The sequence below is a fragment of the Legionella wadsworthii DSM 21896 = ATCC 33877 genome (genome assembly GCF_000701265.1).
Taxonomy (GTDB): Bacteria; Pseudomonadota; Gammaproteobacteria; order Legionellales; family Legionellaceae; genus Legionella; species Legionella wadsworthii.
Genome location: NZ_JNIA01000022.1, coordinates 230,686 through 288,356 on the forward strand (window position 1 = coordinate 230,686; position 57,671 = coordinate 288,356).

The window sequence follows — 57,671 nt, forward strand, 5'->3', positions numbered from 1 at the left end:
CCATACTGTGGGCAATTGCTGAACGCGGCATATCCAAACCAATTTTAATCATCAATTGACGAAATTTTTCTCTATCCTCAGCTCGGTCAATGGCTTCACGAGTAGCCCCGATCATTTCAACGTTGTATTTTGCCAAAACTCCTTCACGCACCAAGTCTAAAGCGCAGTTTAGAGCCGTTTGCCCGCCCATAGTCGGCAAAAGGGCATCTGGACGTTCAATTTCAATAATACGTGAGACCTCTTTCCAGGAAACCGGTTCAACATAAGTTGCATCGGCAAGTTCCGGATCAGTCATTATTGTTGCGGGATTCGAGTTAACTAGGATGACTCGATACCCTTCCTCTTTGAGGGCGCGTACCGCTTGAGTACCAGAGTAATCGAATTCACAAGCCTGCCCTATAACAATAGGACCTGCCCCAAGGATGAGGATGGATTTAATATCGGTTCGTTTTGGCATATTAACAACAAAAAAGAATAAAATGATATATTTTACCTAATTTTGCTTAAAGTTTATACCCTTAACGACTAATTAACTGTATTGACGGGCTAAAATAATTTGTAATCCAGCTTCAGTTAAAGATAAATACTTATAATTGGGATCGGCTGTAGTTCTTTCCAACCATTCATTCGCAATGCAAACATCCGTTAATCTTTGCACTTGCTCCACAGATACCGATTGATTAAATTTATGAGAAAGTATGGCTGCAGCTTCTTCTTCCATATTCAAATAGACTTGATCTCGAGTTGCACCCCGGTTTTTCATCTCATCATAAAATAATTGTAAAATATCAAGTTCATTCATAATGAATAGGTCCCTTAATTATCTCGGTGGATACACTTAGTATAAACATAAATGCATCCGCAAATAAAATTAAAGTAAAAAAACTTACGGGGAAGAGTTTAAAAGAGAGCGCCCATCCTCAAGCGTCATAGCAGTGGAATCTAAAGTTGCTTCTTTTATACTAAAAAAGGAGAAAGGGTTAGAACCCAAACCTAAATTGGATCTTTGTTGGGTAGTCAATATAGGGAGTAAATGTTTGATTAAAATATTTATTCGCTCTGCTGCCTCATCTAATTCTTGAGAAGAACAATTATCTTGCGTCAATTCATACCAGATGTATCGTGTTTCTTTTGTATCATAAGGCTCTGGATGTTTCAGAAGATCTTTATTAAGCGGATGTTTCGGATTGGTCTTTAACCATTGCAATAAGCTCTGTTTGTCCGTCACATAGCTGTTTGCCGGGACATTATGCCACTTCTCTCCTTGCTTATATTGTTTGACCAGTAGAATAGGTGTTTCCACCTCATTATAGGCAATCATTTCATCGGTAATACGGGTTTTATCCTTATCTCTTAAAGCAGAACGTACCTCTTCAAGTTTTTTCCACAACTCTTTATATTGTGAAAATACAATTTGTAAATCCTCAAGCTGACTCTTTACTCTTGAAGATAAAGATTCTTTGGACTGGGCCAGTTCTGCTATGATTTTGTTAATGGTTTCAATTTGCTTATCGCTGAATAATGGAGCGGTTTTCGGACCCCTGCTTTCTAAATCGGGAACCTCTAGGTCCTCATGGACTACTACAACATCTTGCAGCTCTCCCCTAACTCGCTGAAATCCATCAAAATCAACATCATTGATTAATTCATTTGGATTGACGCCAGCTTCAAAAGCCCTCATATAGACATCGATGTCCTGAATTACGCTATGTTGCGATGCAAGAGCTTGTCGAAAGCCATCCATACCATCAAAAAATCCGTTTTTTATCCCATAAAACATGGATTTAAACCCATTAATTACAGTGTCATAAGCCAGATAAGCTACTGCAGTGACTATAGCACTTGCAGCAATTGCGCCAAAAAGAGGAAATATAAAAAAAGTATTTATTAAAATATTTTTTGGCTTGGAAATGCCCATGTCATTAAAAACTGATGCCAGGATTATGGGTAAACCAAAAGTTGCAACAACCCCTAAAAGAATTGCAAGGAGCGCATAAAGTGCATTAAATGCCAGAATGCGGAGAGGGAGTACCGTAACACCCAAAAAAATGGCCAAAAGACGCTCTAAGATATACATAAAAAAAATAGGATAATAAATATGTGATGTATTGTAAGGCAAAAATACAATAAGTCACAAGGATATACTTTGATTCCAATAGGGCGAAATGATACTCTTGAATTGTTTCAGTTTAACAAGTCGATCCAAGATGGAAGTAGTTGATGTTATCATAATTGGGGCAGGTGCTGCTGGCCTCATGTGCGCCATTGAAGCAGGCAAACGGTATAGAAAAGTAGTTGTGCTAGATCATGCCAATAAAGCTGGAAAGAAAATATTAATGTCAGGAGGCGGACGTTGTAATTTTACCAATTACTATGTGGAACCCGATAAATATAAATCTCATAACCCTCACTTTTTAAAATCTGCTTTAACTCGCTATACTCAATGGGATTTTATTGAACTGGTTAAAAAACATAAAATTCCCTACCATGAAAAAACTCTGGGCCAATTGTTTTGTAATAATAAATCTAAAGATATAGTCGATTTGCTTCTTAAAGAATGTGATGATGCTGGAGCAATAATACAGCTCAATACCAGCGTAGAAAAAATTCAAAAATCTCATCATTTCAAAGTCCACACGTCAAAAGGTACCTTCCATAGCGAGTCTCTGGTAATTGCCTCTGGAGGTTTATCTATCCCTACCATGGGAGCCAGCCCTTTTGCCTATAAGGTTGCTGAGCAATTTGGGATAAGAGTATGGCCTACGCGAGCAGGATTAGTCCCCCTAACTCTTGATGTACAGGAAAAAGAAAAAATTGCCCTGCTTTCTGGAATTGGTGTGGATAGTCTTGTTCAAAATGAACGAATTGCTTTTCGAGAAAATACCTTGTTTACTCATCGAGGTTTAAGTGGACCTGCAATTTTACAGATCTCTTCCTATTGGCATGCTGGAGAAACCATCTGCATTAATTTATTGCCCGAAATAAATCTTGCAGAATCTCTCAAAAGGAGTCGGACAGAAAAGCCGCAGAAACAGTTAATTTCAATTTTATCCATGCACTTACCCAAAAGGGTTAGTGAATTGTTCGTCTCACCCGAACTTGCAGAAAAGAAGCTTGCTGATCTTTCTAATCGCGAGATTGAATCGATAGCAACTGCAATCAACGCCTGGATTGTGAAACCTAATGGAACTGAAGGATACCGTACTGCGGAAGTCACGATGGGTGGAGTGGATTGTCATGCGATTTCTTCGAAAACAATGGAAGCAAATGACATTCCTGGACTTTACTTCATTGGAGAAGCGATGGATGTAACAGGTTGGTTAGGAGGGTATAATTTTCAATGGGCGTGGTCTTCAGGATGGGCTGCAGGACAGGTAGTCTGATCCATGGAAGAAATTATTTAATTATAGAAAGAAATATACAACTACTGCGATGGCGACACATAAAAGAAGATAGATGAATTTACCTAAGTGCCTCTCTTTTAAAAGGTTTCTCGCTTTTTCCAAGCAATCGATCAGTTCAATGATAAAGGAATTGCAAAACCATAAATAAACAGGACGCTGCCAAAACGGTTTATCTAAAAATCCGCCCAGGACAAATAATTGCTTTTTACACAAACTACAGTAATAAGTTGCTTGATCTGTTGTCACCAACCTTTTTTCCCAACACACAGTGGGTTCCATACGTTGTCTACAAAATTTACATTGAATTGTTATCATTTGTTTTAATTAATGACCATGTGCTCACCATTTTACCACATTCATCCTATAATTTATCATTTTGTCAAATAAAGCTTGAAGAATTATCTTACCCTTCGCATCAAGTACAAACCCAATAGGGCAAAAATAAGGCTAGGCCCTAAAGCAGCCAATTCCGGAGGCAATTGAAATACGGTACTCAGAGGACCAAAAAAACGGCTTAAAATATGAAAACTAAATCCTACCGCCGCACCTACCAGCAATTTTGATCCCATTGTACTGGAACGCAAAGGTCCAAAAATAAAAGGAATGGCAAGAATCATCATCACCATTGTGGTTAACGGCTGTATAATCCGCTGTAAAAAAGCAAATTGATAGTTATGGACATTTTGATGGTTATGCTTTTGTTCCCGTATATAACGATTCAATTCTTTTAGAGTCATTTCGTCGGGTTCAATACTGCTAATCATGAGAATTTTAGGTTTTACAGATATTTCCCACGGAAGAGACACATAAGCCTGATTTGTTGTTTTATTGGCATCAAAATTGGTTTGTCGTACGTCAAATGCAACCCAACCTGCTGGTGAATATTTCGCTTCGTGAATATAACGGGACATGATTAAATGATGTTGGTTATCAAAACGAAATTGGTAAATGTCGTTGAGAATCTCATTGGAACTGATAAATCCCACAAAAATAAAATCGTTTCCATAACGCATCCAAGAACCCTTCGTAGTTCTTAAAGTTTGTCCTCCGCTCACTGCTGCGGTTTTATAATCATTTGAATAATGGGTTAAATAGGGGATTACAGTTTCACCCAATGCAGTTACAAAGAGGATTAGCAATAAAGATGCTTTAATAACAGCCCAAGTTATCTGTGCAATGGACATACCTGAAGAACGCATGACAACCAGCTCACTATGGTTTGCCAAAATACCCAGTCCGATTAAAGAACCAAGCAGACTTGCCATGGGAAAAAATAAATAAACTTGATACGGCATTTGTAAAATAATAAAAAAAGAGGCTTGCGCTATGCCGTAATCTACCCGACCCAAGTCGCTCAGTTCTTTCACAAATAATATGAAAATTTCGAGACCCACTAACATGAGGGTGACTAATCCGATAGAGCCCAGCACCGTTTTTGCAATGTAGCGATCTAATATTTTCATGCTCATGTCAGTTTTACCTGGTTACGCCAGATTAAAAATAATCCAAAAAAGATGAAGAGGAGATGAATCCACCATATGCCCAGCCATTGGGGTGTTTTTCCAGATATCATGGCATCACGGGCGATAAATAATAAATTAGCATACAAAATATAAATGATGATTGCAGGTAAAAGCTTGGCATATTTTCCTGAGCGAGGATTAATCCGGCTTAAGGGTACAGCAATCAAAGTTAAAGTAAAAACCATAATAGGGACAGATAAACGCCATTGTAACTCAGCTGCCTTAGCAGGGTTCTTATTATTGAAGGGTAATAAATTGTTGGTACTCATGGTACGAAGATCTTCAGATATGTTGATAATGGGATGCGGCAATCTTGTTTTATATTGACTGAATTCTGCAACTTGATAATCGGAATGACCAGGAATACCCTGGTACTCTTTTCCATTTTGTAAAATGATGTAATCCTCTCCCGTTTTTGCATCTGTCTCAGCAAAGGCTTGATCTGCCCATAAGATATCCCATCGTATATGTGCATCGATAGAAGTGCGTTTTGCTAAAAAGATTTGTTCTGCCTCTGTATGATTGCGGCTCATGGATTGAACATAAAATACCTCTTGGCCATCATTAATGGCATGAAAACGCCCAGGCATAATCGTCTGTACCAGTGTCTGTATTCCTGTTGTCTTTAATAGTTTTGCTCTTTCAACATAGATTAGCGGACTACCCCAAATCATAATTACAGCAACAACAACAGCCACCCCGCTTGCCATTAGGAAGCTATGTCTTAACAATTGATTAGGTCCATAGCCACAGGCTCGCAAAACAGTCATTTCGCTTTCAGCATACAAGCGCCCGTATGCAAGTAAGAGAGCAATATAAAAACCTAAGGGTATCAGTAAGCTGAGTAAAGTCGGTAACTCCAACATCATTAATTTCATGATAATGAGGCCAGGAATATTTCCTGAGGCTGCACGGTTAAGATATTGAATAAGCTGATTGCTAAGAAAGATTAATACAAGTATGGAGGTTAGCGAAATTAAAGTGACGAACACTTCTTTAGCTAAATAGCGAAAAATGATCAATCAAGCCCCCATATGATGCTCATTAAGAGTAATAATACATTACAATCAAAATTCCTGTCATTTCCCTGATGTGGAAAAGAAAAAACATACAAACAATCTACCCATCAAATGGTGTGATTATTCTAAGAGATTTTCGGTAATCTTGTTTATAGATCCATTCTTGTCTTGAGGCATTGTATCCTCTTGTGGCGATCTAAAAAAGTATTTTCTAAATGCACAGATCTTTATCAGCTTTCTCTATTATACTCCCATAATGAATTCAACATCCAAAAGCAAGAGAAAGGAAGAGAAAACAGACTTTGATCTTGTGCAGTTCAATGTGTTAATGAACCGATATTTTTTTCAACGTTTCTCCAGAGAGATCAGTGTTGCAATGTAATGCAATATCTCCTAAAGAAATCACCCCGGATAATTTCTTATCCTGATTGAGAACAATGAGACGGCGTATCTGTTTTTTCTTCATACTTTCAAATGCTTTTTTTACATCGTCATTTTCAAAGCAATAACAGACATCTTGATGCATCACATTCTTTACCGGAGTGTCTAATGCGTTCTTATCGGCAAGAGCGGAGATAACGATATCTCTATCGGTGAGTGTCCCCACAATTTTATCAGTTGCTTTATCACCAATAGGCAGGAACCCTGTATCTAATTCGCGCATTTTTTTAGCCGCTTCAGTAATAGTCGCTGTAGTTAACAGATACTCTGGTTTTTTTGTCATGATATCTTTGACTAGCATGATAACCTCCTTGAATAATGAATTTCCATATCAGGTGGTACTTGAAAACAGAAATGACTGATCATATTCTGATCAATTATTTACTTAAGAGTATATCAATTGGCAAGAAAATCAAATCAGGAGTAGGGTTTATCACGGATAAGTTTTTGAATAATTAGTAAATAAATTAGGAAAATATTAGGCAGCTCTAAATATTAATTTTAGAGCTGCTTTCATTAATTAGGAATTAATGTTTTGTTTCAGATGCTCTTTTAGCTTCCTGAACAAAGCCTAACATGGCTCTTTCAAGAATTTGAAAAGATTTTTGCATGTAATCTAAAGCTTTGTGACCATTTTGAACAGCCAGGTTCACTTGCTTTTCTAAAAGTTCTTCAGGTTTTTTTATCTGAGCAATCTCTTCAGGTTTTAAATAATTAATGCCCTGTAAAGTTTTCACATTTAATTCAGCTATTGCTTGGAAAGGCTCTTGTAATTTTTTAGCCATCTCGGTCCATTTTTCAAAATTGGGTTGTGTCATGATAACCTCCAGATATGTTGCATTGCACAATTTAATAATAGTTGATATTGAAGATATTTGTCAATGAGTTATTAAATTATTTTTTGCATTGCAACATAAATTTTTACAAAGATGACATCGAAGCGAATCAATAAGTTTTTAACTTTTAAATAAATTCTGCCACTGATTCATCATTTTTTGCATTTGTTGATTCCATGTTTCTGTTGCCTGACGATAAGGATTCGTTTCTAAAGGCTTTTCCATGACTTGAAACATTTGTTCCATCATTTTTTTCAAAGAAGAAGCCATGGGATGATTTGCCAGAGCGATAATTTGTCTTAATATATCTGATGACAAAAATTGACTTGGTCCCGCTTCCATTTCCACGATAATTTGTAGCAGGATCGAATTGGTAATGTCTTTCTCGGTAAGGGAGTCTTCAACTTTAAATTGCACCCCTTCTACTACATAGCGCTGTAACTCTTCCAAAGTAATGTATTGGCTTGTCTCAGTATCATATAGTCGACGGTTTTTATATTTCTTTATTAAACGGGTCATAGTTTTCTCTTGGATTTTTAGGTGCTTTTATATTTTTAGATCTCAACATGTACTTTTCAGCTTGGAAATATACATGTTAAAAGGAAGATAACAAGGTTTAATACATGTGGAGACCACCATTGACACTAAGATTTGCTCCAGTAATGTAGCGACTTTTTTCACTCACTAAAAACTCAACAGCCCATGCAATTTCTTGAGTTTCAGCCAAACGTTTTGCAGGGATCTGCGCAATAATTGAATCTAAAATATCTGGTCTAATGCCTTTCATTAAACGGGTATCTACATAACCAGGAGAAAGGCTATTTACAGTGATGTTTTTACTCATTAATTCTTGTGCCAAACTTTTGGTAAATCCATAAACCCCAGCTTTTGAGGCAGCATAATTCGCTTGGGAAAATTGACCTTTCTGGGCATTTACCGAAGAAATATTCACAATTCGTCCTGATTCATGCTCCCGCATGTTTTGCACCACGTGATGAGTCACGTTGAACATGCCATCCAGATTGACTGTTAATACTTCATCCCATTGTTTTTTTGTCATTTTTGTAAAAACAGCATCGCGGGTAATCCCTGCATTATTAATAAGAACATCGATATTCCCATATTTCTCAATGATGGAAGAAATGACTTCGCCACATTGATCATAATTTGTTACATCCATATGGCGAAACTCGACCTTTTTAAATCCTTCATCTTTGAGTTCTTTCTGCCATGCTTTCCCGTCTTTTTCAGTAATTAAATCAAGTGCAAAAACATGTTTGTAATTAGTATTGAGCTCTTTTGCTATAGCTGTCCCTATGTCTCCGGTACCACCTGTAATCAATACAATATTATTATGATGCATAAATTTCTCTATGAGTAAGGATATTGTGAATCAAGCCATTGAAAACGCATAGAACCCAGGTTAATGTGACCTGGGTTTATATGTTACATATATTGTCCACCATTAATATCCAGGTTTGTGCCAGTAATAAATCCACTATCCGGTGAGGCTAAAAAAGCAACCGCATCGGCAATTTCTTTAGGATTTCCTAATCTGCCCACAGGTATACTTGATATAATGGCCTTAAGAACTTCTTCTTTTAATGAAGCAAGCATAGGAGTTTCTATATACCCAGGAGAAATTGTATTGACTGTGATTCCTTTGTTCGCGACTTCTAAGGCCAGACTTTTGGTAAACCCATACAGTGCGGATTTGGTTGAAGCATAATTACATTGGCCAAACTGTCCTTTTCGACCATTAATTGAAGAAATACTTATAATGCGACCATAACCCCGATCAATCATGAGGGGGATAACATGGCGTGTCATATTAAAAACGCTGGTTAAATTGGCATCAATCACCTGTTGCCATTGTTCAGGGGTCATTTTACGTAAGCTGCAATCTTGAGTTACACCTGCATTATTGATCAATACATCAACGCAACCATAACGTTCCATGACTAAAGCGATTATTTTCTCACAATCAGCGAATTGCGCGATATCGCCATATACAATATCAATATCATATCCAAGTTTTTTTTGCTCTTCTTGCCATTGTTTCGCTTCTTCATGCTTTCCATGCTTGAAATAACACGCGACAACTTGATAATCGGCAGCTAAACGTTGACAAATGGCTGTACCGATGCCACCAGTTCCCCCAGTAACTATTGCGACACCTTTCATCATAACTAACTCCCTGTTATTGCAGATAATAAAATACTACTATAGACGATTGAAACTACAAACACATAAAACAAAATTTCTCATCCAATGATATCTTCTATGAAACAATTGGATGAGAAATATAACGAAATAAGTTTATCGATAAACAGGAACGTATCCCTTTAATTGCTGAGCAAATTGTTTTAGTACTTCAAGTCCAGATTCTTCTGCCTGTCGGCACCATTGCTGCAATGCCTCAATCAACTCTTTCTGGGTTGATGCTGTTTTTAGCCAGATATTTTGTAAGGATTGTCTGTATGCATAAACGATGCGTAATTCGTCACAAGCTTCTAACAAATTGGATAAACGCAATCTGGCTCTTGTGTTTAACAGACAATTTTCACGTCGCAATAAACTTCCTGCGCGCGCAAAAAGCTTCTTCTCTTTGTTATTTTCAATATAACTATGTTTTTCTTGTTTGAGTATGGGGCGAATTACTTTCTTATAATAATTGGACATGACCAGAAAGCGATTCCCTATCACTGCTTTTACTGTATCTAAATCTACATTCAGTTTCCCTTCATCCATAGCTAATTTTGGGGGTAGTTTTTTTACTTTAGCAAGACCGAAAATGGAAAGGATGCGAATATACAGCCAGCCTATGTCAAATTCCCACCATTTAATAGAAAATTTGGCTGAAGAAGCAAAAGTGTGGTGATTGTTATGTAACTCTTCTCCGCCTATCCAAAAGCCCCATGGAATTATATTTCGTGCAGCATCGGGACACTCAAAATTTCGATATCCCCAATGGTGGCCAATTCCATTAATCACTCCGGCAGCATGTAGTGGAATCCACATCATTTGAATTGCCCAAATTGTGATTCCAGGAACGCCAAAGAAGAATAAGTTAAGGAATAACATGAGTAATATTCCTTTGGAAGAATGGGCAGAATAAACTTTCCGTTCCAGCCAATCATTGGGTGTGCCATGGGAATATTTGGCAACCATTTCCTTATCCTTACGGGCCACTTTGTAGAGTTCTGCACCTTGCCAGAACACTTTTTTAATTCCAAAAACTACTGGACTATGCGGGTCTCCCTCGACATCCGCTGAAGCATGATGTTTCCGATGAATGGCAACCCAATCTGCGGTGACCATCCCAGTAGTTAACCAAAGCCACAAACGGAAAAAATGGCTGATGATGGGATGCAGGGTCAATGCGCGATGAGTTTGATGGCGATGGAGATAGATAGTGACTGCTGCAATAGTAATTTGCGTCATAATCAATGTCGCAACGACATATCCCCAAAAAGATAGGTTTAAATAACCAAAAACCATAATATCTCCACTTCGAATGCAAAATGCATATTAAGAATTAAAAATCATCCTTTAGCTGCGAAATAAGCCAAAATTTAAAAAATCCTTATACCTTCTCTAAGGATAACACAATTTTACTCTTTTCGTTGCAACATTTCATTATGTAGCCGATAATTAATATAGAATATTATAGGAATTATGATATGAAAGAAAAATCTCCTCTAGGTAAAATTTTTGAAAATTTGGTGCCATTTTTAATAGCAGGAGTTGCCATTGCTCTGTTCTTTGGCTTGTTATTTATGTTCACTTATGTCCTGGTTTGGGGCCTCATCATAGGTGGTATTCTTTGGTTGATTACTGCAATCAAACAATTTCTCTTCCCTAATAATCCAACAAAGCCTGAAGTATTACACAAAAACAATGGCAGAATTATTGAACATGATGATAAAAAATAATGCCTGAATTGCCCGAGGTTGAAACAACAAAAGAAGGAATAAGACTTCATCTTCAGGGTCAAACTATCAAAGAAATTACTGTTCGTAATCCAAAGCTTCGCGTTCAGGTCCCCAATGACTTAAACGAATTATGTGCCGGTAAAAAAATAATTTCTATTACTCGAAGGGCAAAATATATTTTAATCGAGCTTTCAAAGGGATTTCTTTTAATACACCTTGGAATGTCGGGACATCTAAGGGTGCTCACAGCCGAAAATGAACCTGAAAAACACGACCACATCCTTCTGATGCTGACCAACGGATTCATGCTGCGATTTTGTGATCCAAGACGCTTTGGTTTGTTTCTTTATCTCCCTGAAAACCCTTATCAACACCCTTTGCTTTTTCATTTGGGCCCTGAACCCCTTACCCCAGAATTTAATGGTGACTACTTATTTCAAAAAGTTCAAAATAAAATTAAACCCATCAAATCATTGATCATGAATAATGACATTGTCGTAGGTGTAGGAAATATATACGCTACAGAAAGTCTTTTTTTAGCCCATATTCATCCTAAAACCCCTGCAAAAACACTTTCCAGGAAACAATGTAATCAACTCACCAATCATATTAAAGAAGTGCTCCAACAGGCTATCCAATGTGGGGGTACGACACTCAAAGATTTTTACGCTTTTGATGGTAAACCTGGGTACTTTAATTTGTCACTTAAAGTTTATGGGCGTAAAAACCAACCTTGTGTGATTTGTACCCATCCTGTAGAGTCGTTAATGATTGCTGGGCGCAATTCATATTTCTGTCCAAAATGTCAAAATTAATTTTATTTTACTTCATAGTGTCTGTTCATTCTCTATCTTAATTGCCCAATACTTGATTTTAAATTACTATATATCCGCTTCATTCTTGGGAATTTTTTATGTTGCGTTTGGCCTTGGCAAAATCTATTGCGGAACAATATCAAGAGAAAGGGATTGTCCATCTTCCCGATTTTATTATTTATCAATTTGATGAAGTAGAATATCAACTATTTTGGCGTACCTTAATGTCTACCCCGAGACATAAACTTTATACTGATGGGTTCAATGTTTTTCGCGTCAATTGGTTTTGGCAAATATTTGAATCATTTAAAGGCTGGTTGGGTTTTGTAAACCATTGCCATCCAGAGAGAATAGAAATGACCTTGGCTAAAATAGCCTACGCAGGTTATCTCAAAGGCTTTAAATCCAAAGAGTTAAACGAGTCGACCACTCAATTCCCAGTTTCCATGCGATTTATAAAATTAATTAATAACGATAGGACTAATGAAGCATCGAAGGAATTACAACGATTATTAATGGAATATTTCATCAATCATGTTAGCGCTTTTCCTGAATTAAGCGACACATTCAGCATGGGATATCCATTCGGTCAAACGCTGATAAATGAATATCTGGCTTATTTGGTCCCCTCCCTAGATCCACAGGACAGTAGAATAATTAAAGAGGCAATTCATCAAATTAACTACTATGTACAATGGGTATGCAAAACTCATTATTTCAAATCAAGTCCATTTGCAGAAGCTTATGCGCATTCTTTAGCAACCCAGGGAAAATTTTATGAAGCATTGGAATGGTCTTCAGAGGTCAAGTATCAATTTGTAGAACCTTATATTGATTTTTATTTCTCCCAAGAAAATTCGGATAAAGAAGCATTACCGCATGCCCTCGAACTAATCGGTCATTTGTACCTATCAACTATTCCGGAAGACAAACAAAAAGCCATTGATTACATAAAAAATAATTTTGATTATGAAGAACAAGCCAATTATTTAACCCGTTATCCAGAACTACGCAATGGCGTCGCTAAAAGTTATCTTGATGCAGCGAAAATTGAAAAATCGAAATGGAGAATAACCCGACTATTTACTGGCAACCAAACTCTGGAGTATTTAGCTCAGGCAGTTAGCCTTGAACCCACCATTCTGGTTCAGGATAATTCCATGGAAGATATTATGTTACAAGAGGAATGGAACCTATACCTTTTTGAAAATGCAATGCAATGTAATCGCTTTGAGGAAGCGGATTCTATATTTACCGACAATACAAACCTTAAAATAGATAAATATAAGCTTGAGCCTTTGCGTGAGTATTATCTTAAAAAATTTGCTGCCAATGAATCCCAAATAAAAGAAGCTTTATTGCATAAAAATACCAAAACAGCCAGGCAATATGCTGAAGAACAAATGGAATTGGCTAAAAAAATAGTGCGGATTAAGCCAAATCCCTCTACTGTGATGCAAGCCACTTCGACTTATTCATCTACTATTCTGGCAATTGATGAATTAGATAATCCGATAAAGCAAGCTGATCGTGAGCAATTAAGCAAAGCACAGCACTACATGAGTGAGTTTTTGTTCTTAAGTAACAACAATAACGCGTTAATACCCCTTTATAACAAAATACAAATCCGTAAAATTGAATGTTTTGTTGCACGCTTGGGTGTTCCTATTGATTATAATAGTAGACTGAGCACCCGAACTGATTTTGTTAGAGAGCATTTCCAGGAAATAGAAGCGTTAAAAAAGGAGCTTAAAGCTTATATTCATTTGAATGAATTCAAATCTAAAGATCGTCAACTACTGGCAAAAATGTATTATTTATTAGCCGATACCCTGGTGTATTTTGAAGAAAAAAAACAAGAATCTATTCCTTATTTCAAAAAGGCTAAAGAACTTATGCCTGAAAATCATTACTATAATTTACGTTTCCTGGAAATGACCGAGGATGATCGGAGACATTCGATTCGGGATAAAATTGATAATCTTGGTTTTTTACATGGAACTAAATATAATGATTACATGAGCGAACGTTGGTGTGAAGAAAAAATTCTCTCTACCGGCTTTGATATTCATGCTGTTATTCCAGATGACTCCTTTTTTACCACTCTAGGGAGAGTAGTAGGATTTTAATTATTCTAATTTCTTACTAAAACTGCAGATTATCGGAAATTTACACTGTTTAAAAACTATCTGGGCAATGGGAGCAACTTGCGTTATATTACCCGCTAATTTAATTACCCCTAATGCTAATGAAAATAAATCAATTAAGAACTGCATGGATTCTTTGCACTATCATGTTTTATACAGCAGTAACGAGTACGCGCTGCCTCTTTAAATATTTTTTTAGCAAGATCAATCGTCAATGGACAGATAAAGCGCTTCACCATTGGATTGACCAGCTGCTGAATGCAGTTCAGGTAGAGTACAAAATAATTAATCCTTTTAATACCAGTCCCCAGCCAGGCCAAGCAACCATTATCATGTGCAACCACTCAAGCGCTTATGATATTCCTCTTGCATTCAAAGCATTTCCAAATCACTCCATCAGGATGTTATCCAAAAAGGAGCTCGCAAAAATTCCTTTGATGGGTAGAGCCATGAAAGCAGCAGAGTTTCCTTTCATTGATAGAAAACATAAATATCAAGCCATTAAAGATTTAGCCTATGCCCAGCAATTGATGGAAAGTGGAATTGTGATGTGGATAGCGCCGGAAGGGACACGCTCAAAAGATGGAAAACTTGGTCTGTTTAAAAAGGGTGGCTTTATCACGGCGATTCAATCGAAAGCCATTATTATTCCTATAGGTATTAGAGGGGCAAATAATATTTTACCTGCTCGTACTTTTAATTTTAATTTAAAGCAAAAAGCCGAGATACACATAGGCAAACCCATTGATGCGTCGAAATTCACTATTGAAAATAAAGAAGAACTGATTCATCAAACCTATGATGTAATTAAAGAATTGGTTGGCGAAAAATAATTATAATAAAAAAGCACCGTATTTCACCTCTTGTCGGGCGACCTAAAATTTGCTCCCCATTAGTTCACCCGATAAACTGTCTTTTAGATTAAAAACTCACCCCATATCCACGCTGTGTGCTGACTATCGATGCTGCCAACCCAATCTCCCGCGGATCCGATGCTGCGGTTAAAACATTGGTGCGTTTGTTCCAAGTTATGGCTTGCATGTCTCCATAGTATTGCTTTAGTTCCATAAGGCGATAACCCATTGCTTTCAATGCATTTTGGACAGACAGAGAAAAGGTATCAGGTTCAAATTGCAAGATATCAGGTAAGTACTGATGATGAAAACGCATAGCAGAAACCATACTAATTGCCCCATAGGAATCGTAAAATATTAGGGACGCAATTAAAACCATTGTTGGTATGCGGCTTCCTCCAGGTGTGCCTAAAATGGCGACACGATCGGGCAGTTCAAGAAAAGTAGGCGTCATACTTGACGTGGGCCTTTTTCCCGGTGCAATTTCATTTTTATCTGCACCAACTATCCCAAAGACATTTGCCTCACCCACTTTACTCGAGAAATCATCCATTTCATCATTAAGCAAAACACCGGTACCTTCGGCAACGACACTGGACCCAAAGATATAATTTATAGTTAATGTCGCAGAAACACGGTTGCCTTCATTATCCATGATAGAAAAATGGGTCGTATTCATCGATTGGTCTTGCTTGCTTGGGGTTTTTTCCTTTAAAACAGAGCTTGAAATGGCTTTATCCGGTGGTATTAACTTGCTTAATATTTTTCCATTTTCCCCAGAAATAAGCTTCTCAACCGGAATAGCAACAAAATCTGGATCACCTAAATACTGTTCCCGTTGCCAATATGCTAGGCGCATGGCCTCAACCAGATAATGTATTACTTGCACTTTAGAATAAGTAGACAATGGAAAATGAGATAGAATATTGAACATGGTTAATAAAGCAACTCCCCCTGCTGAAGGAGGCGGCGCAGTAATGATTAACATATTATGATAGGCGCCTACCAAAGGCTCCCTAACTTTAATGCGATATTGAGCCAAATCTTCTAACGTCCAAATGCCTCCTGCAGCATTAACGCCTTTAACCAACAATTCTGCAATTTTACCCGTATAAAATCCCTGCTCTCCTTTATCGGCAATTTGTTTTAACGTGTTCGCCAAATCGGTTTGAATTAAGCGCTCTCCTATTTGATAAGGAGCACCATTTTTTAAGAATATTTTTGCAGATGAAGGATATTTTTTTAATTGCGCCAGTCGATCTTCGTTCTTCAAGAAGATCATTAACTGCTTATCTACCAAAAAACCTTCTTGGGCTATTTTGATTGCAGGGGCCAGGGTTTTTGCCAGAGGCAACCGTCCATAATTTTTAGCAATGTACACTAATGCGGCAGGTTCTCCGGGAATTGCTGCTGCCAGACCTCCATTCAGGGAGAGCCCAGGTACCACACTGCCATCCGACGCTAGATACATGTCCTTTTTTGCTGCCAAAGGAGCTGTCTCACGGCTATCAATAAAAATATTTTTATGTTGTTTTTCTAAGTGCAATAGCCAAAAGCCCCCTCCTCCCAGACCTGTATGGTAGGGTTCTACTACGGCTAATACTGAGGCTACTGCAACTGCGGCATCAAATGCATTTCCTCCATTGGCTAAGATGTTGAGTCCCGCATTGGTTGCTAGCGGATTCGCACTGGCTACAGAATAACCAGGCGGAAAAGCCTTCGGATTAGCAAATAGCATACTTGAATAAACAAATAAAAAAATAATATAAATCATTGAAAAATGAACTGCTTTAAGCAGTTTACAACGATCCATGTTCACTTTCTCTTTTTTGTAATTCTCTCACCACGCAGGAAGGAACGAACTGGGAAATGTCTCCATTTAATATCGCGATTTCACGAACTAAAGTGGAGGAGATATACATGAAATTTTCAGATGGGGTTAAAAAAATGGTTTCTATTTCTTTAGATAATTTGCGATTCATTCCTGCTAATTGAAATTCATATTCAAAATCAGAAACGGCACGTAAACCTCGCAAAATGATTCCAACATTTTGTTCTGAGACAAAATCGATTAAAAGGTTGTCAAACCCAAGAACCTTAACTCCGGTCAAATCAGCAACTGCCTCTTCGACCAGTTGAATCCTGGTTTCCATAGGTAAAAAAGGGCGTTTCGCCTTATTACTGGCTACAGCGACAATAATTTCAGGGAAAATTCGTGCCGCACGGGTGATGATATCAATATGCCCATTAGTCACTGGGTCGAAGGTACCGGGATAAATTGCTTTTAATTTCATAATGATTAACACTGATTGCATATGCGAACAGTCTAGCGTATTGTTAGTTGAAAAACTACAAAAATGGACTTGAGGTGATCAATGAAAAATATGAAACAACTTTTAATAATTTCTTTTTCTTTATTAACTGCTTGCGCTCCGCCACGCCCTTCTGGAGAAATGCCTTTAAACCCCGGAATTCAAGACCAGCCTGTAGAACAAAATAAAGTCATATCGGTTGAGAAACGCAATGCCAAAACATCGACCGTATCCTCTTTCGAAATTCGCGGTTCTATGGCAGCCAAAAATAAAAGCAAAGGATGGTCAGCTGCAATGAACTGGAGACAAAGTGGCCCAGGCGCTTATCAAATACGGCTTATTGGTCCTTTAGGGGCAGGAACCGTACTGATTGACAAAAAAGGCGATACTATTACTTTCCAAGATGGTCCCAAAAAAATCACGTCTCACAATGCGGATCAATTATTAGCCGAACAAACCGGAATCAGACTTCCTGTAAATAACCTTTACTATTGGATAAGAGGACTTCCTGCCCCAGGTCCAATACAAGGCGAGAAACGCGACACTTATAACCATCTGGTACAATTGAGACAAAGTGGTTATACGATTAATTTCACGAAATATACTTCTGCAAGAGGCGTTGAACTGCCTAGTATGATCCGTCTTGAAGGAAATGGCGTTATGGTTAAAGTTTCTATTTCAAATTGGACCGTTTAAACGATATTTCCAAAAAATAGCAGAGCAGCGAAATTAATAATTTTTCTTAATTTCGCTTTCTATCCATGCCAGTATGTTATTCTCAGCAAGATGTCAACACCTGTTTTGACCTAAAAAAATAAAAAAATAATTGCTTTCAAAGTTGACATGTTCGTAAAACCGCTGCAAAATACGCAACACATTTGCAGGGATGAACGCAATTTTAAATAATGGATATTGTAAGAATCTGCAAATTTTTTTAGGGGTGTCGCCAAGCGGTAAGGCACAGGGTTTTGATCCCTGCATACCTAGGTTCGAATCCTAGCACCCCTGCCAACATTCTTGTTGATTCAAGTAAACAGACAGCAGAAGATAACCTGGAAGGATGCGTTCTTGTAATGCTCAAATAATAATAATATCTTTTTGGCTGTCTTCTGCTATGTGTTTAAGTTAAATGATTAACCTAGATCTAAAGGCTTTTTACACATGTCCACAATGATGATTTTTGCCGGAAACGCAAATCCGGAATTAGCGCAACAAATATCTTCTCACTTGAAAATACCTATTGGCCAGGCAACAGTTGGTACATTTAGTGACGGCGAAACAATGATTGAAATTTTAGAAAATGTCCGTGGAAGAGACGTTTTTATAATCCAATCAACCTGTGCGCCAGCAAATAATAATCTCATGGAACTGTTAACGATGGCTGATGCCTTGAGACGATCTTCTGCCTCTCGTATCACCGCAGTGGTTCCCTATTTTGGCTATGCCCGCCAAGATCGACGCGTCCGGTCCGCACGAGTACCGATCACAGCAAAAGTAGTTGCTGATATGATGGCATCTGTAGGTATTTGTCGCGTTTTGACCGTAGATTTACATGCCGATCAAATACAAGGCTTTTTCTATATGCCAGTGGACAACGTTTATGCTACCCCAATACTTCTCGAAGACATCACGCGTAAAAACTTAAAAAACATCATGGTCGTATCCCCTGACGTAGGGGGTGTGGTTAGAGCTCGAGCCGTTGCAAAACTTCTTGATCACGCTGAATTATGCATCATTGACAAACGGCGCAGCGGCCCTAATAAATCGGAAGTAATGCATATCATTGGCGAACCGAAGAATAAAAACTGCATCATTGTTGATGACATAGTAGATACCGCAGGGACTCTGTGTTCTGCAGCCCATGAACTCAAGAAAAACGGAGCTCATAGTGTAAGAGCGTATATTACCCATCCTGTTTTATCTGGTCCAGCAGTCCACAATATCAAAAACTCAGGCCTTGATGAGATTGTTGTCACCGATACCATTCCTTTATCTGAGGAAGCCCGAAAGTGCGATAAAATTCGGGTAGTCAGTTTATCCGATATGTTGGCACAAGCGATTAAACGGGTAAATATTGAAGAATCCGTGAGCTCCATGTTTCCAGAATAAAGCATTCGTTTTAACCCGGAAGATACCTATCCGGGTTTTCCCATTCCAAAGCTCGTACCCAGTATTAATCTTGTTCTAAGCCTTAGAAGAGTTACGATCTAAAAAAGTAAAAAAAAAAGGAGCTTGTAGCTCCTCTTTCTCTTTTTCAATCTAAATTGAGTTAGTCGCGTGTACCAACATACTTATCATCAAAATAACGACGTAATTTTGTTCTCAAAGTTCCACGACTAATCCCCAGCATGATTGCTGCTCGCGACTGATTGTACTTGCAATGCTCCATCACTGCACGAAACAATGGTGTCTCAATTTCTTCAAGTACAAATTGGTATAAGTCAACAGGATCAGTTCCCTTAAGCTCTGAAAAATATTTTTGCACTGAAAGAGTTACGCTTTCGGCCAGAGAAGCGGTGTTATCCACTACTTCGTTACTGATTGTTGTCATTATTATTAGCTCCTCCTTTTAAAAACAGTATATTACCGAAACAAGCCCATTGAGACAAGGGCAGAAGATAAAAAACTGCATTAATAATCAATATATAATGTTTAATAACAGCTCAAGAAGATCTTATAAGGAGTAGGTTGATTTTTATAACCTACTCCTTCCAAAAATTGGTCTTCCAGCAATTAAAATTTCATCATGGATGCATCATAAGGTTTGCCATTAACCGTAAATTTTCCTTGGTCTAAGCTTACCTCAATAATGTAGTTTGTGCCTTGCACTGTGACGAGACCACTTTGTTGAAGTGCAGTGATTTGTTTGTTAGTTTGCATTTCAGCCAGTTGCTCATTAGATGGAGGCGTTTGGGTTGCTTGCCCAGGTGTTTGCTTCGGTTGCGCAGCAGGTTGATTTGCTTGACCCTGAGCTTGATTTGTCTGATCAGGAGTAGTTTGGTTTGTTTGTAATTGCTGTATCAATGTCTGTTGTAAATCGGGCTTTTTGGCAATTTGCTGCAACACGGATTGCTTCATAATGGCTTTTACAGCTTCTGCAGGAACTTGCAACTTCGCCTTGCCTTGAATTTTCTGCATCATTTCGAATGGATTTGCATTTTCACCTTTGGGCAATGTGACGTAGAGAGTTCCTTCAATTTGGCCTTGTGGAATTCTAAAACTTAGTTTTGAGATTTCAAACTCAGCTCCTTTGTTAAATAGCTTTGGTATTTCAGGAAGAAGGGCCAGCATGGCTTGTTGGCGCTCCATGTCATTACCATTTTGCATTGCTGTGGATTGTTGATTAATTTTTGCTAAAACATCAGCATCTAAATTTCTTAATGAAACATCGAGTTCGCCTGGACCATAATTTTGACCATTTGCTAATACCGACTTCAGAGCTAAATTAAAATGGGTATTGAAAAGATGTTGTTCGATGTCACTGTCGGACTTAATGGCAAATTCATTAAGCGAAAACAATTTCTCATTCTTTACGAATATATCAAAAGAAGGAAGATTGAAGTTTGCATCCCCCAGATATAGTCCTGCTGGAGTCTCATGTAAGTCGTAATCGCTAGATACCTTAGATAAAACTACTCTGGTATCTTCTTTCGTTGCCGTTAATCCATTTAATACGATTTTACCGGCAACTTTTCCCATGCCAGAGGACATCGTAGTGCTTGAGTCCATACCCTGCCATTCGAAGTTACTCGTCCCATCTTTAGCGATTAATTTAAAATTAGGTACTTTAAAATCCACAGTGCTTTCATTAAGGTAATTCACGAAAATACTTAAATTCAAATGCGGTTTTACTGACTCTTTTGTAAATTGAGCATCAAACTGCTCCAGGTATTGTTGTGGGAAGGGAAAAACGGCCTCGCCATAACCTAGTCCAAAACGGAGTTTATTGTTGGTATAGATGATTGGTCCATGATGGATGGTTAGCGGCATTTCCATATTATAATCTTGAGCTGGAAGCGCTTTTGGTTGTCCATTCTCATCTTTTACTACTCGTTCTGGAATATGTAGACGCCATTTGATTTGGGCTTCGGAGGTAAATAAACCTCGATGATATTTCTCAATTTCAGCATAGAGACCATTGGATTGATCAATGACTTCTATATTCTTTCTGATTGTACGTTCAGTAAGAACACCCATGCCATAATACCCGCCCAGAATTAGAACGGCCAGGATAATTATTAATCCTGTTAATCTTTTCATTCTCTTCTCCATGTTATTAATTCGCGTTCAGCAAAACTGCAGCTGAAAGTATAACAGCAAATAACATCAGAGTGCGATAAGCTTGGAAAAAAACAGTTGGAACATTTTTTAAGAAAAAATGTTCCTCAAATGAATCAGGCTTGTTGTACCGGTTTGCAATAAGTTTCTTTAACAGTAAAGGCTAAGATGAGGGCGATAATGGAACAAAGAGGTAATATTTTTAAACCGGCCTGGAAATCTGAAAGTAATAAAGTTTCTACATTATAAGCGCGGGCACCTGAGACCATATCGACCAATCGACCCACTAAAGGTTGCAATAATGCGCCCACAAAAATAGAAATCATATTGGTAAACGCAATAGAGGTTCCCACCACATTTCTATCGTGAATCTCAGTAGAAACAGCATAGGCAATGGCTACTCCCGTATTGGTCACGCCAAAAAGAAAGAAAAGGAAGTAAGCTGAACTTTGGCTTAAAGTAGGGCTGAACACATAAATTGTGGTGAGAATCACACCACAAACCGCTGAAATGATCATTAAAGGCTTACGGCGGCCCATTTTATCTGAAAGCCACCCGGTTAAAGGTCCACTGATGCCCCAACCAATAAATATTAAACCCGTTGCAAAAGCAGCAGCATGTGCTCCCAATCCCCTACCAAATTGTAAATAGGCAGGTCCAATCGCCTCACCGATCACAGCGGTTGGTCCAAATAAGAACCCGGCGTATAAAGCATTAAGCCATGTTTGCTTGCATGACAAGATAACTTTTAAACTTTGGAGAATGCTCAGTTGGTTGATAGATCGAACTTCACTTCGATGATCTCCTGGTTTATCCTGGACAAATTGATAGAGAAGCGCAGCCAGTGCAATGAATAGAAAGGCAATAATTAACATACTGTGACGCCACCCGACATTGGTGACCAGGAAGGAAACAGGCGCTTCACCTGCAGCTGCCCCAAGCATACCTAAAGCTTGCGTTAAACCAGCCAATAAGCCCAGCATTGTGGGAGGGAACCATGATGTCGCCAATCTGAGGGAGCAGATAAATGCAAAGGCTGCGCTAAAGCCAATAAGCATCCGGCCGATTGCGCCCATAAATAAACTGTCTGCAAGGCCAAAAACACAGCAGCCAAATGCGGTTACGAGCGACATAATTGTCAAGAGCCAACGTATGCTTAACCGGTCTACAGTAAGTCCTACAGGAATTTGCATCAAAATATAAGGAATGTAAAAGGAGGCTGTAATGATTCCAAATCCTGCTTCATTAATTCCAAAATCTATTTGTAAATATCGATGCATTACTCCAGGTGCGACACGAGCCATATAATCAGAAAAATAAAAAGCAGCAGCTAATCCCCAAACCAACCACGCAAACCCTAAGTAATTTTTACGATTATAAATTTCTACCTTAGACTCATGTATTTTGTTCATAAACTCTCTACGTTAAAAAATTCCTGATTGGCTTTGTTCAATTGAAGAGGTACCTAATGTCACACATCAAAAAACAACCCAAAATAGGGCTTGTCAAATTTCATTGACTAGAGTGTCATTATCATTATGAAATAAAAACAAATCCCTAAAATATTTATTCAATAAATGAGCAATAAATTTGCAAAACCAAACCAGCATTATACTAGTGTTGTCATTTATTTCAACACATAGTTTGATTTCATTTTCATAGGTTCAGAAAATGGATATAATTCATTTTTATTAGAATTTTATATGATCCCTTGGTCATCAAGATGTCCCTACATCCAAAATTTGAGTTAAAATAACACTATTTTGATATCAATTCCAAAACAAAGGCTTAAATATGAACGCGCTTAATCTTGCTGTAAAACATGCTCTCGAAGCGGAAGGATCTACGAAGGAGGCCAATAAAGCTTATCTTGAGTTTATTAAAGCCAATTTCATCATCCCTGTAGAACAAAATTCAGAAGGTGATGAGCCTCAGGTATTGTTTTTACAAGATAAGGATCATTTCTTTTTGCCAGTTTTCACAGAAATGAGCTACCTTGATGTGTGGGCTAAAGAGATCGCTCATGAGATAAAACTTCTAAAATTATCGGGTGTGGATTTACTTAAGGGGATAGGGGAACAGGTTACTGTTTGCCTCAACATTGGAAGTGAAATCTATAAGGAATTTAATCCCTCAGAAATTGAACGGATGCGCTCTATGGTATTAAAATTTTTTAAAAATTAGATTGAATGAACTATTCCCTCTCCCAAACGGGAGAAGGACAGGATATCGCATAAAATATTGGATAAATCACCAATTATGCTACTAATTCAAACAATTGATATCCTACAATTGCTGAAGCTGCAATAGCACCACTAATTTCCATAACTAATGATAAAAAGCTGTGCTTATGGCTATATTCTTTATCATTTGCAGCTGATTCTTCACTCAGAGGCAGTTCTTCTCTATCGATTGCATTAAGTGCGAATAAAGGCTCTTCTCCTTCCATTGCATCCCACCAGCCTTCAAGCCAATGTTCTGCTTGCTGGGTTCCCATGCGGAATGGATTATCCTCTTCGGCAACATCTGCAAGAGCGCATTCATAGCCCAATGTATAGCTGTCTTCATAACTGGGATGGTCAATGTTAAAGCGTAATTTAATATGTGGTAGTAAGGCTTTTATGTCGTTCATGATTGTACCCTCTATTTGTTCAAACAGTATTTCAATACTGCTAATCATTTCTACATTTAAAATTATTTTACGACTTTCTTTTAACGCTTATTTACCAAATAAAAACATTTACTAATTCTTGACAAATTATTCTTTACTCTGTTAAAAAATTTTTCACTATTTGGGTCTATTGTTTTTTCCTCTTTTATAAAAAGCAATTATTATGCCAACTTTTTTTGATTCTTAAAAAAACAGAAAAATTAGAGTAAGTACAATAAGAGGGATAAAAAATATTTTTGTGGCAGAAATTATCTCCTTGCCGGCAAATTTTGCCGGTAGTACTGGGTTACTACTAAGAGTATAGGGTTATTACCGAGAGTATATAGATACTACCAAAAGTATAGGTTATTACCGAGAGTATAGTTTTTGATAAAAGGATCATTGATGACGAAGATCTCCGTGTCATTGCAAATGACGAGTATTGTGGTTAGGGTTGTGTAGAAAGATTGAGGCCAATGTAAAATATAATGTGGGGTCAAGAATACAACTTATTAGGGAGCCAACCTATGGAACTTCCATTGTTTCTCCTGAAGATAATAATGAATTCTATCATGTAGTCGATTGTCACGTCCTTGCCAAAACTCGATTTCAGTGGGGATAACCATATATCCCCCCCAATATTGGGGTCGTACAACAGGATCTTGGCCATATTTTGCTATTAAATCATTTAATGATTGCTCTAAAGCTTCTCTACCACTTATTTCGTGGCTTTGGGGTGACACAATCGCACTGAATTGACTTTTAATTGGTCTGCTTGAAAAGTAACGATCTGATTGATCTTTAGTAACCTCTTTTACGTGTCCTCGTATACGCACTTGTCTTGCCATTTGCGGCCAATAGAAATTAAGCGCGGCAAAAGGATTATGATTCAATTGATTTGCTTTGGTGCTTTGATAATTTGTATAGAAAATAAAATTTCCGTCATCTAACCCCTTTAACAGGACTACTCTAGAGTCAGGACAACCATTTTCATCTACCGTGGATAAAACCATGGCGGTAGGATCATTTTTTTCATTCTTTAAAACATCTTCAAACCACAATTTAAATTGAGTAATGGGATCTTCAGGAAGAAATTCTTCACTTAAATTCAACTCTCCATATTCTCGTCTTATATCAGCAATACTGCGAAAATTAGTCATGAAATACCATAAAAATAAATTGAATACGTCTAAATTTAAACCTGGCCCTACAATTTGTTCGACGGAATGAGTAAGAAATAGATACCTGAATCCCGTGGACAGCCACGGGATTCCAACATCTAACTCTTAGTTTGCATTCAACCTCGACTTTACAGATGTTAATCTAAATAGATTACCAGCCTGTCACTTCAGCGATTGCATCTCCTAGATCAGCGGGAGAACGTACTGTTTTAACTCCAGCTTTTTCTAAAGCTGCAAATTTTTCAGCAGCGGTTCCTTTTCCTCCAGAAATAATCGCGCCAGCATGTCCCATACGCTTACCAGCAGGTGCGGTTACACCCGCAATGTAGGAAACAACAGGTTTGCTTACATGAGATTTAATGTATTCGGCTGCTTCTTCTTCTGCAGAACCACCGATTTCGCCGACCATGATGATCGCTTCTGTTTGAGGATCTTTCTCAAATAAAGACAGAGCATCAATAAAACTGGTACCTGGGATTGGATCTCCACCAATGCCAATACAGGTACTCTGACCAAAACCTTTATCGGTAGTTTGTTTGACTGCCTCATAGGTAAGGGTTCCAGAGCGCGAGACAATACCTACTTTACCCGGCAAATGAATCGAACCTGGCATGATACCAATCTTACATTCCCCTGGTGTGATAATCCCTGGGCAATTTGGACCAATTAAACGGGCCTGGGTATTATTTTCCAGGTATACTTTAACTTCTAACATATCCAGGACAGGAACCCCTTCGGTGATACAAACAATCAGTTGAATGCCTGCATCAGCAGCCTCGAGAATAGAATCTTTACAGAATGGGGCTGGAACATAAATGACGCTGGCTTCTGCTTGAGTTTCCTCAACCGCTTCACGCATGGTATTAAACACGGGTAAACCCAAATGCTTCTGCCCACCTTTACCTGGCGTAACCCCACCCACCATACGGGTACCATAAGCAATCGCTTGTTCTGAATGGTAAGTCCCTTGCTTGCCAGTAAAACCTTGGCATAATACCTTGGTATTTTTATTAACTAATACACTCATTGTTAACCTCGAAATTTAGTAATTAAGCAACAGCCGCCACAATTTTCTTCGCAGCATCAGTTAAACTGGTTGCAGCAATCACATTCAAATCACTTTTATTTAAAATATCAGCACCTAGTTGGGCATTGTTGCCTTCAAGACGTACTACAACAGGTATTTTTACATCAACTTCTTTTACTGCAGCAAGAATACCATCGGCAATGAGATCACAACGAACAATACCGCCAAAAATATTGACCAAAATGCCTTTTACTTTTTCATCGGAAAGAATTATTTTAAGTGCTTCACTCACTCGTTCCTTGGTAGCGCCGCCACCCACGTCTAAAAAGTTAGCGGGCTCGCCTCCGTGGAGTTTGATCACATCCATAGTCGCCATGGCCAAACCAGCACCATTGACCATACATCCAATGGTTCCATCCAAAGGAATATAATTTAATTCCCAGTCACTGGCTCGGTTTTCGCGCTCATCTTCCTGAGTGGTATCACGCATGCTTTTTAGCTTGGGCTGGCGATATAAGGCATTGCCGTCAATATTAATTTTTCCATCCAGGCAAATTAATTGATCTTGCTTGGTAACGACTAAGGGATTGATTTCTAATAAGCTCAAATCACAATCAACAAACATTTTCCCTAGACCCATCATCAAATGGGTAAATTGTTTTATTTGCTCATCTTTCAACCCTAATTTAAACCCCACATCACGACATTGAAAAGGCATCACACCCACTAAAGGATCGACTATGACTTTGAAAATTTTCTCTGGAGTTTCTTCAGCCACTTTTTCTATTTCAACTCCACCCTCAGTAGATGCCATGAATACAACACGACGAGTGGCTCGATCTACTACGGCTCCCAGGTATAATTCTCTGCCAATGTCACAGGTCTCTTCAATTAGCACGCAGCGAACAGGCTGGCCCTGAGCATCGGTTTGATAGGTAACCAAACGAGTACCAAGAAGCGATTTTACTGCTTGTGCCAACTCATCCTTATTGGAAACAAGTTTCACACCACCTGCTTTCCCCCGCCCACCGGCATGAACCTGGGCTTTAACAACCCAACGGGTAGTAGATAACTGGGAAGCTACCTGGATAGCATCTTCAACATTATAAGCTACTTCACCATTTGGAACTGGTAAATTGTAGCTCGCAAATAATTGTTTGGCCTGGTATTCATGTAAATTCATTGCAATTACCTTTTTAAAAAAGCAAACATTCAAAAATGTACATAGATGAGCTCTAGTGGTTGATTTAAATAATTACCAACTGGACACTTAACTCAGAACACATAATGCACATTTATAAAACTTGCTGTTATATTTCATTAAATATTAAGTAAAAGACGAGCAGGATCTTCTAATAATTCTTTCACGCTCACCAAAAATTGTACTGAATCCTTACCATCAATCAAACGATGATCATAAGATAAAGCAACATACATCATAGGACGGATAACAATTTGTCCTTTTTCTACTACCGGTCTGTCTTCTATTTTATGCATTCCCAAAATCCCTGTTTGGGGCGGATTGATGATTGGTGTAGCCAGTAAAGAGCCAAATACCCCACCATTTGTAATGGTGAAAGTACCTCCTTGCATGTCTTCCATTGCTAATTTGCCTTGTCTTGCTTTTGATGCGGCATCATTAATAGCCATCTCTATTTCTGCCATACTCATTTGGTCAGCATCACGAATTACGGGGACCACTAGACCTCTTTCAGTGGATACTGCGATACCAATATCATAAAACCCATGATAAATAATATCTTGTCCATCTATGGAAGCATTTACAGCTGGGAAACGTTTGAGTGATTCAACCACTGCTTTGGTGAAAAAAGACATAAACCCAAGTTTAACTCCATGCTTTTTCTCAAAGCTGTCTTTATATTGAGAACGCATGTCCATAACTGCTTTCAAATTGACTTCATTAAAAGTTGTCAACATGGCAGCATTATGCTGGGCTTCCAATAGCCGCTCGGCAATTTTTGCTCTCAATCGTGTCATGGGGACTCGTCGTTCTTCACGTAAACCCATCGGTGTTCTTCGAGCTTCTTCTTTTTTGTTTTCCGGAGTTTTGGCGGTTTTTTCCCTATTCGATTCAATATAGGCAAGTACATCTTCTTTGGTTATTCTTCCATCTTTGCCGCTGCCTTGGATTTGTCCAGGTTGGAGATCATGTTCTGCCAGCATTCGTCGTACTACAGGGCTGGTGGACTTATCTTCTTTGGCGCTTACCTCGTCCTTTTCTTGCTGGATGCCTTCACTTTCTTTGTCAGTGGCTGTTTTTCTCTCTTCTTTGACTTCTGAACTACCACCCTCTTTTATTGTGGCAAGTAATTGGCCAGAGTGTACGGTATCACCCTCCTGGAATTTAATTTCAGTCAAAATGCCATCAGCAGGAGCCGGTACTTCTAGTACGACTTTGTCTGTTTCTAAATCCAATAAATTTTCATCTCGGGTAACTTTATCACCTACTTTTTTATGCCATGCTGCTACAGTTGCATCAGCAACTGATTCAGGCAAAACAGGTACTTTGACTTCAATAGACATGGTTATACCTTCTTATTTTATTAAACCGTTAACACATGTAGACGGATGAGCAACAATTATCATCTGTACCACATAAACCTAAAATCAATCCAATAAAGCTTGCTCCACCAAAGCTTGTTGTTGCTTCGCATGCAAACCTGGGCTTCCTACTGCTGGTGCAGCAGCAAATTCTCTTCCCGCATAATGTAAGGTTTGTTCGGGAAGCAAACAATCGATAATATTATGCTGCGATGAGAACCATACTCCCTGGTTCTGTGGTTCTTCCTGACACCAAATAACCTTCTTCGCTTGTGGGTATTTATTTAATTCTGTTGTAAGTGCCTTTTTGGGGAATGGATACAATTGTTCGATTCGCACCAAAGCAATATGGTTTAATTCTTTATCACGACGCATTTGCAACAAATCATAATAAACTTTTCCGCAGCAAAGCACCACTTTGGTCACTTTTTGAGGATTTATTTCATCTATTTCTGGAATAATTGTATGGAATTTGCCCTTAAATAAATCTTCCAGGGGAGATACCGCTAATTTATGCCGAAGAAGACTTTTAGGTGTCATGACAATCAAAGGTTTACGGAAATTACGGATGACTTGTCTTCTTAATAAATGAAAAATCTGCGCCGGTGTGGTTGGCGTACAAACTTGCATATTATGCTGAGCGCAAAGCTGCATGTAACGCTCCAGGCGCGCTGAGGAATGCTCCGGTCCTTGACCTTCATAACCATGAGGCAATAACATCACCAAACCACATAAACGCCCCCATTTTTGTTCACCGGAACTAATGAATTGGTCAACCACAACTTGGGCCCCATTCGCAAAATCGCCAAATTGTGCTTCCCAAAGTACTAGAAAATTAGGCGCAGAAGCAGCAAATCCATATTCAAACGCCAAGACAGCTTCTTCAGAAAGTACAGAATCGATTACAGAAAAAGGCTGATTCAGTTCATTTTTTATTTGCTCCAATGGAACAAATGTTTCTCCAGTTTCAACATCATGTAATACTGCATGACGATGAGCAAAAGTTCCCCTTCCAGAATCCTGGCCAGACAAGCGAACCCCATATCCTTCTTGAATCAAGCTGGCGTAAGCCATAGTTTCAGCATACCCCCAGTTCATCGGTAACTCACCCTGAGTCATTTTATCGCGTTCATTCAATAAACGCTGAACTACTGGATGCAATGAAAATCCTTTCGGCAAGTCCTGAAGTTTCTTAGCTAATTTTTTCAAATTCTCTTTGGTGATAGTCGTGTCGACTTTATCTGTCCATTTTGCAGTGATATAGGGTGCCCAATCTACTGCATATTTTCCTTCATAATCTCCATGAACCAAAGCGACTACAGACTTGCCTTGATCTAAAGTATCACGATATGCATCCATTAATTTTTCTGCATCTTTCCCATTGAGCAATCCTTCTTTTATCAGTTGCTCCGCATACATTTCGCGCAAGGGCCGCATGGATTTAATTTTTCGATACATTGCTGGTTGCGTGACAGCGGGTTCGTCCGCTTCATTATGTCCATGTCTTCGATAACAAACGAGATCCACCACAACATCTCGCTTAAATTTCATTCTAAAATCAAATGCCAGCTGCGTCGCAAATACTACTGCCTCCGGATCATCCCCATTCACATGAATTATCGGTGCCTGAACCATTTTAGCCACATCGGTACAATACAAGGTAGAACGTGCATCTAAAGGATTACTGGTAGTAAACCCTATCTGGTTATTGATTACGATGTGAACAGTACCCCCAGTACAATAGCCTCGTGCTTGAGAAAAATTAAAAGTTTCCATAACGACACCTTGACCCGCAAAGGCAGCATCACCATGGATCACAATTGGGACTACTTTTTCTTTTTTCGCTAAATCATTACGACGACCCAGGCGAGAGCGTACCGAACCCTCAACTACTGGCCCGATGATTTCCAAATGGGAAGGGTTAAAGGCTAAAGCCAAATGGACTACTGAGCCCGAGTTTGTTTTTATATCAGAAGAAAATCCCAAATGATATTTCACATCACCTGTTCGTTCATATTTTATTTTCCCCTCAAACTCTTGAAAAAGCTGATTGGGTTCTTTACCTAAAACATTGACCAGTACATTAAGCCGGCCACGATGCGCCATCCCTATGACTATTTCTTTTACATTATCTCGGCCAGCACATTCAATAATTTCCTTCATCATTGGAATTAATGAATCACCCCCTTCAAGAGAGAACCTTTTTTGTCCCACGTAACGAGTTCCCAGATAACGCTCAAGGCCATCCGCAGCAATTAAATCTTTTAAAATCTGCACCTTTTTGTCGGCATTTAAATTAAGGCGTCCATGTACCGACTCCATCCTTTGTTGAATCCATTCCACTTCTTCGGTATTGGAAATATGCATGTATTCAATACCAATACTGCCGCAATAGGTTTTGCGTAAGGCCTGGTAGATTTCATCCAGAGTCATTTCTGGACCATTAAATGATGTACTTGCAAAAAATTTGCGGCTTCTATCTGCATCAGATAAATGGTGATAATTCAACTCTAAAGCAGGCACAGGAGTACGTTCCGCCATTTCTAGAGGATCGAGTTTTGCTGCATGATGTCCCAACGACCGGTATGCATTAATTAAATCAGCGATACGGAATTGTTGGCTATCTGAAGATTGAACTACAGGTACTGCTTTTTTATCTGCATTCTGCAAAAAATAATTGCGAATATCTCTGTGTGAGATTTCATTTTCGGCATTGTCAATTTTGGGCAAAGCACTAAATACGGCTCGCCAGTCGGATGAAACGGAACCTGGGTCAGCGAGATAATCTTCATAAAGGCTATCTACATAAGCCATACTTCCGCCAGATAAATAGGAAGAAGCCCATTTTTTTTGCAGGTCAGAACTGCTCATTTTCTCTCTCTCCAAAGGGGTATTGATCGACCACCATTAAATTGGCTCTTTCAGTAATACAGACTGGCCTCATCATGGGGAACGTCATATTGGCGCATCTTGCGAGAAAACTTTCCTAATCAATACTCATATTTTGATGTATGCTGCGCTTGCTTAGAAAAATTTTCTCACAATCTGCGCTCAGATCCAACCGTTCGAGTCAACATGAATATAGGGACCGGAGCGATTACCTATTCCACTCTTCCACGTGGATAAAACAGCTATCCCCGCAAAAGCGGGGATTCCATCCTTACTGGTTTTGAGCTCACTTCAGGATAATTCCACTGATACTGGAATTAAATTTCCAAGGGCTTCACCAGATCTATTTACAAGAATAAATATTAAGTTTCTTGTGTTAACATTTGTAGGCGAATTTCAGCAATTGCTTTCGTCGGATTGAGTCCTTTCGGGCAGACATTGGTGCAATTCATAATGCTCCGACAACGGAATACACTGAAAGGATCTTGCAATTTATCCAATCGGTGTAATGTTGCTGTATCACGGCTGTCTGCTAAAAACCGTCTTGCCTGTAATAACCCAGCAGGACCAACAAACTTTTCGGGATTCCACCAAAATGAAGGACATGAACTGGTACAGCACGCACATAAAATACATTCGTATAGTCCATCAAGTTTTGAACGCTCTTCTGGAGATTGCAATCTTTCTTGGGCAGGTGCTACTGCGTCATTTTGCAAATACGGTTCAATACGTTCGTATTGTTCATAAAATTGAGACATATCCACAACTAAATCACGGATTACCGGGAATCCTGGTAAAGGGCGGACAACAATCTTATCTGTATTGAGTTGGGAGATATGGGTGATACAAGCCAAACCATTTGTGCCATTAATATTCATCCCGTCTGAACCACATACTCCTTCGCGGCAAGAGCGTCTGTAGGTTATAGAAGGATCTTGCTCTGCTTTCAAGCGTTCTAATAATGTAAGCAGCATGGGATCACTTTTAACCGGAATCTCCACTTCGTAATCTTTCATATAAGGCTTGGCATCCACCTCAGGATTATAGCGATATATTGATAAGGTTAACTTTCTACTATCTGCCATGTAATTTATCCTCTTTAGTAAACGCGTTCTTTCGGCTCAAAAGGCTCGACAAGCTTAGGTGATACATTCACTGGACGGAAATCAATGGTCTCACCATCTTCAAAATACAATGTATGCTTAATCCAGTTCGCATCATCTCGCTTCGGATAATCTTCCCGACTATGGGCGCCACGGCTTTCAGTACGAACAATCGCAGAATGGGCTGTAGCGTAAGCAGTTGCCATTAAATTATCTAGCTCTAACGCGCTGACTCGCTCTGTATTAAATACCATGCTTTTATCATCTAACTTCGCATGCGCCAAACGTTCACGTAAGGCTTGTAGTCGTTTCAGGCCCGATGCCATTACCTCACCAGTACGGAATACACCGAAATCTTCTTGCATGACCCGTTGCATTTCATCCTGAATCACAGCAAGACTTTCGCCTTCCGTAGAAGTATTCCAACGGTGATACCGTTGTAATGATTGGGCAATATTATCGTCACTGACATAGTCCATATCCGGTAATTGGTTCGCTAACCAGAGTTCTTCAACATGTAATCCTGCAGCGCGTCCAAAGACCACTAGATCCAATAAAGAATTACCACCCAAACGATTTGCTCCATGCACCGAAACACAGGCGCACTCACCCACCGCATACAATCCTTCTACAGTGTGTTCTTGACCTTGAGTTTTGGTGATGACTTGGCCATACATATTGGTAGGTATCCCACCCATGCTGTAGTGGCAAGTAGGCACTACGGGAATTGGATCAACAATTGGGTCAACGCCTGCGAATTTCATCGCCAGTTCACGAATTCCCGGTAAACGTTTCTTAATTAAATCAGCCCCTAAATGATCCAGTTTCAATTTAACATAATCGACACCTTTAGGATCAAATCCCTTACCGGCTCTTAGTTCAAGGGCCATAGCACGAGCAACGACATCACGTGATGCAAGATCTTTAACTCGAGGTGCGTAACGCTCCATAAAACGTTCACCGTCTTTGTTAATGAGATAGCCGCCTTCGCCTCGACATCCTTCAGTAACTAAAACGCCTGCCCCAGCGATTCCAGTAGGATGAAATTGCCACATCTCCATATCTTGTAAGGGAATACCTGCTCTTAATGCCATACCGAAACCATCCCCGGTATTAATAAAAGCATTGGTCGTGGACTGGTAAATTCGTCCTGCTCCCCCAGTTGCCAATATACATACTCTTGATTGGAAGAATACAACCTCTCCGGTTTCAATACACATTGCAGTGACGCCTGCGATATTTCCTGAAGAATTTTTAACCAAGTCTAGAGCATACCATTCACTAAATACATGCGTTTTCGCTTTGACATTTTGTTGATACAGGGTATGTAATAAAGCGTGCCCTGTTCTATCTGCAGCCGCACAAGTTCTTGCCGCTTGTTCGCCACCAAAATTTTTGGATTGACCGCCAAACTGACGCTGATAAATTCTACCGTTATCCATGCGTGAAAAAGGCAAACCCATATGTTCCAGTTCATATACAGCTTCGGGTCCAGTTTTACAGAGGTATTCAATGGAGTCCTGATCACCAATATAATCAGCGCCCTTCACGGTATCATACATGTGCCAGCGCCAATCATCTTCATGCGCATTTCCTAAAGCACAAGTGATACCACCTTGAGCAGAAACCGTATGTGAACGCGTGGGGAATACTTTAGATAGAAGAGCGACTTTTAAACCAGAATTTGCCATCTGCAGCGCAGCACGCATACCGGCCCCACCAGCCCCAATAATTACTGCATCAAATTTATTACGTGCGATTGCCATGCTACTGCCCCCAAAGGATCATTAGGCCCCAAATAAATTGGCTAAGGAGCCATAAAACGACTAACATTTGTACTGATAACCGCAGAGCAGTACATTTCATATAATCTGTAGTTACAGTCCAAATACCTATCCATGCATGCAAGGAAAGCGCAAATAAGGCAATCAAAGATGCAATTCGAAAAAGATTATTGGAAAAAAGGGTGTGCCATTGGGCAAAACTCAATTGAGGATGCATTAATAAATAACCAATGATAAAAAAAGAATAAGCAGCAAAATATACTGCTGTAACCCGTTGAACCAACCAATCCTTTAGCCCATTACCTGTTAAACTGGTGACATTCGCTACCATATCCAAAACCCTAGAAAAATTGACAAAATAATGGCAAGAATAATGACTAAAACAGCCGAACGTCGACCCGACTCAAGATGCTCACCAAACCCCATATCCATCAATAGATGTCTAATCCCTGCAAGCAAATGATAAATCATTGCAGCACCAAATGCCCATACCACCATTTTATAAGCAGGCTGAGTCAACCACGTTTTCACTTGGGCAAAAGCTTGCTCGGATTGCATTGATTCACTAAATAGGCACAACATGATGGGTAACAATACAAATAAAACTACCCCTGAAATCCTATGTAAAATAGATGCAATCGCCATAGGGGGATATTTCAAACTACCCAAATCAAGATTAACGGGTCTTTTTTTGTTCACTCTGAGTTTCTTCCTTAATTAAAAAGTTAATTAAATAAAGCACAAATGCGAAGTATAGCACTCTGTTTTTATCGCGCAAGATGAAGTCTCTATGAATGCAATAAAAGTAGACTTGATTTACTTTGAGCGATACAAAACCGTTGGGCTTTTTATTTATATTTTGCTTTCTGAAGGTTTTGCGACGAATGAAAGTCTCTTAAAGCGAGGGGAGCCGCCGCACATGCTTCAATATTTATTTAAATGCAGTTGTTTATTTTGTCTGCATTTTGTAAAATATTTGACTCTTTAATGCTTAAATGATTATTATGCCTGAAATTATAACAGAAATTAAATTTACAAAGAATGAAAAACGCCTCATTGATCTCGCCAAACGAGGATTAATCCGGACAATCGCAAGCAGCCAATATATTAAATCCCCTTTAAATATGACCGCCATACGTCCAGAAGCCATAGATGCAGCAATAGAAGCCGCATACACAAAAGCATCTCAAGAAGCGCTCACAGAGGAAGAAGTGAATAAACAGTGGGAAATTGTAGTCCTGCTGTGCAACATTCCCTGGAAAAGGCATCAACCCACGCAAACAATGGTCGATAAAGCCTTGGAACAAGCCACCTTAGCCGCTCAAAAAACCAACAACTGGAATTTTGTTTTCGCTCTATTGAGTTTATCAAGTTCCGCATGCAAGCCAAGCCAATTCGCTATAGACAAGATTTTGGATTCAACATTAACCGCAGCAGCGCAACTGAATTACAGGGAAATTGTTTTAAAACTTTTAAACCTGACCGATTCAAAAAACAAACTGAACCAAAACACAGTAGATAAAGTTTTTGCTGCAGCAGTTCAAACACAAAACTGGGATATTGTATTCGATCTATTAAATCCCATGAAACCCCTACGCAAACCAAGTCAATCTGCAATCGATGCAGCAATTAAATTGTCTTATAAAGCAGCTTGGGAAGCCGTACAGCAAGAGGATACATCAGAAGAAGAATTGGATTCCTTATGGCAAAATATTGTCAAGCTATGCAGTTCTGATAAAGAATTGCCCGGACCCAGTTTGCATGTATTTGATAAAACTTTGGATCAAGCCACCTTATTTGCCAGAAGAACGGGTAATTGGACGTTTGTTTTCGATCTTTCAAATTTACCTGGTTCATCACGCAAACCAAGCCAATTCTCCATAAATGAAGTATTGGATGCAGCAACCGATGTAGCACTTCGAACAAATGATTGGAACAATGTTTTTAAGCTTTTAAATTTACCGGGTTCAGCAAGTAAACCAAACCAACAAGCTGTCGATAGAGTATTATATAGAGCCTTCGAAGCCGCAGCACGAACTCAGAACTGGAAACCTGTTATCGAGCTTGCTTGTTTAACATCCCCCTCGCAGCAACCCAGTGTAGAAGCTGTAACTAAAGCATTAAGTTCCGCAACTGAATTGGCAGCTAAAAACCATAATTGGCACCCAGTAATAGCTTTGGCCAGTTTAGAAGCACCAGCAAGCCAAGCAAATCAAGGTACAATGAATAAAATCCTGGATCTTGTACTAAGAAAAGCCAGTCGCTACGAATTGATGGGAAAGAAAGAAATTGCTACGAGGGCCTGGGAAACGGTTTCATTAATCGTGTCTTTAAAACCACCTGCGACTACAGCCGAGCAAAAATTAGTCAACCATGCTGTTGATGAATTGGATAAAGTGAATCGAATGCGAGTCAATGAACGTCTTATAAATCTAGCCAATTGTGGCGCATGGGATGAAATTTTGGCACATTTTAATTTAGATACTTGTATCATCCCACCACCAAGAATAATGGGAGAGGTATTCCGTCACGCAGTTTGTCAAAACAGATGGGATGTTATAGAGAAAATATGCGGCGTAGTTCAACCCGATAGAAGGACAGCAGCGGATTTACTCAACATTGCAGCGAGAGAAGGAACAATTGATGGAGTTAAATTAATTTTTAAATTAGATGCACAGAATAAACCAACCCTTTCTTTTATTGACAATGCGATAAGTATTGCAAAATTTGAAAAAAATCTAGAGCTGGTAAGCTATCTCACTTGTGAAAAGATACGTCTAACCCAGTCTATAAAAGATCCTTTTGAACTTTCGAAAGCTATTTTACAAAACTTTTTGGATAACTCACTTGCAGGAAGCGGTTTATTTAGTGCTCAAGTAAGAGGTATTAAAACCATTCTTGCCCATTTTAAAAGAGACCTCGCTCAAGGAGAAAGTGAAAAGGCATTGATGGAAACTCTGCGCGAATTAAAAAATATTATGGGGAGTAATAAAGTATTAAGCGGTTATTATAAATACATAGAAGCTCATTGCTGTAGTCAAGGAGAACAACATCATCTTGGAGCAGAGTTTAATATTTAACTTGTAGAATCCCTGCTCAGGAACTCCAACATACGATGTTTATCTTGAAGGGCCTGAGCGAGGGTTTTTATGTGGTTGTTTGTAGGTATCGCGAGGAGACTCAGAAGGATAACCATACTTCTCTGCGTTCTGTTTCACTATTTGTAAATAACGCTCACCCCACGCACCAGGATCAAAGTTCGTCACGACCACGTTATAGGGTAAATTAATAATGGATTCAAAAGCTTTTCTTTGGGGAAGCAAATGTCCACCAAAAGCGACTTGTACTTCAGTTTCTTTATCAATTCCACCGTCTTTTAATCGTTCAATTAATAGAAAAACCATTTTTTCTATAGTCATGTAAAGTTTGAACATGGACATGCCGGCGGACATCATTTCTTCGCCTTTAGAAGTTGACATCTTAGAACCACTATCCAAAATCGGATAAACAAACTCATATTCGTCTGTTCCCTGGATTAACTCCGGTTTAATAATCTGGGGAGGAGAGATAAGATCAATAGTGGGTGATATCACATAGAGTTCAAAATCAGCCCAATGCCACCAAATTTGGTAAACACGTTCCACCAAAGCGACAGGATCATTTAAATCCGTTTCCATTTGGAGCTTACGGAGGTCTATGCTGTTTTCAAAATTATCAGTACCCTCAGTTTCATCGAGAGCGTCTGATTGTTCATCAGGTCTAGGAATATCTGATTCATCAGCCATTTACATACCACATGTATTAAAACCTATATGGTTATATTAGCCCATATTTTGTGAATGAGCACGAAAGATAAAGTATCTTCAGTAAAAAACATGTAAAAAATTGTAACTTCTCTAGAAGAAAAATCAAAAAAGATATTGATAATATTCAGGTGGGTTAGAACGACACTTGAAACAAGTGCTTTGACAATTTTCTTTATCCTTGCATTTACGTATGACCCCTTTGCTCATCCATAAATCAAGCATAGGCTGTAATGCCGGAAGATCCAAACAGAATTCCCTCGTCAATTGCTGGGTGCTTACTACTCCTTCGCGGCAGATGTAATTACGAATTTGCAACAGCATGGTTTCTCCTTAGATTACGTTTGCGGGAATGAAGCCACCAAATACACAGAAGTAAAATAGATGAAAATAAAACCATCAATATGGAACTTGCTCCGGAGTTCTGAATCCATTTAGCTATCTGGTAAAATGAAACAGCTGAAATATAGGCAATAACAAAAGACCAAGCAACAGAAATCCACATGTATTTCCGGTTCGCTTCTTGTCGGATAACAGCCATTGTAGAAACACAGGGAATATAGAGAAGAACAAACAACAGATAAGAGTAAGCCCCAATTTTTCCATCAAAGCGCTGCGCCATGATACCATATACAGATTGAGACACCGGATTATCGGCGGCACTAGCCAATACTGGATTGACAAAAGCAGAGCCTAACTGGGCGAGATTCTGTGGAATAGACCAGAAAGCAGCCTTAATGCCAGCCCAAAAGTCAAACTGCGTCGTTGCTATTTCACCTAAATGTCCGATTTGAGCATAAAGCGTATTTAAAGAGCCTACTACCACCTCTTTGGCCAGCATACCCGTTAACAACCCTACTGTAGCAGGCCAATTATCTTGATGAATCCCCATGGGGGCAAACAAAGGAGTAATCCATTGTCCCATTAAAGAAAGTAAGGATTGCGTGCTGGCTTCGCCTGAATTGACTGCACCATCTAAAGTGATGGCATTTAATCCCCCTAAAATGACACAAATTGGAACAATTAATTTACCAGCCCTAATAACAAAAAAACGAAGCCGTATCAAGGTTTCTCTACATAAACGCTTTAATGCAGGTTTATGATAGGCTGGAAGCTCCAAAATTAATGGAGAAGCATTCCCCTTTAAAGTAAATTTGCGCAGGATAAAACCTGTGAATACAGCCATGACAATGCCAATAAGATAAAGCGAAAATACAATGTTTTGCCCTCCAGAAGGAAAAAATGCAGCAACGAATACTGCATAGATGGCAAGACGTGCACTGCATGACATAAAAGGGCTCATCATCACAGTAAGTAAACGATCGCGTTCTGAGTCTAAAGTTCTCGCTGCCATAATCGCAGGAACATTGCACCCAAAACCTACAATCATGGGCACAAAGGACTTTCCAGGCAATCCTAAAACACGCATCACTTTATCAACAACAAATGCCGCCCTTGCCATATACCCCGATGTTTCCAAAAAAGATAAGAAGAAGAACATTGCGGCAATAACCGGGATAAAGGTCAGCGTGGTATTAATTCCCTTGCCAACCCCGTTTGCCAATAAAGCAATTAACCACGTGGGCGCATGAATTTGTTGCAGTAGCCAAGCGGTACCCTGGACAAACACTGTGTCCGTGCTGATATCAAAAAAATCCTGAAATGCACCACCAATATTAATAGCAAATAAAAACATCAAATACATCATGGCCAAAAAAATTGGGAGGGCAAAAAAACGATGCAACATAATTTTGTCCAGTTTCGCCGTAAAATGCTCGCTGGCATCACTATTTTTTTTCTGAACAATGCCAACCATGTCATGAATTTTCTGGTAGCGCGCATCAGCTAATAATATATCAAGGCTAGAATTTTCTTCATCGGAGAAAATCAAATTTTGGGCCAGGGTTTCATCGGTTAGGCATTCCCCCCCTTCGGCTATTCTGCGGGCGTAATAAAAAGAAAGTGACTGGCTGTAACCTTTTTCGACTAATTTCTTTTCCAAATTCATGAGTTGATGCTGAATGGCCTCATTGACTGGAAGTTTCCAGGGAGAAGTTATTTGAGATAATTGCAGCAGTTCCTGCTGTAAAAAGGCAATACCGATTTGTTTATGGGCTTGTAAGGGTACTACAGGGCAACCTAATTGTTGTGATAAAGCATTGGCATCAATGGAAATACCTCTTTGCTGCGCGATGTCCATCATATTTAAGGCCAGAATCACCGGTTTTCCTAATTCCAGAATTTGTGTAGTCAAATATAAATGACGCTCGAGATGGCAGGCATCGATGACGTTGATAATGCAATCTGCTTCTAATGTAACAATAGAACGGGCCGCAATTTGTTCATCTTGACTCATGCCATTTGTATTGGCAACAAGAGAATAGATTCCTGGTAAATCGGTAATTTGAATGCGTTGTTGTCCTACAAAAAATTCTCCGATTTTTTTTTCAACCGTAACACCTGGCCAATTTCCTATGCGTTGGTTGTCTCCGGTTAAGGCATTAAATAAGGTAGTCTTACCGCAATTCGGATTACCCACTAATAAAACCTGAGTCATATACGCTCCAAAATCAATTGGTTCGCCTCTTCCCTTCGTACTGTTAGAGCAGTTCCTCTTACTTCAATTTGTATTGGACAACCTAAGGGCGCTTTTCGAATCACTAAAATTTCAGTACCACAAGTCACGCCCAGGGATAAAAGCCTACGTCTATATTGAATATCCGTTTCACCAAAACTGGCTATCCGAACTTTATCACCTGGTTCTAATTCTGTAATTTTGATCATGTCCAAACCAATAGAGAAACTCAAGACAATTTTAGCACAAATGAAATCGAGAATCATTCTCAATAAAGAAAAAAATTATACATCTACCTATTACTATATACCTATTTCTATTTATCTACTGACTACATCTCCTCACTGTCTTAATTCTATATACTCGCTGCCTACTTCCCACGGCTTGTCCGCGGGATCCAAACTTGTGGGTAAATTCTTTATACCGCAGGCAAACCATCGGAGATAGAAGCAAAAGATTTACTACATCTAGGAATTATCTGATAGAAATTCCTTCAGCTCTCTTTTGGGGTGACGTGCTAAATAGTCCACGGATTGCATTTCTAACAGGCGGCTCAGAGTTCGTTTGAATGTCTCTTTCATTTCTCCTTCAGTATACAACTCTTTCACTGGCACTTCGGCAGAGATAATAATATTGATTCCGCGGTCATACATTACATCAATAAAATGAATGAACATAATGGCTTGCAAAGTATGATTTGCCGTTAGGACGGGGATATTACTTAAAAAAATAGTATCAAATTTATCGGCGAGCTCTAAATAATCTAATTGGCTGCGGGGCAAATTACATAGAATTTCAAATGCAAACCAAATTGTCTTTTCACCGCACTTGAGATAAGGAATTTCCCGGTTTTGTATTAATAAGACCCCGTTTTCCTGATATTCATTTGCCAAAAGAGAAAATTGCTTTTCCATGGTTTGTGTCGTTTTATCATTTAGAGGATATAAATAAGCATCAAATAGAGGTGTTCTGCCTATCCGATAATCCCTCTGTTCATTTAAATACAATACTTCACTATTGTTTTTAATTGCAGCAATCGCAGGCAAAAATCGTTTTCGATGCACTCCGTCCCGATATAAATCATCAGGTGCAATATTGGAAGAAATAACCAAAATAACCCCCTGCTCTATCAGCGCCTGCAATAGTTCTGCTAAAATCATGGCATAAGCCACATCATGTACCATAAACTCATCAAAACAGAGAACCCGAATCTTTTTAGCCAGCTCCTTTGCAATGTGCCGCAGGGGGTTCTTTTCTCCTTGCAGTCTTCTTAACTGGGCATCGACTTGCTGCATAAAATGATGGAAATGAAAACGTGCTTTCTTTTTTTCTTCTAATCCCTCATAAAATAAATCAATGAGATAAGTTTTTCCTACCCCAACCGGACCATAAAGGTATACCCCTTTGATCCGGTGTTTCATAAAAAGATTCAACCAGGAAGAGCTTGATTTTTTCACCTCGTCAGCAAGTCGTTGCATGGATTGTAATATCTCTCGTTGCAACGGATCATCATCGATATCCCGCCGTTGAATTGCCTCTTCATAATGAGTTATCAGATTTGTCATAAAGAAACCTGAGCACGGATCGATTCAATTAGCCTTGTTTTAAGTTCGATTAATTTTCCATGAAAAAAATGGCTGGTTTGAGCAAATCGAATGACTGGTATTTCAGGTTTCGCCTTTAAGGCAAAATCAAATACCAGTGCTGGAGATACGACTTCATCTTCTTCACCCTGAATAATAATCCAAGGTCGGGGTGCAGGGTCGAATTCGCAATAATTATAATGATGTACCGGAGGCGCTATTGTAATTAATAATTTGGAATCCAATTGTGCTGCAGCACGGTAGGCCACATAAGAGCCGAATGAAAAGCCGGCAAAAATGAGGTCCACATGAGGATTTTTGTATTTAAATTCACGAACCAAAACCAGCATGTCTTCACTTTCACCGATACCAGCATCATAAGTTCCCTCGGATTGACCTACACCGCGAAAATTAAAACGCACAGAGGGGATCCCTAATTCTTTAAAGACGCGAGCTAAGGTGGTCACTACTTTATTATTCATTGTCCCCCCTTGAAGGGAGTGGGGATGACCCAAAAAAGCAATGTGGTTTGATTGATTTTGCTCTGGGACAGTCAATACTGCTTCTATTTTTCCAACGACTCCTTGTAAAAGTACAGGATGTTCACCAGGCAGAGATAATTTTTCAGTAATTTGCATAAAAAACCTGTCATAAAAAGTACCTGCCTTATCCAACACTCGTGAGCGACACCTTAGGGCAGGTCTTAAGGAATCATGAATAATAACTCAGAATTAAAGAGGAACAAAATGGATCAAAAGCAAAAAAAATCGATACTAACAACAAAACATGAATAATTCTTCTTCCGAAAAACCTACCACTTCTCAACACTCTGAAATTGAAATATGATAACCCACGGAGCAATTGCTCCACATACTGCGCTGACCAGCTTTGGCAGCGACTATTATTTCATTTTTTTTTTTGGAGGACTTGATCCATGAGACAGGTACCTGTAGTGCAATACTTTATGCAAAATGATGCTTACTCCACTTTACCAGGGAGTATTGCAGCATGAAAATTCATGATTTTAAACGTAAAAAAGAAGAACAACAAAAAATCTCTGTAATCACCTGTTACGATTATCCCTCTGCTTGCATCGTTGCTGAATCAAACATCGATTGTGTCTTGGTCGGTGATTCAGTTGCCATGGCGGTACATGGCCACGACACAACCATTATGGCTACAATGGAAATGATGATACTTCATACCCAGGCTGTAGCCCGTGGATTAAAGCAGCAATTTCTGATCAGTGATCTCCCTTTTTTAAGTCATAAAAACTCAGTGGCACAAACTGTTGAAAATGTAAAATGTTTATTACAGGCCGGGGCTCATGCAGTAAAAATTGAAGGAGCTGATGCAGATACATGCCAAAAAATTTCTTATTTAGTCAGTGCAGGCGTTCCCGTAGTAGGCCATATTGGTTTAACCCCACAGTCAATTCATCAACTGGGTGGCTATAGGGTACAAGGTAAGAATGATGCGCAAGCTGAAAAACTGATACAGCAAGCCAAACAGTTAGAAGCCGCTGGTTGTTTTGCTTTGGTCATTGAATGTGTCCCTCAACAGTTAGCATTAGCTATTACCCAATCTTTGAATATACCAACAATTGGCATTGGCGCAGGCTCTCACACGGATGGACAAGTACTTGTATGGCATGATTTGTTGGGTATGCAAACCGATTTCAATCCAAAGTTTGTTAAAAAATTCCTTCAGGGTAAGGACCTCATACTCAATGCAATAAATGCTTATGCACAACAGGTTCAACAGGCAAGTTTTCCCGCAGCTGAGCATTCATTTTAATAAACAGGTACAAATTAGCGAAATCCAATTGAACAGTCGGATTGTAGCCTGGGTGAAGCGAAGCCAACCCAGGTACTCCGTCTATGTCGCAGGTTTTGCGTTCTTTACCCAGGATACAATGTACCAAATTGCATTATACATGACCAAAATTTAATAGGAGCAACCCATGCAAATTTTTCATGACATTCAAGAATGGATAAGTTTTCGTAAAAAATTACCGAGAGAATTCACTTTAGGTTTTGCACCCACAATGGGGAATTTGCACGCGGGACATGCGTCTTTATTTTTAGCCAGCAAAAAAGAGAATTCACACACTGTTTCCAGTTTATTTGTTAATCCCACCCAATTTAACCAATCTGAAGACTTTAAACTTTATCCAAGAACACTAGAGGCTGATCTTGAAATTATGGAAGATGCCGGAGTTGATTTTTGTATTCTTCCCGCTGAAAATTCAATGTATGCCGATGGCTATAGTTACCAGGTGCACGAAAGTATGATTTGCCAGCTCATGGAAGGGGCCCGTAGACCCGGCCATTTCAATGGGGTATTAACTGTCGTGATGAAGTTGCTCCATATCGTGAACCCACATCGTGCCTATTTTGGCGAAAAAGATTACCAGCAATATTTATTGATTCATGGCATGGTTCAAGCATTTTTTATGAATGTTGAAATCAAGATGTGCCCCACAATCCGTGAACCTAGTGGTTTGGCTTTCAGCTCACGTAATAACCGGCTCAACAAAGAACAAAAAATGGTGGCCGAACAATTTGCTGCATTATTCCAACAAAAAAATCTGACCTGTGATCAAATCAGAGAACAGTTAACGCAAAAAGGGTTGACTGTAGAGTATGTTGAAGAACATCAAGGCCGGCGTTTTGCAGCAGTACAAATTGGAAACATACGTTTGATAGATAATTATCTCATGACTTAACCGTTATTTCCAAGGAAGTTCAAACCTGGGTTCCGATCGTTACCCAGGTATAAAGTCTATAAAAGTTCTGGAATAGCTTCTGCAACTTTTTCTTTAGATATAACTTCTTCAGCAACCAGATGGCGCAGCTTACCAAAATTAAGGGACTGCGCTGGTATGCCTGCCCAGTGGGTATTTTCCGGCAAACGCTCCCCTTTCATTAATAAAGAAAGGCTACCTAACGAAGAATTTTCTTCCATCATGGTATTATAAAGAACGATTGAGCCTACGCCAACATTACACCCATTGCCAATGGTCACATGAGATACTTTAAATATTCTATCCTCATAAAGATGAGTTTGGATAATAGTCTCAGCATTAATACATACTTCATCGCCAATGTGTATCAGATCGAATTCTGAAAACTCAGCACTGTCTGTAAAGACTTTTTTCCCTGCTTTCGTACCCAAAAGACGATGAACCCAAAGAGCAAATGGAGTGCCTAAAACTTTGTTAGTCCAATGTGGGTTTGTAAAATAATTATAAGAATATTCGATGACATCATTTTTCCAGATGAAAGGATCCCAAATAGGCTTTGTTAAAGGTTTTAATTGACCTAGCATGCCCCATTTTAGAAGAACTAATATGCCAACAAGACCTATTGTAATCAGCATTTCAGTAGGCGGTAAAACCATGGCTGTAGCAATCCAGGAATATTTATCCAGCATATAATCCAAAACATAAAGCATATTGAATAATGCAATTAATGAAAAAGTAGAGGGTAAGAGAATTCGCAAAAATTCAATAAATAACCGCATGCAGTAAAGTTTCTTTGAAGGATAAAAAGTATCTCTATCGGAAAAACCTACAAATAACTCCCTTTTGGGTAAGAAGACTGCGGGTGATCCCAACCATGCTGTGAAAGGATCAGCGGCTTGATTGTCTGGAGGGGCAACTGACAAACAGCCCAATAGTGCCCCTTCTCCCAGTGATTTACCAGAAGACAATAAGCTTACATTCCCTACGAAAGCTCGGCGTCCTAAAGTGACTGGAGCAAAAGAAATAAAACCATTATAAATATTAGGCCAGGCTAAAGCCACAGAACTGGCAGTAAACCCTCCCTCCTCGATAGTGACTAAATCAGGAATAATATGAGGTGTTTCTCCCATTTCTACACCTTTACCTAATTTTGCCCCAAGCAATCTTAAAAATGCCGGCATATACAAGGTGTCAGCCAAGATGGAGACTTCATCGACGTCGAGCAATTTCAACATTATCCAATGCCGGAAATAATAAAAGCTTTTCACGGGATAGTTGCCTGGTTTTATTTTATTCAAAATAATTTTTTTACAAAAGACAATACAAGAATAATACAATCCTAAAAAGAGAAGAGCCCCTAAAGGAATTGCGAAAAACATTGTCATTAGATAATGGCTTTGATCATAGTAATAACTAATTAGAGATATACAAGGAATTAAACATAAATAATAAATCCCCATGACAAAAACAATCCCTAAATAATGCAAGATACTGAAAAAGAGGTTTTTCAAAGGAGTCGATTCATCTGCTGCCATTTGTTTACGGGTAATATGATCCGCAGGTAGAATTCCAGAAACTGCTGGCGAGCCTGAGTAGTAGGCATCTTGGGGAATAAAACTATTATCCGGCAGCATTGACATTTCGTCTAAAACAGCATTGTCTTCTATACGGGTATTTAATCCCACCACAGCACGCGAACCTAAATAACAATTATTTCCAATTCCAATTGAGCCTATTTTCAACCAGCCATCTTCAACGATGTAGCCATTAAGCCGGCAATCTGCACCTATGGACGTATTATTTCCTATAGTCAATAAATCATGGACAGAAATCTGCATGGATCCTAAAAAGCAATTTTTACCTATTTTGGCACCTAATAATCGGTAATAAATATTTGCTAGGGGTGACCCAACTAAATATTTGGCCAAAAACAAATTCTTTTGCAATCTTTGCACCAACCACCACCGATAATAAAACCACCCCCATAGCGGGTATTCACCAGGTTTTATGCGTCCAAGTAAAATCCATTTCAAAGCGATGGTGATCAATAGAGAAATAATCGGTATGGATAATAACAAAGCTAAAAATGCCAGTTGGGACTCTCGAGAAATAATTTCGTACTCTGAGCTTACCCAGCTATAACACAAAATAACGGCGAGCAGTTGCAACGTTCCTACTGCATACTGCAATAAACAACCAAAGAGCTGACCTACACCACACAAATAATATTTCCAGTTGGGCACCCTATATTTTATTTTCTCTTTAGGGTTATCCTCGAGGTGATTGAGATTTGGTGCACTAAATTTCTTCTCCAACTCATGAATGGTGGGATTTTTATATAAATCCAGAATGGATATATTTGTTAATTTCGGTATTTTGCGTAAATTAGAAATCACTTTTGCCGCATGCAATGAATGGCCGCCTAAATCATAAAAAAAGTTTGCATCACCAGAAATGTTCTGACAATCAAAGGTTTTTTCCCACACAACAGCAATTTCCTTGCCTAAATCAGTTTCAGGTGGTGTATAAACATGATCGGTTTTTTTCTGCTGTGGTTTAGGAAGTGCCTTGCGATTCACTTTTCCGCTTGGCAAGACTGGAAAAGTATCCAAGGTTTCGATGACTGCTGGAAGCATATAATCTGGTAATCGCGACCTGAGAAAGGCTTTAAATGCATTTGCATCAAATGGCGAGTTTCTATCAAGAATTAAGTAGGCTACAAGCGAAGGTTGTTCCAATGCTTGCATCGAAACGACCGCTTGCTTAATTCCAGCGTATTCCATGATTACGGTTTCAATTTCATTTAATTCGATACGAAACCCACGTAATTTAACTTGATCATCCACCCTGCCTGCAAAACGAAGATCCCCCCCAGGCGTCCTGGAAACCAAATCGCCAGTCCGATATAATCGTTGTTTTTTATCTACTGGGTTCAACACAAATTTTTCTGCTGTACTTTCAGGTCGATTCACATAACCCCGGGCCAATGCAACTCCTGCAAGACACAATTCACCTTCCTCATTCCCAGATACTTCTCGTAAATGCTCGTCCACGATGAGTACCTCATATCCAGGCAAAGGTTGACCAATAGTAATTTCCTGATCAGGAAAACATTCTGCATAAGTCGCAATGATCGTCGCTTCCGTAGGACCATAGGTATTGATAATTCGAAGGCCCTTTCTACTCCAACGTTTTACTAAACTGGCAGGACAGGTTTCCCCCCCCAAAATCAAAAGGCGAAGATCAGGTAATTCACCTTCCAAAGTAGACAATAAGGTGGGCACGGTGGACAGTATGCTCACCCGGTGATGTTGTAGAAATGAAATCAAACCCAAACCTGATCGCACTTCTTTTACAGTACACGCAATGAGGGACGCACCATTGGCAAAAGCCATCCAAAGCTCCTCCAAGGAGGCGTCAAAAGCCAGGGAAAAACCCTGATATACTTTATCATCACTGTTTATCTCATAGAGCTTACTCGCGACCTGAACATAATGGCATATGCTGCGTTGGGTTATTTCTACCCCTTTTGGTTTACCCGTTGATCCCGAAGTGTAAATGATATAACACAGTGCTTCTTCATTATGCTCGGGTGGTGGGGTTAACCTTCCTGTAGCACATTGAGAAATCTCTTGAGCGAGTGTATCGATGGCAAATGTCTTGGGCCAATTTAAATTTTTTTGCGCCATTTGCATAGAAGAACTTAAAACGGCATCAAATGACAGATCCGAAAAAATGAAATTGATTCGTTCATCCGGATAGTCTACTTCAATAGGAACATAAGCTGCGCCGGTTTTCAAAGTGGCAAGAATGGCGATATAGCACTCTATTGAACGCTCTAACAGGATACCAACAATGCTGCCTTCGGCGATGTTTTTTTGATAAAGATAATGAGCTAATTGGTTTGCACGGTTTTCTAATTCTTGATACGAAATAAATGTGTTATCGCATACTAAAGCGATATTTTGTGGAAAATTATCCACTGATTGCTCAAAAAAGTGATGCAATTTCATAATACTTAACCGGCTGAAAACTACAGTTAGGATTGATTCCCACTATTGTGCCCATTCCCATTTTGATTTTTATATTTTTTATAGATAAAAGGGGAGCAAAACTTAGATTCACCCTACATATTCTATTTAGCATCAATATTAAAAAGCTTATGAAAAAAAACACAAGCAAGACCTTGCTGAGATTATAATTCTTTGTTGTATCACAATCGAGCTTATTTATAGTAAATTTTTACTCTTCCCTGTCTGAGAAGGATGTAGCGATGCAACGCCATATCCTTACTTTAGTTTTAATTTACTTTGAAAAAATTTCTTGCAAGAAATTAGTCATTGCTTGCCATGAACGTTGTGCGGCTACAGGGTTATAAATGGTCCCTAACTGTGAATCATGGGCATTAGGATTAGTAAAGGCATGCTGTACATGTCCGTACATATGCATTTGCCAATCTACATTTGCTTCAGTCATCTCTTTACAAAATGCATGCACCTGATCAGGTTTAACCATCGGATCATCATAACCATGCAAAACCAAAATTTTTGCCTGAATCGATTCAGACTTTAAATTTCCGGGTTGATGCAATAAACCATGAAAACTGACCACGCCTTTGAGATCCGCTCCAGAACGAGCCAGCTCAAGAGCACACAAACCACCAAAGCAAAATCCAATAATCGCAATTCTTTCCCGATCGATCTCGGGCATTGAGAGCACAGCCTTCAAACCCGCCTGCACACGACGGCGCAAAAAGGCTTGATCGGAAATCAAAGGATGCATCAGCTCTTTTTTTTCTTCTGTAGTCGAGCCCAGTTTTCCCTGACCATACATATCTACAGCAAAACCTAAATAACCCATCTGAGCCAATAATTGTGTCTTATCGCACGCAAATTCATTACGCCCGCTCCAATCATGTACTACCAGAACTGCAGGACGCGGACCTGCAACCGAATTGTCATAAGCAACAAATCCTAATAGTTCTTGCTCATTATCGTGATAAATTAAATTTGAAGTATGCATCTCAGCTCCCTGAAATATATTGAATCATTTTTAGTTCATTAGTTTATTCAATCGAGAAAGATAAAGCTATGAAATCCACCTTATTGTAAGAAAATAGCTGATAATTCAGATACCCTATCTGTTTTATTTTGGTCTAAACTTAAAATAAACTCTGAAGAGGATATAATCATGATAACGTCATCATTAATCCGTGTTCGAGATCTTCTACATGCACAATTATGCTATCAAGCTTTTATTACACCCATTTTTTTTCCTTTGGAAAAGGAATATAGGAGCTTCGCCAAACTGGCTTGTGAGTTCATTGAGGCCCGGCGTACGGAAGTCATCCATAAAGAGTTTCCACGCCATCATGTATTGCATCGGTTTGCCTCACAAAAAAATACAAATGGTAAAAAGGTACTCATTACCCATGGATGGATTTCCCGTGCAGCTTATATGGCGCGTTTAATCCATGCATTACATCAACAAGGTTACGAAGTCTATGCCCTGGATTTTCCCGCACATGGTGAAGCAAAAGGATTACAATTACCCTGGACTGACGCAGTCGCCATTTTAAAAGACACGATCAACCAACACGGACCTTTTTATGCAGTAATTGGCCATTCATTCGGTGGCTCTATGTTACTCAACACTTTGAATGTAGCAGGGCAACTTCCCGAATGGAAATTACAGCATAAACCAGAACGAGCCATTTTGATTGCCTCACCAACACAAATGCGTAGTCCGGTAAATCGAATCGCGAAAAAATTCAAATTAAGCGGCCATGGATACTTGCAACTATGCCAGGTCATGAAACAACAAGCAGGTTTTGATATTAAGCTCATTCGCTTACGCCATTTCATCTCTCAATCACCCAATATTCCTTTTCTATGCATCCACGGGGAGCTCGATAAAACAATTAGCCCTAAAGAATCAATTGAATTTTGCAACCAATATCAGAATGCCAAACTTTGTCTTCTCCCTGACGCAAATCATGTGAGCGTCCTAATGGATGAACGGGTCGATCAATTGGTCTGTGAGTTTTTGGGAGAGGAAATATCATCAAAAGGAAAAACAATATTCGAGGCAGAAAATCATACCCGGGGGGCAGCATAGCTACCACCCCTGGTACCTACAATAATAGGTTACTCGCTTTCCATATATTGCCGCAGTTTTTTCATGGCATTTTTTTCAAGTTGGCGAACTCGCTCAGCAGATACGCCGTATTTTTTGGCTAAATCATGCAATGTCAGTTTTTCTTCAGCCAACCAACGCTGCTGTAAAATATCCTGGCTGCGCTCATCTAATTGCTCTAAAGCGCACATTAGCTTTTCACGACCTTGATCCCCAGAATTCTCTTTTTCCAGCAATACGGAAGGATCATCATTGGCATTAAATAAATAGCGCTCAGGGGCCGTGTAAAATTCGTCATGATCATCTGCATCAGGCGCATCATACGGGGTGTCCATCGCATTGAGCCGTTGCTCCATAATTAATACGTCTTCGCGGCTTACACCCAAATCATTCGCTACCGCACTGACTTCTTCATGACTCATCCACCCCAAACGGTTTTTCATTTGGCGAAGATTAAAAAATAACTTACGCTGTGCTTTGGTTGTTGCAATTTTAACGATACGCCAGTTGCGTAACACAAATTCATGAATTTCTGCTTTTATCCAGTGTACTGCAAAGGATACAAGGCGGACCCCCATCTTGGGATCAAAACGTTTTACCGCCTTCATCAAACCGATGTTGCCCTCTTGAATCAAATCATTCAAAGGCAAACCATATCCTAAATAGCCACGAGCTACTCGAACAACATAACGTAAATGAGCAAGAACCAAACGGCGTGCAGCCTCAAGATCTCCTTCAGCGTGAAAACGTTCCGCACAGGCAATCTCTTCCTCTAAAGACAACATAGGAATTTGATTGACTCTTTGAATATAAGAATCAAGGCTACCCACAGGTAAATTCATTTCGGCAAGTTGCAAATATTGACTCATCGCTTCTTTTCCTCTAAAACTTCTCTGTAAAATAAAGGTAAAAAAATAAAAGAAAGGGGCTCATAATTGGGGCTCAATGGAAGCCAATTGGCGTTTCACCGATAAACGTGCCCCCATCCATCCTAGTATAATCGCAAATAAAGTAAGTAGCAAGACTTGTCTAAATGACAATCCTGTTAACGGATAGTGCATTTGATAAGCAACTGCTAACTGATTGATCGCCGAACCTAAACTGAAAATAAAAATATTTACCATAAAGACAGCAAAAAGCGCGCCTAAGACACCATACCATACACCAGAATATAAAAACGGCCTAAGAATAAATGGATCTTTTGCGCCAATTAACTTCAAAACCTGAATTTCCTCTTGGCGGCTATGAAGGGCTAAGCGTAATGTAGTCCCAACTATCATGATCACAGCCATGGCCAATAAGGCAAGCAATGCATCTGCAAATTTGGCTGCAAAACCTAAAAGCGCATGTAATCTGCTGATCCATTCCATGTCAATTTTCGCATGTTCTACCTGGACGATTGTTTGTAACTTTCTTGCTAATAAATCCAGTTTGGCTGGTGAGTCAACCGTCAAGGCTGGAACCACATCCACTACTGCAGGCAAAGGATTTTCAGGAAGGTAGCGCATGATATCTTGCATACCTTCTTGCTGAGTTAATTCAGATAAGCCATCGGTAGAGGATTTTAACGAAATTTGAGCAACCCCGTCTGTTTCACGTACTTTTTGAATTAAAAGTTGCTGTTCTGCTTCGGATAAGCCAGGCTTTAGATAAAGTGAAATATGGCCGCCACGCTGCCAGCTCGCGGTTAATTTAGCCATATTATCAGAAAAGACCCAAAAAAGAGCAGGCAAAGCCAAGGCAATGGCGATTACAAGCGAAGTCATGATGGTTGCCAGGGGTTTACGGCATAAAACATTTAAACTTTGTATTGCTGCCTGCATGTGATAAGCAAGGATTGCCTGTGCTTGTTTTAACACATTCGCCCTCCTTTGAGCATGACGATACGATGCTTCATACCTGCAATTAAAGCTAAATCATGTGTGGCAATTAATATACTCACCCCAACTTGGTTAAATTGTTCAAAAATGGCCATGATTTCGGTAGACAATTTGGGGTCAAGGTTTCCTGTAGGCTCATCAGCCAATAGCAAAGCAGGCTTATGCACTACCGCTCGAGCGATTCCGACCCGTTGTTGCTCCCCGCCTGATAAATGAATTGGCAACATTTTTTCTTTACTTAGTAGACCCACCATGTCTAAAGCTGCATGCACCCTTTTTGCCATCATGGGATGAGACATCCCCTGAATTTGCAATGGTAATGCGACATTATCATATACAGTTCGGTCATTAAGTAAATAAGGGGATTGAAAAGTAATGCCTAGTTGACTGCGATGAGCGGCTACATCACGTTTTTTTAAATGATTCAAGCGCAAACCATTCACAGTCAACTGGCCGGAAGTAGGCCATTCTAAAAGAGCAATCAATTTGAGTAAAGTGCTTTTCCCTGCACCAGAGTGTCCCGTAATAAAGGCCATTTCACCCTTTTGCAAGGAGAAATTAACCTGGCTTAATGCTTCAAAACCACCTGGATAACGTTTCGTTACTTGCTCAAATGTGATCATTGAAAAGTGCACCCACGAATTGTGCTGCATCAAAGGGTCTTAAATCCTCAATCCCTTCACCAATCCCAATATACCGAAAGGGTATTCCTAATTCATTTGCAATAGCGAATAATATACCGCCTTTAGCTGTTCCGTCCAATTTGGTCATGGTGATTCCACTTAATCCAATGGCTTCATGAAATTGGCGTGCTTGAACCAAAGCATTTTGTCCAATACTTGCATCCAATATCAACATCGTTTCGTGAGGCGCCTCGGGACAAATTTTTTGCAACACTCGTTTTACTTTCTTCAACTCTTCCATTAAGTTATCTTGTGTATGCAATCGCCCTGCAGTGTCTGCGATTAAAATATCCATTTTACGGGCTTTTGCTGCTTGCAGTGCATCAAAAATAACGGATGCACTATCTGCACCCGTATGTTGGGCAATGACCGGGATGTCGTTTCTTTCACCCCACACATGTAATTGCTCTACTGCCGCTGCTCTAAAAGTATCCCCAGCAGCGAGCATGACTTTTTTGCCCTGCCGTTGGAATTGTTTCGCCAACTTCCCTATGGTAGTCGTTTTTCCTGCACCATTTACACCAACCATTAAAATAACGAAGGGGGAATGATCCGAAGTTTCTAAGGTTAGCGGTTTATCGTTTTGGCTTAAAATGGACTGCAGATGCGATTTAAGCGCCTCATAAACTGCATCTCCATCAGCCAATTTTTTTCTCGCTAAGCTTTCAGCCAATTTATTTAAAACCACTTGGGCAGTTTCCACTCCTAAATCAGCACTAATAAGGAGCGTTTCCAATTCGTCAAGCAGATCCTGACTGATTTCTTTTTTTCCGAGCAATAATCGTCCGATTCCATCGCCAAGCTGGAGGCGTGTTTTGCTTAATCCCTTTCTGAATCGGGCAAATATTCCTTCTTTGATGGGCTCTTGCTCCTGTTCAGTGACTTCTTCTGGAGGCGGAGACAACGAGTCAGTATCATTTTGCGAAGGGTCGGCCTCAACAGAGGAGGAATCATGACTTCGTTTAAACCATTTAATCATATAGTATACAAATCCCGAAAAATATGAAATTCTATCATCTTTTTTACTTTGAGGTTAACTTGTGCGCAAAATACTCTTTACGCTACTTATGGTACTATCTTGCCAGACCTTCAGCCAAGTGCAAGAGTTTACTTTGAATAATGGATTAAAAATCATAGTTAAAGAAGATCACCGGGCGCCTATTGCAGTATCCATGATTTGGTATCACGTAGGCTCTGCCGATGAACCAGGCGGCATCACAGGTGTTTCTCATGCGATAGAACATATGATGTTTAAAGGGACAGAAAAATTTCCTTTAGGCGTCTTCTCCAAAACTATAGCAGATATTGGCGGTCAAACAAACGCGTTTACCAGTAATGATTACACTGCTTTTTATGAAAAAACAGATGCGTCGAAACTGGCGACAAGTTTTGAACTGGAAGCAGATAGAATGAATCACTTGCTTCTCGATGCCAATGAATTTGCCAAGGAAATCAAGGTAATTCAAGAGGAGCGCCGGCTTAGGACTGAAGATAATCCACAAGCACTTGCTTTTGAACGTTTTCTAGCAACTGCACATCTTAGTGCACCTTACCACCACCCAGTTATTGGCTGGATGAATGATCTGAAGCATATGTCAGTCGATGACATTAGGGTGTGGTACAAAAAATATTATGCACCGAATAATGCGACTTTAGTAGTCGTAGGAGACGTCAATCCGGATCAAGTCAAAGCTTTAGCAGAAAAATATTTTGGTGCATTATCGAGCCATCCAATTCCTGAGAGAAAATATCAAAAAGAGCCCCCTCAATTGGGCGAAAAAATTGTCCATGTACAGGCTATAGCGAAATTACCGCTCATCATGATGGGCTATGCGGTACCTAGTGTGAACACAGCAATGAATCAATACGAGCCTTATGCTTTGGAAGTGATTGCGGGAATATTGGATGCAGGCGACAGTGCGCGTTTTACCAAAAATCTGATACGCAATAAAAATATAGCCGCAGGGGTTGATACGAATTACAACCCCTATACGAGATACCAAACTCAATTTATCATCTATGGCTCCCCCAGCCAAAACCATACAGTAGGCGAGTTACAAAATGGGATTTTGGCCGAGCTTGATGAATTGAAAAAGACTCTGGTAAGCGAAAAAGAATTACAACGGATAAAGAATCAAATCATTGCTCAAAAAACATTTGAAAAGGATTCCATATTTGGACAAGCAACAGAATTAGGCTTATTGGAGACCGTTGGCATTGGTTGGCAAAAAGCAGATGAATATACAAAAGCAATTAATGCAATTACACCGCAACAAGTGCAGCAGACTGCGCAGCATTATTTCCAAGAAAAAAGCAGGACCATTGCTATCTTAGAACCTCAACCACAAAGGGCTGCACCATGAGAATTTTTAGTATATGTATTTTGGTATTCTTCTTAGGCTTCTCCACCACAACAACGGCGAATACGTTCAAGACGGAACAATGGATCACTAAGAATGGAGTTCAGGTGGTCTTTTATCCTGCAATGGAAGTACCCATGGTCGACATCCTTTTGTCTTTTGCTGCAGGTTCAGCCTATGATGGGAACCAATATGGGCTTAGTGCCTTAACCAGCCGATTAATGAACAAAGGAAATGGAGGACAAGATGCTAATGCCATAGCGGAATCTTTAGCAGATGTCGGTGCCCAATATAAATCTGAAGTCAATCGGGACATGGTCGTCTTTAGCCTGCGAACGTTGGTTGCAAAAGAAGCATTGAACCAAGCTGTGTCTACCTTTGCACAAATTGTGAATCATCCAGATTTTCTTGATGACGCATTTTCAAGGGAAAAAAGACAACAGCTTCTGGCCATCGAACAACGACAGGAAACTCCTGAAGAAATAGCACAATTCAATTTTTTTAAAGCCTTATACCCCCATCATCCTTATGCAAACCCTGTTAATGGTACAGCGGATACAGTTAAAGCAATTAATATGGGCCAAGTAATTGAATTTAATAAGCGGTATTATGTCGCAAAAAATGCAATATTAGTATTAGTCGGTGCCATTGATAAAGAAACTGCCCACAGAATTGCTGATGGGATCACTCAAAGCTTACCAGAAGGGCAACCTGCTTCACCTGTTCCAAAAGCAGCTGAGCTTACCCAGGCTGAAACCATCAATATCCCATTTCCCTCCGCTCAAACAGTAATAAGACTCGGGCAAATTGGCATTGATCACCATACGCCAAATTATTTTCCACTTATCGTGGGAAATTATATTTTAGGAGGAGGCGCTTTAGTATCCCGTCTCGCTATAGAAGTTAGAGAGAAAGAAGGTTTAACTTATGGAATAGATAGCCAATTTGCACCGATGCGAGGGAATGGACCTTTTCTTATCAGTTTGTCTACTCGAAATCAGCAAGCTAAAAAAGCATTAGCTATTATTCAGAATGTTTTACGTACTTATATAGAACAAGGACCAACTGATGAAGAAATGACAGCTGCCAAACAGTATCTGACTGGAAGTTTCCCACTTTCTTTATCAGGTAACCGCAGCATTGCAA

53 protein-coding genes and 1 tRNA gene (2 of these 54 only partly in view) are annotated in these 57,671 nt (G+C 39.4%); 15 read left to right on the forward strand and 39 right to left on the reverse strand.

Going from position 1 to position 57,671, the window contains the following annotated elements; all coding sequences use genetic code 11:
* The 3 genes from carB to BU07_RS0101620 all read right to left on the reverse strand — a co-directional run.
* Nucleotides 1–457: the 5' end (the start) of a carbamoyl-phosphate synthase large subunit gene (gene carB, locus BU07_RS0101610; RefSeq protein WP_031563012.1), read on the reverse strand. Its footprint begins 2,747 nt before the window's first position; 457 of the gene's 3,204 nt are visible here — the first part of the coding sequence; the start codon lies at nt 455–457; its stop codon lies off the left edge, out of view.
* A gap of 72 nt (nt 458–529) precedes the next feature.
* On the reverse strand, nt 530–802 hold the full coding sequence (locus BU07_RS0101615) for a hypothetical protein (protein WP_031563014.1): 273 nt from the start codon (nt 800–802) through the stop codon (nt 530–532).
* An 84-nt stretch (nt 803–886) separates the two neighbouring features.
* Nucleotides 887–2,056 carry a coiled coil protein gene (locus BU07_RS0101620; RefSeq protein ID WP_133134452.1) on the reverse strand — a complete coding sequence of 390 codons (1,170 nt, stop codon included), beginning with the start codon at nt 2,054–2,056 and terminating at the stop codon, nt 887–889.
* Between the two features lie 151 nt (nt 2,057–2,207).
* Between BU07_RS0101620 and BU07_RS0101625 the strand changes: the two genes are divergently transcribed.
* The gene (locus BU07_RS0101625) at nt 2,208–3,383 is read left to right on the forward strand and encodes a BaiN/RdsA family NAD(P)/FAD-dependent oxidoreductase (protein ID WP_031563018.1); all 1,176 of its coding nucleotides are present in this window, start codon (nt 2,208–2,210) and stop codon (nt 3,381–3,383) included.
* 21 nt (nt 3,384–3,404) lie between these two features.
* On the opposite strand, the gene BU07_RS0101630 is transcribed toward BU07_RS0101625, so the two are convergent.
* From BU07_RS0101630 to BU07_RS0101670, 9 genes are all read right to left on the reverse strand, one after another.
* Nucleotides 3,405–3,671, reverse strand: a complete 267-nt coding sequence (locus tag BU07_RS0101630) for a hypothetical protein (protein ID WP_244913833.1) — start codon at nt 3,669–3,671, stop codon at nt 3,405–3,407.
* A 131-nt stretch (nt 3,672–3,802) separates the two neighbouring features.
* Nucleotides 3,803–4,873: an LPS export ABC transporter permease LptG gene (gene lptG, locus BU07_RS0101635; protein WP_031563023.1), complete on the reverse strand. Its 1,071-nt coding sequence runs from the start codon at nt 4,871–4,873 to the stop codon at nt 3,803–3,805.
* Nucleotides 4,870–5,949 (reverse strand): LPS export ABC transporter permease LptF, encoded by a 1,080-nt coding sequence (lptF, locus tag BU07_RS0101640; RefSeq protein ID WP_031563026.1) that lies wholly within the window; start codon nt 5,947–5,949, stop codon nt 4,870–4,872. The genes lptG and lptF overlap by 4 nt, the downstream gene beginning before the upstream one ends.
* A 322-nt stretch (nt 5,950–6,271) precedes the next feature.
* On the reverse strand, nt 6,272–6,688 hold the full coding sequence (locus tag BU07_RS0101645) for a CBS domain-containing protein (RefSeq protein WP_031563028.1): 417 nt from the start codon (nt 6,686–6,688) through the stop codon (nt 6,272–6,274).
* 226 nt (nt 6,689–6,914) lie between these two features.
* Nucleotides 6,915–7,205: a phasin family protein gene (locus BU07_RS0101650; RefSeq protein ID WP_031563030.1), complete on the reverse strand. Its 291-nt coding sequence runs from the start codon at nt 7,203–7,205 to the stop codon at nt 6,915–6,917.
* Nucleotides 7,206–7,343: 138 nt separating this feature from the next.
* Nucleotides 7,344–7,742, reverse strand: a complete 399-nt coding sequence (locus BU07_RS0101655) for a polyhydroxyalkanoate synthesis regulator DNA-binding domain-containing protein (RefSeq protein WP_031563032.1) — start codon at nt 7,740–7,742, stop codon at nt 7,344–7,346.
* A gap of 97 nt (nt 7,743–7,839) precedes the next feature.
* Nucleotides 7,840–8,586, reverse strand: coding sequence for an acetoacetyl-CoA reductase (gene phbB / locus BU07_RS0101660; protein ID WP_031563035.1), 747 nt, complete (start codon nt 8,584–8,586; stop codon nt 7,840–7,842).
* Between the two features lie 83 nt (nt 8,587–8,669).
* Nucleotides 8,670–9,410: an acetoacetyl-CoA reductase gene (gene phbB / locus BU07_RS0101665; protein WP_031563037.1), complete on the reverse strand. Its 741-nt coding sequence runs from the start codon at nt 9,408–9,410 to the stop codon at nt 8,670–8,672.
* A 132-nt stretch (nt 9,411–9,542) separates the two neighbouring features.
* A complete protein-coding gene (locus tag BU07_RS0101670; protein ID WP_031563039.1) occupies nt 9,543–10,724 on the reverse strand; it encodes a DesA family fatty acid desaturase in 1,182 nt (393 codons plus the stop codon).
* Nucleotides 10,725–10,906: 182 nt separating this feature from the next.
* On the opposite strand from BU07_RS0101670, the gene BU07_RS0101675 reads away from it, so the two are divergent.
* From BU07_RS0101675 to BU07_RS0101690, 4 genes are all read left to right on the forward strand, one after another.
* A complete protein-coding gene (locus BU07_RS0101675; RefSeq protein ID WP_031563041.1) occupies nt 10,907–11,158 on the forward strand; it encodes a hypothetical protein in 252 nt (83 codons plus the stop codon).
* Nucleotides 11,158–11,973, forward strand: coding sequence for a bifunctional DNA-formamidopyrimidine glycosylase/DNA-(apurinic or apyrimidinic site) lyase (mutM, locus tag BU07_RS0101680; RefSeq protein WP_031563044.1), 816 nt, complete (start codon nt 11,158–11,160; stop codon nt 11,971–11,973). Before BU07_RS0101675 ends, mutM begins: the two co-directional genes overlap by 1 nt.
* Before the next feature lie 98 nt (nt 11,974–12,071).
* Entirely contained in the window at nt 12,072–14,102 is a 2,031-nt protein-coding gene (locus BU07_RS0101685; protein ID WP_031563046.1) for a hypothetical protein, read from the forward strand.
* 119 nt (nt 14,103–14,221) lie between these two features.
* On the forward strand, nt 14,222–14,953 hold the full coding sequence (locus BU07_RS0101690; protein ID WP_031563049.1) for a lysophospholipid acyltransferase family protein: 732 nt from the start codon (nt 14,222–14,224) through the stop codon (nt 14,951–14,953).
* Nucleotides 14,954–15,041: 88 nt separating this feature from the next.
* Here BU07_RS0101690 and ggt read toward each other — a convergent pair whose 3' ends face one another.
* The gene (gene ggt, locus BU07_RS0101695; protein ID WP_242601863.1) at nt 15,042–16,712 is read right to left on the reverse strand and encodes a gamma-glutamyltransferase; all 1,671 of its coding nucleotides are present in this window, start codon (nt 16,710–16,712) and stop codon (nt 15,042–15,044) included.
* A gap of 61 nt (nt 16,713–16,773) precedes the next feature.
* Entirely contained in the window at nt 16,774–17,289 is a 516-nt protein-coding gene (gene coaD / locus BU07_RS0101700) for a pantetheine-phosphate adenylyltransferase (protein WP_031563053.1), read from the reverse strand.
* 60 nt (nt 17,290–17,349) lie between these two features.
* On the opposite strand from coaD, the gene lolB reads away from it, so the two are divergent.
* From lolB to BU07_RS0101715, 3 genes are all read left to right on the forward strand, one after another.
* Complete coding sequence (lolB, locus tag BU07_RS0101705) at nt 17,350–17,982, forward strand: lipoprotein insertase outer membrane protein LolB (protein ID WP_031563056.1); 633 nt, start codon at nt 17,350–17,352, stop codon at nt 17,980–17,982.
* Nucleotides 17,983–18,222: 240 nt separating this feature from the next.
* Nucleotides 18,223–18,297, forward strand: a tRNA-Gln gene (locus BU07_RS0101710).
* Nucleotides 18,298–18,447: 150 nt separating this feature from the next.
* Nucleotides 18,448–19,395 (forward strand): ribose-phosphate pyrophosphokinase, encoded by a 948-nt coding sequence (locus BU07_RS0101715; protein ID WP_031563057.1) that lies wholly within the window; start codon nt 18,448–18,450, stop codon nt 19,393–19,395.
* A gap of 160 nt (nt 19,396–19,555) precedes the next feature.
* Here BU07_RS0101715 and BU07_RS0101720 read toward each other — a convergent pair whose 3' ends face one another.
* The 3 genes from BU07_RS0101720 to BU07_RS0101730 form a co-directional block, all read right to left on the reverse strand.
* A complete protein-coding gene (locus BU07_RS0101720) occupies nt 19,556–19,837 on the reverse strand; it encodes a helix-turn-helix domain-containing protein (RefSeq protein WP_003633193.1) in 282 nt (93 codons plus the stop codon).
* A gap of 182 nt (nt 19,838–20,019) precedes the next feature.
* Nucleotides 20,020–21,546 carry a YdgA family protein gene (locus BU07_RS0101725; protein WP_031563061.1) on the reverse strand — a complete coding sequence of 509 codons (1,527 nt, stop codon included), beginning with the start codon at nt 21,544–21,546 and terminating at the stop codon, nt 20,020–20,022.
* A 134-nt stretch (nt 21,547–21,680) separates the two neighbouring features.
* Complete coding sequence (locus BU07_RS0101730; RefSeq protein WP_031563062.1) at nt 21,681–22,976, reverse strand: MFS transporter; 1,296 nt, start codon at nt 22,974–22,976, stop codon at nt 21,681–21,683.
* 382 nt (nt 22,977–23,358) lie between these two features.
* Here BU07_RS0101730 and BU07_RS0101735 point away from each other — a divergent pair, with 382 nt between their 5' ends.
* Nucleotides 23,359–23,748, forward strand: a complete 390-nt coding sequence (locus BU07_RS0101735) for an SseB family protein (protein ID WP_031563064.1) — start codon at nt 23,359–23,361, stop codon at nt 23,746–23,748.
* Nucleotides 23,749–23,821: 73 nt separating this feature from the next.
* Here the strand turns inward: BU07_RS0101735 and BU07_RS0101740 are convergent, their stop codons facing one another.
* The 10 genes from BU07_RS0101740 to sdhC all read right to left on the reverse strand — a co-directional run bounded on the left by BU07_RS0101740 (nt 23,822) and on the right by sdhC (nt 35,459).
* Nucleotides 23,822–24,196: a hypothetical protein gene (locus BU07_RS0101740; protein ID WP_031563066.1), complete on the reverse strand. Its 375-nt coding sequence runs from the start codon at nt 24,194–24,196 to the stop codon at nt 23,822–23,824.
* Between the two features lie 530 nt (nt 24,197–24,726).
* Nucleotides 24,727–25,374: a pyridoxamine 5'-phosphate oxidase gene (pdxH, locus tag BU07_RS0101745; RefSeq protein WP_031563069.1), complete on the reverse strand. Its 648-nt coding sequence runs from the start codon at nt 25,372–25,374 to the stop codon at nt 24,727–24,729.
* Between the two features lie 172 nt (nt 25,375–25,546).
* Nucleotides 25,547–26,422: a succinate--CoA ligase subunit alpha gene (gene sucD, locus BU07_RS0101750; RefSeq protein WP_031563071.1), complete on the reverse strand. Its 876-nt coding sequence runs from the start codon at nt 26,420–26,422 to the stop codon at nt 25,547–25,549.
* 22 nt (nt 26,423–26,444) lie between these two features.
* Nucleotides 26,445–27,605, reverse strand: coding sequence for an ADP-forming succinate--CoA ligase subunit beta (gene sucC / locus BU07_RS0101755; protein ID WP_031563073.1), 1,161 nt, complete (start codon nt 27,603–27,605; stop codon nt 26,445–26,447).
* Between the two features lie 137 nt (nt 27,606–27,742).
* Complete coding sequence (gene odhB, locus BU07_RS0101760; RefSeq protein WP_031563075.1) at nt 27,743–28,966, reverse strand: 2-oxoglutarate dehydrogenase complex dihydrolipoyllysine-residue succinyltransferase; 1,224 nt, start codon at nt 28,964–28,966, stop codon at nt 27,743–27,745.
* An 84-nt stretch (nt 28,967–29,050) separates the two neighbouring features.
* Nucleotides 29,051–31,855 (reverse strand): 2-oxoglutarate dehydrogenase E1 component, encoded by a 2,805-nt coding sequence (locus BU07_RS0101765; RefSeq protein WP_031563077.1) that lies wholly within the window; start codon nt 31,853–31,855, stop codon nt 29,051–29,053.
* 380 nt (nt 31,856–32,235) lie between these two features.
* Nucleotides 32,236–32,958: a succinate dehydrogenase iron-sulfur subunit gene (locus BU07_RS0101770; RefSeq protein WP_031563079.1), complete on the reverse strand. Its 723-nt coding sequence runs from the start codon at nt 32,956–32,958 to the stop codon at nt 32,236–32,238.
* A 14-nt stretch (nt 32,959–32,972) separates the two neighbouring features.
* Nucleotides 32,973–34,742: a succinate dehydrogenase flavoprotein subunit gene (gene sdhA, locus BU07_RS0101775; protein ID WP_031563081.1), complete on the reverse strand. Its 1,770-nt coding sequence runs from the start codon at nt 34,740–34,742 to the stop codon at nt 32,973–32,975.
* Nucleotide 34,743: 1 nt separating this feature from the next.
* Nucleotides 34,744–35,091 carry a succinate dehydrogenase, hydrophobic membrane anchor protein gene (gene sdhD / locus BU07_RS0101780; protein ID WP_031563084.1) on the reverse strand — a complete coding sequence of 116 codons (348 nt, stop codon included), beginning with the start codon at nt 35,089–35,091 and terminating at the stop codon, nt 34,744–34,746.
* Complete coding sequence (sdhC, locus tag BU07_RS0101785) at nt 35,085–35,459, reverse strand: succinate dehydrogenase, cytochrome b556 subunit (protein ID WP_031563086.1); 375 nt, start codon at nt 35,457–35,459, stop codon at nt 35,085–35,087. Before sdhC ends, sdhD begins: the two co-directional genes overlap by 7 nt.
* A gap of 305 nt (nt 35,460–35,764) precedes the next feature.
* Between sdhC and BU07_RS0101795 the strand changes: the two genes are divergently transcribed.
* Nucleotides 35,765–37,840 carry a hypothetical protein gene (locus BU07_RS0101795; RefSeq protein WP_031563091.1) on the forward strand — a complete coding sequence of 692 codons (2,076 nt, stop codon included), beginning with the start codon at nt 35,765–35,767 and terminating at the stop codon, nt 37,838–37,840.
* Nucleotides 37,841–37,879: 39 nt separating this feature from the next.
* Here BU07_RS0101795 and BU07_RS0101800 read toward each other — a convergent pair whose 3' ends face one another.
* The 6 genes from BU07_RS0101800 to BU07_RS0101825 form a co-directional block, all read right to left on the reverse strand.
* Nucleotides 37,880–38,545 (reverse strand): hypothetical protein, encoded by a 666-nt coding sequence (locus BU07_RS0101800; RefSeq protein ID WP_031563094.1) that lies wholly within the window; start codon nt 38,543–38,545, stop codon nt 37,880–37,882.
* Between the two features lie 123 nt (nt 38,546–38,668).
* Nucleotides 38,669–38,887, reverse strand: coding sequence for a FeoC-like transcriptional regulator (locus BU07_RS0101805; protein WP_031563096.1), 219 nt, complete (start codon nt 38,885–38,887; stop codon nt 38,669–38,671).
* Nucleotides 38,868–41,120: a Fe(2+) transporter permease subunit FeoB gene (gene feoB / locus BU07_RS0101810; RefSeq protein ID WP_031563097.1), complete on the reverse strand. Its 2,253-nt coding sequence runs from the start codon at nt 41,118–41,120 to the stop codon at nt 38,868–38,870. The genes BU07_RS0101805 and feoB overlap by 20 nt, the downstream gene beginning before the upstream one ends.
* Nucleotides 41,117–41,347, reverse strand: coding sequence for a FeoA family protein (locus tag BU07_RS0101815; RefSeq protein ID WP_035898941.1), 231 nt, complete (start codon nt 41,345–41,347; stop codon nt 41,117–41,119). The genes feoB and BU07_RS0101815 overlap by 4 nt, the downstream gene beginning before the upstream one ends.
* Before the next feature lie 258 nt (nt 41,348–41,605).
* Nucleotides 41,606–42,703 (reverse strand): cell division protein ZapE, encoded by a 1,098-nt coding sequence (gene zapE / locus BU07_RS0101820; RefSeq protein WP_031563102.1) that lies wholly within the window; start codon nt 42,701–42,703, stop codon nt 41,606–41,608.
* Nucleotides 42,700–43,359 carry an alpha/beta hydrolase gene (locus BU07_RS0101825; protein WP_031563105.1) on the reverse strand — a complete coding sequence of 220 codons (660 nt, stop codon included), beginning with the start codon at nt 43,357–43,359 and terminating at the stop codon, nt 42,700–42,702. Before BU07_RS0101825 ends, zapE begins: the two co-directional genes overlap by 4 nt.
* 370 nt (nt 43,360–43,729) lie before the next feature.
* Between BU07_RS0101825 and panB the strand changes: the two genes are divergently transcribed.
* Together panB and panC are read left to right on the forward strand one after the other, a co-directional pair.
* Nucleotides 43,730–44,518, forward strand: coding sequence for a 3-methyl-2-oxobutanoate hydroxymethyltransferase (gene panB / locus BU07_RS0101830; RefSeq protein WP_031563107.1), 789 nt, complete (start codon nt 43,730–43,732; stop codon nt 44,516–44,518).
* Between the two features lie 166 nt (nt 44,519–44,684).
* On the forward strand, nt 44,685–45,449 hold the full coding sequence (panC, locus tag BU07_RS0101835; RefSeq protein ID WP_031563109.1) for a pantoate--beta-alanine ligase: 765 nt from the start codon (nt 44,685–44,687) through the stop codon (nt 45,447–45,449).
* A gap of 56 nt (nt 45,450–45,505) precedes the next feature.
* Here the strand turns inward: panC and BU07_RS0101840 are convergent, their stop codons facing one another.
* Together BU07_RS0101840 and BU07_RS0101845 are read right to left on the reverse strand one after the other, a co-directional pair.
* Nucleotides 45,506–49,480 carry a Pls/PosA family non-ribosomal peptide synthetase gene (locus BU07_RS0101840; protein ID WP_031563112.1) on the reverse strand — a complete coding sequence of 1,325 codons (3,975 nt, stop codon included), beginning with the start codon at nt 49,478–49,480 and terminating at the stop codon, nt 45,506–45,508.
* A 292-nt stretch (nt 49,481–49,772) separates the two neighbouring features.
* Nucleotides 49,773–50,489: a dienelactone hydrolase family protein gene (locus tag BU07_RS0101845; protein ID WP_031563113.1), complete on the reverse strand. Its 717-nt coding sequence runs from the start codon at nt 50,487–50,489 to the stop codon at nt 49,773–49,775.
* Between the two features lie 168 nt (nt 50,490–50,657).
* Here BU07_RS0101845 and BU07_RS0101850 point away from each other — a divergent pair, with 168 nt between their 5' ends.
* A complete protein-coding gene (locus tag BU07_RS0101850; RefSeq protein ID WP_084157774.1) occupies nt 50,658–51,584 on the forward strand; it encodes an alpha/beta hydrolase in 927 nt (308 codons plus the stop codon).
* Between the two features lie 29 nt (nt 51,585–51,613).
* Here the strand turns inward: BU07_RS0101850 and rpoH are convergent, their stop codons facing one another.
* Genes rpoH through ftsY form a run of 4 tightly spaced genes read right to left on the reverse strand, consistent with a single transcriptional unit; the run spans nt 51,614 to nt 55,144 of the window.
* The gene (gene rpoH / locus BU07_RS0101855) at nt 51,614–52,471 is read right to left on the reverse strand and encodes an RNA polymerase sigma factor RpoH (protein WP_031563115.1); all 858 of its coding nucleotides are present in this window, start codon (nt 52,469–52,471) and stop codon (nt 51,614–51,616) included.
* A 60-nt stretch (nt 52,472–52,531) separates the two neighbouring features.
* The gene (ftsX, locus tag BU07_RS0101860) at nt 52,532–53,461 is read right to left on the reverse strand and encodes a permease-like cell division protein FtsX (protein ID WP_031563117.1); all 930 of its coding nucleotides are present in this window, start codon (nt 53,459–53,461) and stop codon (nt 52,532–52,534) included.
* Nucleotides 53,455–54,105 (reverse strand): cell division ATP-binding protein FtsE, encoded by a 651-nt coding sequence (gene ftsE / locus BU07_RS0101865; protein ID WP_031563120.1) that lies wholly within the window; start codon nt 54,103–54,105, stop codon nt 53,455–53,457. The genes ftsX and ftsE overlap by 7 nt, the downstream gene beginning before the upstream one ends.
* Entirely contained in the window at nt 54,092–55,144 is a 1,053-nt protein-coding gene (gene ftsY / locus BU07_RS0101870; RefSeq protein ID WP_031563122.1) for a signal recognition particle-docking protein FtsY, read from the reverse strand. The genes ftsE and ftsY overlap by 14 nt, the downstream gene beginning before the upstream one ends.
* Nucleotides 55,145–55,205: 61 nt before the next feature.
* On the opposite strand from ftsY, the gene BU07_RS0101875 reads away from it, so the two are divergent.
* Complete coding sequence (locus tag BU07_RS0101875; protein WP_031563124.1) at nt 55,206–56,528, forward strand: M16 family metallopeptidase; 1,323 nt, start codon at nt 55,206–55,208, stop codon at nt 56,526–56,528.
* On the forward strand, nt 56,525–57,671 hold the 5' portion of the coding sequence (locus BU07_RS0101880; RefSeq protein ID WP_031563126.1) for a M16 family metallopeptidase. The gene runs 158 nt beyond the window's last position; only the first 1,147 of its 1,305 coding nucleotides appear in the window; it begins with the start codon at nt 56,525–56,527; its stop codon lies beyond the right edge, outside the window. The genes BU07_RS0101875 and BU07_RS0101880 overlap by 4 nt, the downstream gene beginning before the upstream one ends.

Excerpts from the sequence above, each read along its gene's own strand:
- phbB (WP_031563035.1), bottom strand. The coding sequence starts at position 8,586 with ATGCATCATAATAATATTGTATTGATTACAGGTGGTACCGGAGACATA.
- BU07_RS0101645 (WP_031563028.1), bottom strand. The coding sequence starts at position 6,688 with ATGCTAGTCAAAGATATCATGACAAAAAAACCAGAGTATCTGTTAACT.
- BU07_RS0101685 (WP_031563046.1), top strand. The coding sequence starts at position 12,072 with ATGTTGCGTTTGGCCTTGGCAAAATCTATTGCGGAACAATATCAAGAG.
- coaD (WP_031563053.1), bottom strand. The coding sequence starts at position 17,289 with ATGCAATCAGTGTTAATCATTATGAAATTAAAAGCAATTTATCCCGGT.
- BU07_RS0101845 (WP_031563113.1), bottom strand. The coding sequence starts at position 50,489 with ATGCATACTTCAAATTTAATTTATCACGATAATGAGCAAGAACTATTA.
- mutM (WP_031563044.1), top strand. The coding sequence starts at position 11,158 with ATGCCTGAATTGCCCGAGGTTGAAACAACAAAAGAAGGAATAAGACTT.
- sucD (WP_031563071.1), bottom strand. The coding sequence starts at position 26,422 with ATGAGTGTATTAGTTAATAAAAATACCAAGGTATTATGCCAAGGTTTT.
- panB (WP_031563107.1), top strand. The coding sequence starts at position 43,730 with ATGAAAATTCATGATTTTAAACGTAAAAAAGAAGAACAACAAAAAATC.
- BU07_RS0101720 (WP_003633193.1), bottom strand. The coding sequence starts at position 19,837 with ATGACAACAATCAGTAACGAAGTAGTGGATAACACCGCTTCTCTGGCC.
- ftsE (WP_031563120.1), bottom strand. The coding sequence starts at position 54,105 with ATGATCACATTTGAGCAAGTAACGAAACGTTATCCAGGTGGTTTTGAA.
- phbB (WP_031563037.1), bottom strand. The coding sequence starts at position 9,410 with ATGATGAAAGGTGTCGCAATAGTTACTGGGGGAACTGGTGGCATCGGT.
- odhB (WP_031563075.1), bottom strand. The coding sequence starts at position 28,966 with ATGTCTATTGAAGTCAAAGTACCTGTTTTGCCTGAATCAGTTGCTGAT.
- BU07_RS0101715 (WP_031563057.1), top strand. The coding sequence starts at position 18,448 with ATGTCCACAATGATGATTTTTGCCGGAAACGCAAATCCGGAATTAGCG.
- BU07_RS0101825 (WP_031563105.1), bottom strand. The coding sequence starts at position 43,359 with ATGCAAATTACTGAAAAATTATCTCTGCCTGGTGAACATCCTGTACTT.
- BU07_RS0101650 (WP_031563030.1), bottom strand. The coding sequence starts at position 7,205 with ATGACACAACCCAATTTTGAAAAATGGACCGAGATGGCTAAAAAATTA.
- panC (WP_031563109.1), top strand. The coding sequence starts at position 44,685 with ATGCAAATTTTTCATGACATTCAAGAATGGATAAGTTTTCGTAAAAAA.
- BU07_RS0101740 (WP_031563066.1), bottom strand. The coding sequence starts at position 24,196 with ATGAACGACATAAAAGCCTTACTACCACATATTAAATTACGCTTTAAC.
- BU07_RS0101615 (WP_031563014.1), bottom strand. The coding sequence starts at position 802 with ATGAATGAACTTGATATTTTACAATTATTTTATGATGAGATGAAAAAC.
- pdxH (WP_031563069.1), bottom strand. The coding sequence starts at position 25,374 with ATGACTAATTTTCGCAGTATTGCTGATATAAGACGAGAATATGGAGAG.
- ggt (WP_242601863.1), bottom strand. The coding sequence starts at position 16,712 with ATGCTATTTGCTAATCCGAAGGCTTTTCCGCCTGGTTATTCTGTAGCC.
- BU07_RS0101675 (WP_031563041.1), top strand. The coding sequence starts at position 10,907 with ATGAAAGAAAAATCTCCTCTAGGTAAAATTTTTGAAAATTTGGTGCCA.
- BU07_RS0101725 (WP_031563061.1), bottom strand. The coding sequence starts at position 21,546 with ATGAAAAGATTAACAGGATTAATAATTATCCTGGCCGTTCTAATTCTG.
- sdhD (WP_031563084.1), bottom strand. The coding sequence starts at position 35,091 with ATGGTAGCGAATGTCACCAGTTTAACAGGTAATGGGCTAAAGGATTGG.
- BU07_RS0101730 (WP_031563062.1), bottom strand. The coding sequence starts at position 22,976 with ATGAACAAAATACATGAGTCTAAGGTAGAAATTTATAATCGTAAAAAT.
- BU07_RS0101690 (WP_031563049.1), top strand. The coding sequence starts at position 14,222 with ATGAAAATAAATCAATTAAGAACTGCATGGATTCTTTGCACTATCATG.
- BU07_RS0101655 (WP_031563032.1), bottom strand. The coding sequence starts at position 7,742 with ATGACCCGTTTAATAAAGAAATATAAAAACCGTCGACTATATGATACT.
- BU07_RS0101770 (WP_031563079.1), bottom strand. The coding sequence starts at position 32,958 with ATGGCAGATAGTAGAAAGTTAACCTTATCAATATATCGCTATAATCCT.
- BU07_RS0101805 (WP_031563096.1), bottom strand. The coding sequence starts at position 38,887 with ATGCTGTTGCAAATTCGTAATTACATCTGCCGCGAAGGAGTAGTAAGC.
- zapE (WP_031563102.1), bottom strand. The coding sequence starts at position 42,703 with ATGACAAATCTGATAACTCATTATGAAGAGGCAATTCAACGGCGGGAT.
- feoB (WP_031563097.1), bottom strand. The coding sequence starts at position 41,120 with ATGACTCAGGTTTTATTAGTGGGTAATCCGAATTGCGGTAAGACTACC.
- BU07_RS0101800 (WP_031563094.1), bottom strand. The coding sequence starts at position 38,545 with ATGGCTGATGAATCAGATATTCCTAGACCTGATGAACAATCAGACGCT.
- rpoH (WP_031563115.1), bottom strand. The coding sequence starts at position 52,471 with ATGAGTCAATATTTGCAACTTGCCGAAATGAATTTACCTGTGGGTAGC.
- lptG (WP_031563023.1), bottom strand. The coding sequence starts at position 4,873 with ATGAGCATGAAAATATTAGATCGCTACATTGCAAAAACGGTGCTGGGC.
- sucC (WP_031563073.1), bottom strand. The coding sequence starts at position 27,605 with ATGAATTTACATGAATACCAGGCCAAACAATTATTTGCGAGCTACAAT.
- BU07_RS0101840 (WP_031563112.1), bottom strand. The coding sequence starts at position 49,480 with ATGAAATTGCATCACTTTTTTGAGCAATCAGTGGATAATTTTCCACAA.
- BU07_RS0101765 (WP_031563077.1), bottom strand. The coding sequence starts at position 31,855 with ATGAGCAGTTCTGACCTGCAAAAAAAATGGGCTTCTTCCTATTTATCT.
- ftsY (WP_031563122.1), bottom strand. The coding sequence starts at position 55,144 with ATGATTAAATGGTTTAAACGAAGTCATGATTCCTCCTCTGTTGAGGCC.
- sdhA (WP_031563081.1), bottom strand. The coding sequence starts at position 34,742 with ATGGCAATCGCACGTAATAAATTTGATGCAGTAATTATTGGGGCTGGT.
- BU07_RS0101670 (WP_031563039.1), bottom strand. The coding sequence starts at position 10,724 with ATGGTTTTTGGTTATTTAAACCTATCTTTTTGGGGATATGTCGTTGCG.
- BU07_RS0101735 (WP_031563064.1), top strand. The coding sequence starts at position 23,359 with ATGAACGCGCTTAATCTTGCTGTAAAACATGCTCTCGAAGCGGAAGGA.
- BU07_RS0101815 (WP_035898941.1), bottom strand. The coding sequence starts at position 41,347 with ATGATCAAAATTACAGAATTAGAACCAGGTGATAAAGTTCGGATAGCC.
- BU07_RS0101625 (WP_031563018.1), top strand. The coding sequence starts at position 2,208 with ATGGAAGTAGTTGATGTTATCATAATTGGGGCAGGTGCTGCTGGCCTC.
- BU07_RS0101850 (WP_084157774.1), top strand. The coding sequence starts at position 50,658 with ATGATAACGTCATCATTAATCCGTGTTCGAGATCTTCTACATGCACAA.
- lolB (WP_031563056.1), top strand. The coding sequence starts at position 17,350 with ATGAAAAATATGAAACAACTTTTAATAATTTCTTTTTCTTTATTAACT.
- BU07_RS0101795 (WP_031563091.1), top strand. The coding sequence starts at position 35,765 with ATGCCTGAAATTATAACAGAAATTAAATTTACAAAGAATGAAAAACGC.